Below are 57,671 nucleotides of genomic sequence, written 5' to 3' on the forward strand. Positions count from 1 at the left end.
ATAGACGGCCCAGCATTTGCCTGCCAGATAGATGTTGTTGCGGGATTGTCCAAGTGACACATCCAGGCTGTCGTATGTGGTAATCTCAGCTCCACCTTTGGTACGACTGCTATCCAGTCCCATTAGGCCATTACGTTGTTGTTCATCCGGATGATCCCGGTTTAACATGCTTTCGAAGCAATCCCGAATGACGGGCAGCATCTCTTTAACAAATTCCCGATCCTGCGTCTGTTCAATATATACAGTTGCACAGCAGAGCCAGTTGACCAGTTCCTCGTGACTCATTTGTGAGAAGCAGTCATCAATACCCACCAGTTCGTATGCCGAGTGTCCCGGACGTGAGAATACATTGGCTACGCCGATATCATGTGTGAAAGTAATGCCGCCCGGATATTCCTTCTCTTCGCCCGGGAACCGCACTTGATCCGTATAACTGTAACGTTTCACAAACCACTCCAACTCGTTACGCACGGTCCAAGGATTCAAGGCAAGTTCAAAATACAACTGATCTGCGGTCAGGTCGAGTGTGTTCATCATCCGGTATTCGCCTTCATTTACGATCCAGAACGGCTCTCCATCCGCATCGAGCAGTTGTGTACTTGCATAATAGCTGTGAATGGAATGGGCGAGCATAAATGACTGATCTTCACTCAAAGCAGCTACACCGAGACGCTGCTCAACTTCCTTACAGGAAGCAGTTAGCTCGTTGAAACGGTTAAGCGCGTATTTTCCGGCTTCCAGGATATCTGCAAAATAACGAGTATACCAATAGGTCGTGTCCATACCCGAAGTAACGATTCCGCCGCGATAAAAACAGACGCCAAATTGGTACGTACGCTTCTCTCCTGCGGGAACGTCCATCAACAACGCAGCTGTTTCGCCGAGTCCGAACGCGAGATTCTCACGATGTTTCTCCTGCAATATCTTTTCCAGTGTAAATCCGCGTGCAGGCCATAGTCCCTCATCCGCAGATAAAATGGCGGTTAGGCGACCTTGTCCAACTCCGGTTAATGCCCCACCCTCAGGGCCTCCGATGATACGCATGGCTGAGTAAGGATCATTACCTTGGTAGCCAAAATATGCTTTACGCGGCTGCCGTCCTTGCGTGTTATCAATTGTCATCTCCACCAGCACCGCAGGCACAAGCGCATCCATTAATGCTTCACGATCGCCACTCAGCGGTTCGGGTACAGGACGCACAGGTGAGTAGATACGGAAAGTCAGATCACCTGCCGTCCAAGTATCTGTTCCCGAAGTAAACTCGCGCGTAATCTCTTCATCGCGGAATGCTGAAATTAGCGGGCGTGTTCCCTGTGCTGCCGCTGGTGTGCTCAATCCATTTTCAGTCGAGGCCGAAGACACCTGATCTGAATCCGAATTGTCCACTTTCTCTACATCATATCGAACGCTTGCATCTTCAACGGCTTCAAAAAATGGTAAAGCTTCGTAGTTCTCACTGTCGCGAGATTGTAAACCGATATATACGTTCTGATCTGCTGGCTTGCCAAGCTCCAGGCCTAGTCCGCCTTTGGCTCCTTTGTATCCAAGCGTAAAGCTGGCAAAAGCCCCGATCGGTGAGTGATGGGCATTATAAAAGATGGATTTGGATGTGCTCATGAACCATGACCCCTCTCAAAATGGTTTGCATACGTTTTTATTAGCCCCATCCTACCATGGGCATTCCACCGTAGACCATGGTCAAATCAATCGGATATTTACCCAAATCAAGCTGATAGACTATAATATAATAAAGCGGTTACATCTGTTTCTATACTTTTTATCAAGGGGGTCTTCCATGTCTTCCACCTATTTGCCTCCCGCTTTGGGAGAGAGTGTACATGAAGTATTTTACCCGGATGTACAAACAACGGTGAATTTGTTCGCTATACATTTGCGAAGTGTCGGTGCCGATTGGGATTATCCAGCCCACGAACATCCACAATATGAGCTGAATTATGTAACGGAAGGCGAACAATACATGACCGTGGACGGCAAGCTGTATATTCAAAAGGCTGGCGAATTACTCCTGATTCCTCCAGGAAGCATTCATTCCAGCCTGAGCCATAACGGCAAGGGGTTTACGTATTTTTGCATGCATTTTGATATCGATGATCAGTTATTTCTCTCTTTGCTTGCACGAATCAAGCAGGTTTTGTTCGATGCAGACAGTCCGGTTACCCGTCAGATCGAACCTGTCCTTCGCAAATTAATGTCTTCTGCGGATAACCGGGCGGCGAGTACGATGGTACAGCGCATGCAGCTTCAATCTGCGGTATTTGAGTTGTTCGGCCATTTATGGGAGGCTGTCTCTCAGGAAGCCGCTCAATTGTTCACGGACGGATATGAGAAGATCGAACTGGCCCATCAAATTCGTAATCGGCTGCAAGGACTGGTGAGTCAGCAATTTAAGCAGGGACGTGAGTCCGACAGCCATTATGGCATTGATGATATTGCTGCAGAGCTGGGCATCAGTTCCTCACATTGTAACCGTGTATTTCGGCAGGTATATGGTCAGTCTCCGCGTGTATATTTATCTGAAATGGTTCTGCATGAAGCCAAAGTTCTGCTGGGTAACCCCAAGCTGTCGGTTCAGAACATCGCTGCCATGTTAGGTTACAAGGATATTGCCCATTTCAGTCGTCAATTCAAGCGCTGGTCAGGGATATCACCCACACGCTATAGACTGGAACAGCCTGCTCCCGAATGAGCTTCATCCATTGAACACCATTCCAGTATGGTATTTAATTTGCTTACGATTAAACGTCAGTTATTTTATTTCAATAGACGTTTAATCGTCTTCAACTTGTTATCGTATGGCGGATATAAAATAGACAAGTTCAATCTGGTGCTCTTTTTGAGCACACTTTTCATATGAGAGAAGGTCTCCAGGCTATAACGCCCGTGATATGAACCAAGACCGGAATGTCCTACCCCTCCAAACGGCAGACGTGGGTTGGCAACGTGAGTAATCGTATCGTTAATGCATCCTCCTCCAAAAGAAACCTCTCGCATCACTTTATCTTGTAATTGTGTATCCGATGTAAAGAGATAGAGCGCCAGCGGTTTCGGCCGCTTCACAATACCTGCAATCGCCTCATCAATATGGGAATAACTGATAATCGGCAGAATCGGACCAAAAATTTCGTCTTCCATCGTTGCCGCTTCCCACGATTCAGCATCAATAAACGTCGGTTCAATAAAACGATCTTCCTCATCGGAGTGACCACCAAAGATGACATGAGCCTGATCACGTTCAATAAGGGTAGTGAGACGTTTGAAATGCGCCTGGTTGACGATTCTCCCATAGTCACGATTGTGCTGGATATCTGTTCCAAAGAACGACTCCACTGCTGCTTTCATTTCGGTAATTAACGAATCTTTCACCTGTTCATGCACAAGCAGATAATCCGGAGCGATGCAGGTCTGACCCGTATTGAGCAGCTTCCCCCATATAACACGCTGTGCAGCCACTTTGATATCTGCATGCTTATCCACGATGACCGGACTTTTACCGCCAAGCTCCAGCGTCACTGGAACGAGATTTTTGGCAGCGGCCTGCATGACGATTTTGCCAACGGGTACACTTCCTGTAAAAAAGATATAGTCAAAAGGCGCATTAATAAGCGCCGTGGTTGTATCTTTGGCTCCTTCGACCACGTGAACGTATGCTGGTTCGAATACCGAGCTAATCATCTCGCGAATAACAGCTGATACGGCTGGTGTGTTCTCTGATGCTTTGAGTACTGCCGTATTGCCAGCTGCCAATGCGCCAACCAGGGGTTCAATTAACAGCTGGAATGGATAGTTAAAAGGTCCAATAATCAATACCGCACCGTAAGGCTCAGGAATGATATAACTTTTGGACCCGATCAGCGCGAGTTGGGTTTTGACTTTGACCGGCTTGACCCATTTCTTCACTTGCCGAATGGTGTGCGTGATACTATCCAGCATGAATCCAATCTCTGTAGTGTACGATTCGAACTCACTTTTGCCCAAATCCTGATAGAGCGCCTCAGTAAGAAGGGACTCATACTTCTGAATCGCCTGTTTCAACCGGGTTAAATGTGTAATGCGAGACTCGGCCGAACGACTAGCCCCTGAGCGAAAAAACTGCCGTTGCTGCTGTAAAATTTCTTCGACTTCATGTTCGCTTAATTCCTGCATGACACTCATATAATACAACTCCTTTTCCGAGTTAATGATGATTCGTTTAAACATACGAACATATAGCCCACATGCCTAGGCATGTTAACAATTCCTGCCTATAAGCACTCTTCTTCCAACGCCCCAACCAGTTCCTTCAATAGTTCTACAGAGGACCTTAATGAAGCGGAATAATATCGCTGTGTACCTTTCTGTTCTACGGAGATGAGCCCTTTTTCAAGCAATAACTTGAGATGATGAGATATAGCAGGCCGTGACAGGTTGAACTGTTCTGTAATTTCATTCACTGTCATGCTGCCCTTCTCACTAAGAGCAAGTAAAATTGCCTGACGGTGATTGTCGCTAAGTACCTGGAATAAGGGGATGCAGGTTTGAAAAATAGATATCGCTTTTTGTCCCATAGTTTCACCTCTATATGTTCTACAGATATCACAATTGTCATGTCTGTTGGTTTAAACATTTGAACCTAATGACTATAGTTTACCCCAGCATCCCGCTAACAGCAAGCCATGTGAGCTAGATTTTAGAATAACTTATATAAAGCGCTTCCATACTACCATACAAGTATGGTAGTATATTCTTGAAGGAGTTGAGATTATGGAATTTCCCCCTAGGTCTTCGTCCAAAGCCGAATTATTATCGTCCTTAATAAACCCGTCTTCTCTGAACAAACAGGCATTCTCTTCTCGTGAGGCGGTCTATACGACGTTGAAGCAGCTGATTCTGAGTTTGAAGTTGCCTCCCGGTACCGCCATCTCGGAGAAAGAGATCTCGCTTGAGTTCAATGTAAGTCGGACCCCTGTTCGAGAAAGCTTTGTCCGATTAGCGCAGGAAGGTCTGCTGGAAGTCTATCCGCAGCGAGGTACCTATGTTTCTCTGATTCAGGTTGATCTCGTGGAGGAAGCACGTTTCATGCGTGAGCAGCTTGAGCGTGCCGTCATACGGCTCGCGTGTGTGCAATTTCCAGATGAACACATGAAAATATTGGAGCAGAACCTTGCACAGCAGCAGGAATGCATACTTGAACCGGATGATGAGCGAATGTTCGGATTGGATGAGGAATTCCATAGTACTCTCTTTGCAGGCTGTAACAAAAAAAACACCTGGTCCGTGATCCAGCATATGAACGTGCATCTGAACCGGAGCCGAATGCTCCGTCTGTCTTCGGATCATCATTGGGATCACTTGCTCGAACAGCATCGATCCATGGTTCAGGCGATACAACAGCACGATGCCCAAACGGCGGAGCACATGATGCAGGAACATCTGCATTTGACCGTTACGGATCTGGCTGTCCTGCGGGATACATACCCTTCCTATTTTCAATGATGATGGATCTACCTGTTCTTTAAACTAATCTTGATGAGGTGAATGTGATGAGAATGGTTTTTCGCTGGTTTGGAGAAGGCAATGATACCGTAACACTTGACCACATCCGGCAGATTCCCGGAGTCGAAGGCATTGTATGGGCGCTGCATGATGTTCCGGCAGGTGAGGAATGGCCCATGGACAAAATTCTGGCAGTCAAAGCTGCTGCCGATCAAGCCGGGTTACATCTGGATGTCGTTGAGAGTGTTAATATTCATGAAGACATCAAGCTCGGTCTGCCTACACGTGATCAATATATTGAAAATTACAAAAAAACGATGGAAAAACTCGCCCAGGTAGGCGTTAAAGTGATCTGTTACAACTTCATGCCTATCTTTGATTGGCTGCGTACCGATTTGCATAAGGAGATGGAAGATGGCTCTACCGCCCTCTTCTACGAGAACAGCAAAATCGCCGATATTGAACCGCTGGAATTGGTTCGACGCATTACTGAAAATTCCGCATTGACGATGCCTGGCTGGGAACCGGAACGATTGCAGTATTTAACAGGTCTGTTCGAAGCCTATAAGGATGTAACAGAGGAAGATATGTGGGAACACGCTCGTTATTTCCTGCAGGAGATCATTCCTACTGCTGAACGGTTAGGTATTCGAATGGCCATTCATCCGGATGATCCGCCTTGGCCAATCTTTGGACTGCCAAAGATTATTACGAGCCAAGACAATGTTCGCAGATATCTGAACTTGTATGATAGCCCTTACAATAGTGTAACGTTGTGCAGCGGCTCTCTTGGAGCCAATCCGAACAATGATATTATCGGTATGATCCACGAGTTCAAGGACCGTATTCCTTTTGCCCATATCCGTAATGTCAAAATCTACGATAATGGAGACTTTATCGAGACATCTCACCGCAGTCAGGATGGAAATGTCGATATTGCCGGTGTTGTGGAAGCCTATCACGATATTGGATTTGAAGGTTATGCACGACCGGACCATGGACGTCATCTCTGGGGAGAACAATGCAGACCAGGATATGGACTCTATGATCGGGCTCTCGGAATTATGTATCTGTGGGGCGTCTGGGACTCCCTGCAAAGGAGGTCAAAAGCATGAGTGACTTTGCCAAAGTAAGATCAAGCCGTCTGGAAGGTAGAGTAGCTGTAATTACTGGCGGAGCAGGTGTTCTATGTCGTTCTATGGCTGAAGAGCTCGCGCGACATGGCGCAAGTGTAGCCATTCTGAACCGTACCGTATCCAAAGGGGAAGAAGTCGTTGCAGCAATCGAGGCTACGGGTGGAAAAGCGATCGCTGTAGCTTGTGATGTGACCCAGGCCGATAGTGTAATAGCGGCAGCAGCTGTTGTTCAAGAGAAGCTTGGCCCTTGCGATATCCTTATTAACGGAGCGGGTGGCAACAATGCCAGTGCCAATACTACGAATGAAATTTTCAGACAGGAAGATTTGGAGCAGCCGGATATCACTACTTTTTTTGATGTAAGTGTCGAGGGATTTCGTCAGGTAATGGATCTGAATTTTGTCGGGTCCCTCATCCCTACCCAAATCTTCGCAAAACAAATGATTAAACGTGATGTTCCAGCTACTGTCATTAATATTTCGTCCATGAGTGCCCCTTCGCCCATGACCAAAGTTCCTGCGTACAGTGCAGCCAAAGCGGCGATTAACAATTTCACACAATGGCTTGCGGTACATCTGGCCGAATCGGGAATCCGGGTAAATGCCATTGCACCAGGATTCTTCTTGACTGAACAAAATCGTAATCTGCTGCTTAAGCCGGATGGCTCGCCGACCGAACGTTCAAGCAAAATCATTGCGCACACGCCAATGCGCCGCTTCGGCAAACCGGAAGATCTTCTAGGCACGCTGATGTGGCTGGCAGATGAACGTCAGTCCGGTTTTGTTACAGGTACGGTTATTCCTGTGGATGGTGGGTTTATGGCGTACTCGGGTGTATGACCTCTATTCTATTTTACTTTTACGTGGATTGACCGAATTAAAACTATGTATCGAATGAATAACCGAAGCCTGGAGCACTTAGCCAGGTTTCGGTTTTTTGCGTTCAAGAATAAGATTATTCAGCCTAGGAAAAGCTTGTTATAGACCACAAATATGCTGGGTGGAATTAAAGAATGACATCAAGCATTTCGTTTTCAATCTGTAAGACGAAGCGAAGGAAGGTGATACATACATGATGGAAGAAACTTGGGTTGTTGCTGTGCGATCGATTATCGCCTTTCTGACCCTGATCATCTATACCCGGGTACTGGGTAAACAACAAATGGGCAACTTGACGTATTTTGATTACATTAACGGCATTACGATCGGTTCCATCGCAGGTACATTTGCGACCGATCTATCCTCCAAGGCATGGATTCATTTTGTGGCCTTGACCATTTTCACCATTATCACGATTATCTTTCAGTATATTACGCTGAAAAATCGTACCATCTCCAAACTGATGGACTCTGACCCTACACTGATCATCCAGAACGGTAAAATCCTTGAACAGAACCTGCATAAAATGCGTGTAAAATTCGACGAATTGACCATGATGCTGCGGCAAAAAGATGTATTTGACATCACTACACTGGATTATGCCATTCTTGAACCGGACGGCAGTCTCTCAGTTGTGTTGAAACCCGAGAATCAACCTGTAACGGCCAAAGACATGCATATACATCCTCCTAAGAATAAGCTGATGACCGAGATTATCATTGACGGTTTGCTGATTAAGCAAAATCTGGAGGAACGAAACAAAGATACAAATTGGCTCAGCGAGCAGCTTAAGAAGCAAAAAGTGACGATACAGGATATTGCTTTTGCCGCCATACTGCCTAACGATAAATTGTATATTGATCTATTTAAGGATAAGATCACCGAAAAAATCGATATGGGCGATTATGAGGGGCCTTTCTAAATTTACATGAAGGAGGCGATTGAATGAAATCGCGTTTCTGGTTGCTGTATGTGCTTCCGATCTGCCTCATTCTTGTGTTCGTTGCGATAATGGCAAGCGGAGCCCTTCTCAAAAAGCCCTTTGGTGCTGATGATCGCTTGCTTGAATCTGTACAAACATTGCAGAAACAGGTTGAGGGCAAAAAATGGACTGAAGCCAAGTCCCAAATCGATTACGCGATGAAAGCCTGGGACAAGATCGTCAATCGCATACAGTTCAGTGTGGAGCGTGAGACGATTTACGATATTCTGGGTACCCTTGCGCGGATGAAGGGCGGTGTTGCCGCAGAGGATGATAAGGCGATCATGGAAGAAATTTATTACTTTTATGTGTTATGGGAAAATCTTGGAGATTGACCCCAATACACACAAAAAGGCACTCTCCTTTAATAAAAGGAAGTGCCTTCTCTGTTTTTTAAACATTACGCCCGCGTAATCCACGGGATTTTGACGTGCGGGCTGAGCTCTCTTTTCGGAAAAAGAGCGTAAGTGCCCCCTTCGCACACCACAGTGCAAACAGTGCAAATAACGTGCCCCAGAACAGCGCTGGTAGAAATGTCTGCTGAGCCAGATTGGCTGCATCCCCTGCCCGGGACGGCTGTGTCCAGGACATTAGCCCAACGTACATGGCACTAACTACGGACTCTTCCAGCGTAAGGAAAGCCAATAATAAATAATAGAATTTCGCGATTTTGGCACCAAAGATCATAATCACAACATTCAGCGCACTAAAGCCTGTAAGCCAGAGCATGCCGAATTCTCCCCTTACATAGAAGAGAAGCGACACAAGAGCTACACCCGTCATAATGCCGAGCCCCCACATGTGCCGTCCTTTCCGATAAAGATAGAATAGCAGCCAGGCAAAGAGAGACGCCGTGACATACCCCGCTAGGGAAACCAATATAGATCTGCCTGGTGTCAGCATAGATGAATATGTAACGCCGCTGTGATCAGCGTACAATTCAATGCGCAATACTTTGCCCGATAACAACAGTGTTACCAGCGCATGACCAAATTCGTGAATCATCGTATCCAGGTTACGGAACAATGAAGAAAATGGTATAAAGCGGGTCAGTAGCGCTGAACCCACCAGAAACAGTATGGTTTTGAGCCATTTATTCAATCGGGTCCTACCTCCCTTGCCTCCAAGTAAAAATGCCTATCACTGTACTACGTGGCTAGACTATAATCGTTTCGATCCATGAAATGTGCGGCGCAATATTGCATCCACCAGCAGAAACTCCGGTTATGACCTATGAAAAAAGAAGACAGATCATACCGACCCGTTCCTGTCTCCAGTGTAGCAAGCAATCTGCTCCGCATTTTCGACAGCGCAAAGTTCACAAATCGATCGGCTGCCTCGTTTTGTACAAGTGTAACATAGGCATAAAGAGAATGATCTATCGGTTCATCGAGTGGGCTTACACCAGCGCAAGAAAACTCGGTACGTACGCCCGCTCTGTGAAGCAAAGTCAAGGCAGCGACAAGTTCAGCATCCACTTCGACATCGTTCCAAATCTCCGTCCTCTTCGCTGCCACGGTCTGCTTCTCGCGTTCCGTCCACTGCATTAACTCGAGCTTACGTCTTCTCCATAGATGGGTAGGTTGCTGGCTTAACAGCACTTCCTGTTCTTCATGTAAATCCATAAGGCGTTTCCTCCCGTTCCCCGCATGATCTCCGTCACCTTGAACAACGAAAAGAGCACATCCCTGTGCTCTCTGCGTGGCCAAAGGCAAAGGAATGGCACAGCCATTCCTCAGCATGTTGTATTATTGTACCTTTTTCGATGACAGGCATCAAATGGGTTTTCTTTTTTCGTAAATTCAACTCGTTAGGAAGCACAAACGCTATTCATTCAGCGCCAGTTTCAGTGCCTCCAAATTCTGCCGCATTACGCCGATGTAATCCATTCCAGCTGCGATTTCCTCTTCCGTCAACCCTTCAATCGGGTTCAATACAGCTGTTTTGGCTCCTACTTCGTTGGCGATAGTCTCTGACACTTTGGATGAAACCAACGTTTCGAAGAAAATTGTCTTCACCTGATGCTCCTTGGCAAAATCAATAACGGATGCCATTTGCGCTGCGGAAGGCTCTTGTTCAGGAGACAGACCGGCAATCGGTACTTGCTGCAGACCATATTCCTGTGCAAGATAGCCGAATGCAGCATGCTGTGTGATGAAATCTTTACGTTTACTGTCTGCTACAGCTGCTTTGAAATCCTGATCCAGTGCCTCCAGTTTGGCAATGTAGGCATCGGCATTTTGCTTAAATTGATCCGCATGTTCAGGCGCAGCCTGTGCGAGTCCAGCCTCGATATTCCGTACTTCCTTCACGGCAAGTGCAGGTGACAGCCAAACGTGGGGATCAAGTCCACCGTGATCATGATCATGTGTATGTCCTTCTTCTGCTTCAGCGTCATGATCGTGATCATGCTCCTCTGTTGTGGCTTCATCCGCATGATCATGCGTGTCCGTTGTATCGCCATGATCGTGATCATGCTCATCTTCTTCCGATCCTTCCAGCAGATCAATCCCATGGCTTGCCTCTACTTGAATGAGTTTGGAGTTACTCAGACTATCCGTAACTTGATCGATCCAGGATTCCATTCCCGCCCCATTATAGACAAGCACATCCGCTTTTTCGATGCTCGCAATATCCTGTGGTGTCGGCTCCCAATCATGCGGCTCCATACCCGCAGGAACGAGTGTATGAACATTAGCCAGATCGCCCGCTACATTTTTGGTGAATTCGTACATTGGATAAAAGCTGACTTCAACGTTCAGTTTGGCTTCTTCAGTCTTTGCTGGTACCGGCGTGTTGGCCGAGCTGGTACTGGAATCGGAAGCGGACTGATTTTGTCCACAACCGGCTACGATAAGTGTAAGACTGAACAATAGAGCAAGAGCTGATTTTTTATTGAATTTCATGTGGCGTATTCTCCCTTGAATGTATGAATAGAGTTGCACGTTGTTGTTTTTTCTCTTTACGATGACGTTTACGGTTATATCGTCCAATCAGCTTTTGCGCTGATATTCCAATCAATAGAAAGACCAACAGGATAAGAGCAATCGTTCCTCCCGGTGGTGTGTTTAAATGGTAAGAGGTTGTTAGTCCGCTAAAGATACCGATTAATCCAGTGACGACTGCAATAAGGATCGCTGCTGCAAAGCTGCGTGACAATCTCAGTGCCAGGGCAGCGGGCAGTACGATTAAAGCAGACACAAGCAATACGCCAACAATCGGCATGGCTGAAGCAACAGTCATTCCTGTCAGGACAGCAAAGGCAAAGGATAAACCTTTAACCTGAATGCCTCCAATGGAAGCTGTCTCTTCATCAAACGTCAAATTGTACAGTGGCCTTCTGAGTACGATGAAAAAAATCAGTCCGATGACGCACACAGCCGCCATAATCCACAACTGCATATCACTAACTGCAACGATGGAACCGAACAGGTAAGAGCTGAATGTCTTGGACAGATTGGTTTTCAGACTCATGAGCACCACAGCAAGGGCCAGACCAGACGTCATAATGATCGCTACAGGTACTTCGCTATATGTCAGGTAATTTCGCCGGAGTTGTTCCACCAGCAATGCGCCGATAATCGCAATCGCAAATCCACAGATCACCGGATCAAGGTTCATCACAGAACCCAGGGCAACCCCTGCCAATGAAACATGGGACAATGTATCCGCCATTAGCACCTGCCGTCGCAGCATCAGGTAGACTCCTAAAATTGGAGCAATGACTCCGATCAGTCCGCCTGCCCAGAAAGCACGCTGCATGAATTCGTACTCAAACATTGCCATTCCTCACTTTCTTGCCGCTCCAGGGTAATCGTCCGGTCCAACCGGTTGCCCATCTCTTCTAATCCGTGGGTGACCATAATAATGGTCAGTCCATGAACGTCTGCATAATGGCGCATCAGATCATAGAACCCTTCACGGCTGCGCCGGTCCATGCCTGTAGTCGGCTCATCCAGCACGAGTACCTGCGGCTGGCCTGCCAAGGCTCTGGCAATGCAGATTCGCTGCTTTTGTCCACCAGACAGTTCGCCAACCCGGGCGTTGCGGTATTCCCACATGCCGACTTCCCGCAAGCTTCGTTCCACAATGGCTTCCTGCTCGGATGTAAATCTGCGGAACAAGCCGAGTTTGCGGTAACATCCGGATCGCACCAGTTCGATCACCGTACTTGGAAATCCACTGTTGAACGATGCTACCTGTTGGGGTACATATCCGATGTTCAGCTTACTGCCACGTACGGACTGTGCATTCATATGTACCGTGCCGCTCCAGGGCTGTAACAGCCCCAGCAGCAATTTCAGCATGGTTGTCTTCGCAGAACCATTCGGTCCTGTAATGCCGACAAACTCCCCCACATGGATATCCAGCGACAGTTGGTCAATGACTGGCTCTTTGCCGTATCCGAATACCACATCACGCATGGAAGATAGAATCATGGTTTTTCCTCTTTTCGTAATTATTACGATGTAAAAATGACAAAAAAATTATCTTGTTTCCCGGTGAATGGTCATCTTCTTCAATCGTGGTGAATACTTCTTCAATTCGATCCGTTCCGGATGATTACGCTTGTTCTTGGTTGTTGTATAGTTGCGATCTCCGCACTCGGTGCAGGCTAAGGTTACAATGACTCTCATGGAATGGCCTCCTTCGATTTATCTAATCGTAATTATTACTATTTAATGAGTTTAGCCCATGCTTTTACGTTTGTCAACTCCACGCTGGAAATGGATCTTTCAGTTCTCGCCAGTTCATTAGCATCTCTTCGTCGGTTAGCAGTGTCTCATCTAACGTCCGTTCGATCTCCACTCGGTCCATGTCTATTCCGATGAACACCAGTTTCGTAACCCGATCACCCCACTGCTCATCCCAATCCGGAATAGGCGGAAGTGTATTACCAAAATGCATTTGTCGCTCTTCGTCACTCATCGCCCCTACCCACAACCCGGCCGGTCCCAACTGCTTGGATGTTCCCGCATGACTGAACGACACCGCCACATGGTTACGTGTAGCCAGCCACATTAAGCCTTTGGAACGTACAATGGTCTCGGGCCATTTCGCAATCCAACGCAGCAAACGCTCCGGATGAAACGGACGTTTCCGATGGTACACAAAGGAGTGAATGCCATACTCCTCTGTCTCGGGTGTGTGTTCTTCCTTCATTAATTCGCGGATCCAACCCGCAGACTGGCTTGCTTTTTCAAAATCAAACCGTCCGGTATTCAATATCTCCCTCGGGTCAATCTGCCCATGTGTGGTGCGAATAAGTCGGGCTTCCGGCTGCATCGCGTGTAATGCTTTCTCAAGTTTGAGCAGCTCTTCTTCCGATACCAGATCACACTTGTTCAAAATCAGCACATCACAGAATTCAACCTGATCCGTCAGCAGATGAACGATCCCCCGTACATCATCCTTCCCGGCTTCCTGCCCCCGATCCTTCAACGTTTCTTTGGAATAGAAGTCACGCCAGAACTGAGCAGCATCAACTACCGTTACCATCGTGTCGAGCCGCGTAAATTTCGTCAAATCAATCCCCAGCTCTTCATCAATATACGTAAATGTCTGGGCAACGGGGACTGGCTCTCCAATACCTGTAGATTCAATCAATATATAGTCAAAAGAACCATCCAGTGCAAGCAGCTCCACCTCTTTCAGCAAATCCTCACGCAGCGTGCAGCAGATACAGCCATTGGACATCTCCACCAGCTTCTCATCAATACGTGACAATCCACCACCATCCCGGATCAAACCAGCGTCAATATTAACTTCACTCAGGTCATTCACAATGACAGCAACTCGCATGCCCTCCCTATTGTGAAGCACATGGTTAAGCAATGTCGTTTTGCCTGCGCCCAGATATCCACTTAATACAGTCACCGGAACTCGGGGTTGTACCTGTAGTTCTGTCATTTCAATTACTCCCTTCCATTTATCCTCATAAAACTAAAAAATTGGAATGCTATGTAGCTTCCACTCGACCGATGGGCTGAAAAATAATCATTACTTAATAGTAATTATTACGATTAACAAAATAAACTATACCTGAACCTCGTTTCTTTTGTCAACATAACAAGTTTTGGTCGAGATATGTAAATCGTAAAAATGTTGATTAATTACTGAGAACGAGTATGATGCGGACGGTACAAGCATATATTTTACCAAAGTCCCGGTTCTGGAGGTCTATCCCATGAAAATGGCAGCCAATCTTAAGCTCCTGTCATTCCTGATTCCCTGCGCATTTCTTGTTCCCGTATTGATCACGATGGCTCCCAATGTGAAAGAAGAATGGAATAGTGAAGCCTTACAAAATATGAAAACGGTATTCATCAGCATTTTTCTCGAAGCCGCTCCATTTCTGCTCATAGGGGTGCTGTTGTCTTCGCTAATGCAATGGTTTGTTTCTGAGGAAATGATTCGCAAACTAACGCCCAAGAACCCTGTTGGAGGCGTGCTGGTGGCGGGTTTACTGGGAATCATTTTCCCGATCTGCGAATGTGGCATGATTCCGGTCGTTCGACGGTTGATGCATAAAGGCATGCCGCCCTATATCGCGGTGACCTTTATTCTTAGCGGCCCTGTTGTAAATCCAATTGTCTTTACCGCGACCCTGCTCGCTTTTCCTTCCCATCCCGAAATTACGATCGCCCGTATGGGACTGGCCTTTGCTGTAGCAGCTGCCACCGGTGGTCTGGTGTATATGTTCGTCCGTCAGAATCCTTTGCGCAAACCGAAGGCTATAGTGACGGAGGTCAAGACTCATCCCGGATTTAAAATGGCACAGCCTCATTCCCATTCTGCCGATCATGATCACGTGCACGATAAAAACTGGCGCAGCTTTTTCATTCATGCAGGTGACGAATTTGTCGATATGAGTAAATATTTGGTGATTGGTGCTCTAATAACAGCCTGCATTCAAACTTTTATCAGCCGCAGTGATCTCATTTCTCTGGGTAACGGGCCTGTCGCCTCCTATGCCTTCATGATGGGTTTTGCGTATGTATTGTCTCTCTGTTCGACATCCGATGCATTCGTAGCCTCTGCCTTCTCTCATACGTTTGCGTTGGGACCGCTATTATCTTTTCTCGTTCTCGGTCCAATGCTAGATTTCAAAAGCACATTGATGTTACTCTCCACCTTTCGCACCCGGTTTGTTATTGGCTTGAGCCTTGCCATTATTGCTTTGGTTTTTGCAGGGTCGTGGTTGATTAACCTTTTGGCATGAGCATTTATGAATGTATTATTTGATCAAAAGAGGTGATTACATGAACCATCCTGGTTATACAGTGACCAAAGCTCCGGTTACCAAATCTCATCCTATCCAATGGCATAACCTGATTCGTGCGCTGTGGATCGGCGGGCTCGCTGTATACATCATTCATTTGAATACAACGGATTCTCTTCATTATTACTTGGCGCCGACGATGCAGCGATTGCTTCTCTGCTGCCCTGTTCCGTTTTTGTCTATTGCCGCCATCATGGCCTGGCAAGGACTATTCGGTACTAGCCAGCTCCATTGCGACTGTGAGCATCCACCTCCTTCAGGATGGGTACGCAGCTCGCTGATATATGGATTGATTGCCATTCCATTAATACTTGGTTTTCTTTTGCCGGATCAGGCACTAGGCAGTTCTATGGCCAGTCAGAAAGGCATGTCCCTAACGTATGGACCTCCGGAGATTCGTCGAAAAGAACCCTTACCTGATACAGCAGAACTGGACATTAAAGATCTATCCAAAAAAACTGCAAATGTTGAATCATCTGTACCTGCCACGAAAGTACAATTTGTTCCCCCGGATGAGTACAGTCGTGAATTTGCCGAACTCGCAGAGAAGTTATATGCAGAACCGGTCATTAAGGTATATCCTGAAATCTTCTCCGAGACATTAGGTTCGATCGATATGTTCCAACGACAATTTGCCGGTAAGGCTATCAGCCTTACCGGGTTTGTATATCGAGACAAAAGTATGGAGCATGAATCTCATTTTGCATTAGGGCGATTTCTCGTGATGTGCTGCCCGGCAGACGCGGCACCCTTTGGCGTGATGATTCATGTCCCGAATGCAGACAGCTTTCCTACAGACAGTTGGGTACAAATCGATGGCACCATTGGCTCTGCTCAAGTGAATGGCGAGGACACCATTGAGATTCGGGCGTCGAAGGTAACTCCGGTCGATCAGCCATCCACCCCTTACATTTACACCAGTGCAGATTCAGTTGTGACGTATGATAATTTGCATTATAAATAAGAAAAAGCCCCGAAGCTATGGAATGCACAGCTTCGGGGCTTTAAATTCAATTCAGGCATAAGGTTAACCTTGTTTGCCTGATATATTATTCAGTTACGATATCATGCACCAATACAGGAGCATCAGCATGATCTGCAATAGTAATGTTCTCTTTGATCTTGGCGATTACGTCTGCTACGTCTTCACGATTCGCATGGATCGTTACGAGGGATTCGCCAGCTTTCACTTGGTCACCCACTTTTTTGTTGAGCATCAAGCCCACAGCAAGGTCGATCTCGGATTCTTTTGTTGCACGGCCTGCGCCGAGCAGCATTGCAGCAGTACCGATTTCGTCAGCGACGATACCAGCTACATATCCGTCTTTATCCGCTGGTACTTCAACCAGATATTTCGCTTGTGGCAAGCGATCCGGGTGATCTACAACTGAAGCGTCTCCGCCTTGATTTGCCAGGAAGTCTTTGAATTTATCCAGTGCTTTACCGTTCTGGATCACTTCTTTCAATTTCTCCTCAGCGTGCTCCAGGGAGTCTGCTTTGCCAGCAAGGAATACCATTTGACGTCCAAGCGCCAGACAGAGTTCTTCCAGATCTTTCGGTCCTTTACCTTGCAGCGTAAGAATGGCTTCTTTCACTTCAAGCGCGTTACCGATAGCGAGACCCAGTGGTTGGGACATATCGGAAATAACAGCCATTGTTTTACGTCCTACATTGTTACCGATGCTTACCATGGCATGTGCCAGTTCTTTTGCATCTTCTGTTGTCTTCATGAATGCACCAGCACCTGTTTTGACATCCAATACAATTGCATCGGCACCTGCTGCAATTTTCTTACTCATGATGGAGCTTGCAATCAGTGGGATGGAGTTAACGGTAGCTGTAACGTCACGCAATGCATAGAGCTTTTTGTCTGCCGGCGTGAGGTTGCCACTTTGACCGATAACGGCAACTTTATGTTCGTTAACGAGGCGTATGAACTCTTCTTTCTCAAGCTCCACGTGGAAACCTGCAACAGATTCCAGTTTGTCCGTTGTACCACCAGTGTGACCCAATCCACGTCCGGACATTTTGGCAACTGGAACATCCAGAGCAGCAACAAGCGGTGCCAGTACCAGCGTTGTAGTATCACCAACGCCTCCCGTGGAGTGCTTGTCTACCTTGATACCTTCGATGGCAGACAGATCAATGGTTTCGCCTGAGTTCACCATGGACATCGTCAAATCTGCGCGTTCCTTATCGGTCATATCCTTGAAGAATACAGCCATCGCCCAAGCGCTGACTTGATAATCAGGGATTTCGCCTTGTGTATATCCTTGAACAACAAAGTCAATCTCGGCTGTTGTCAGTTCTTTTCCGTCGCGTTTCTTAGCAATAATGTCTACCATTCTCATGATGATCTCTCCTTCGTTGTGGGTGATTTGTATAGAACACTTTGTGCAGAGTCCGTTACGGACCCGGATCGTTCTTTCGATCGCTGTTGTCTCCAAGTTTTTTTATCCATTTTGTAATGGAGAAAACTTGGAGACAAAGGCGAACGCTTCGCTTCTACAGAATCGATTCCGGTTCCTCCACTACGCTCGTGGAACAAAAGTTTCGATTAAAATCAATTGATATTGATAAATTAAGTGATTTTTACAGCGTAATTGCTGTTTCCAATGCGACTACCATCATGTCGTTGAACGTTTTTTGGCGCTCTTCGGCGGAAGTCTCTTCACCTGTCAGCAAGTGGTCACTTACAGTCAGGATCGTGAGTGCGTTTACGCCAAATTTAGCTGCGAGTGTGTACAGTGCAGTTGTTTCCATCTCAACGCCCAGTACGCCGTGCTGCATCAATTTCTCAGTCACAGAACGGTCGTCACGATAGAAGGAATCGGAACTGAACACGTTACCGACATGGATTTTCATGCCTTTGGCAGTTGCGCGGTCATAGGCTTCTTTCAGCAGGGAGAACGACGCGATCGGGGAGAAATCATATCCGCCAAATACGAGCTTGTTCATGCTGGAATCGGTACATGAAGCTTGAGCAAGGATAACATCACGAACACGTACATGTTCTTGCATACCTCCGCAAGTTCCAACACGAATCAGGTTTTTTACACCGTATTCGCTGATCAGTTCGTTGGCATAGATGCTGAACGATGGAATCCCCATGCCCGATCCTTGTACCGAGATACGGTGTCCTTGATATGTACCCGTGAATCCGAGCATTCCGCGAACTTCGTTGTAACAAACGACATCTTCAAGGTACGTATCTGCAATAAATTTTGCACGCAATGGATCTCCTGGCAAAAGGATTGTTTCTGCAATATCTCCGGGTTTAGCTCCAATATGTGTACTCATGATTAAATCTCCTCCAGTTATCCATATGATTGAATGAAGGCCAGGAATCGGAGCAGCCGAAGCTGCTCCCGCGGTCATCCTGTCCGACTTTGTGTTTCAAGAACTTTACCCATGTTCAGTTAAAGATAAGAATGCTGACTATTTCAAATCTTTCAGGAAGCTTGTACCATATTCAGGCAGTTTCACACCGAAGTTCTCAGCTACTGTTGCTCCAACATCAGCAAACGTGCTGCGAAGTTCAAGCTTTTTACCCTCGTTGAACCGTGGAGAGTACACAAGCAGTGGCACATACTCACGTGTATGGTCCGTGCCGCGGTAAGTTGGGTCATTACCATGGTCAGCTGTGATGAGCAGCAGATCATCGTCTGTCATTTTGCTGAAGATCTCTGGCAGTCGAGCATCATACTCTTCAAGCGCCTGGGCGTAGCCTTGTGGATCACGACGGTGACCGAACAAGGCGTCGAAGTCAACCAGGTTCAGGAAGCTAAGTCCAGTGAATGCTTCATCCATTGTTTCGGACAGTTTGTCCATGCCATCCATGTTGGAGACGGTACGTACAGACTTGGTTACGCCTTCGCCATCGTAGATATCTGCGATTTTACCCAAAGCGATTACATCAAATCCACCATCTTTAAGTTCATTCATCACGGTACGGCCAAAAGGTTTGAGCGCATAATCATGACGGTTAGCTGTACGCTTGAAATTACCTACTTCGCCTACAAACGGACGAGCAATAATGCGGCCCAGCATGTAAGGGTCGTCGAGAGTAATCTCGCGGCAGAATTCACAGATTTCATACAGTTCTTTCAGTGGAACAACATCCTCATGGGCTGCAATTTGCAGAACCGAATCTGCGGATGTGTATATAATCAGGGCTCCTGTTTTCACATGCTCTTCGCCCAATTCATCAATGATTTCCGTGCCGCTGGCCGGTTTGTTCCCGATCACTTTACGGCCTGTTTTTTCCTCAATGCGCTGAATCAACTCATCCGGGAACCCGTCTGCAAACACACGGAATGGAGTATCAATGTACAGGCCCATCAGTTCCCAATGACCCGTCATGGTGTCTTTTCCTCTGGATGCTTCCTGCATCTTGGTATAAAAAGCTTTTGGTGCATCCGCTACAGGCACACCTTCAATTTCCTTAATATTGGACAGTCCAAGACTGGCCATATGCGGCATCTTCAATCCTCCGCGTTCACGTGCAATGTGACCAAAGGTGTCGACGTCGAAATCATCGAATTCCGCTGCATCCGGCGCTTCACCAATTCCCACTGAATCCATAACGATTAGATGTACTCTTTTGAATGTTGACATAAACTTAAGCACTCCTTCCAATAATCCGGCTTTACAAGAACAGTCCGGCGATGATCGCAGACAGCACGCTGACAAGCGATGCACCGTAAAGCAGTTTCAGACCGAAGCGGGCCACCACATTACCTTGTTTCTCATGAAGTCCCTTCACCGCACCGGCAATAATACCGATTGAGGAGAAGTTAGCGAACGATACGAGGAAGACGGATACGATCCCTGTTGTTCTGGCAGACAATGTAGTCTGTTTGGTCAGATCAAGCATGGCAACGAATTCGTTGGATACCATTTTGGTAGCCATAATACTTCCCGCCTGAATCGCTTCTTTCCAAGGAACACCCATAATGAAGGCAAATGGTGCAAACACATAACCAAGCAGTTCCTGGAACGAAACGCCGAGCACTGCACTGAAGATCCCGTTAACCAGTGCGATCAGAGCAACAAAACCGATTAACATTGCAGCTACGACGATAGCAACTTTGAAACCATCCAGAATGTACTCGCCCAACATTTCGAAGAAGGATTGTTTCTCTTCTTCCTGTACTTCCAATATATCTTCTTCCGGGGAAACCTCATAAGGATTCACGATGGAAGCGATGATAAAACCGCCAAACAGGTTCAGCACAAGTGCCGTAACCACATATTTCGGATCAATCATGGACATATAGGCACCGACAATGGACATCGATACCGTGGACATCGCCGAGGCACACAAAGTGTACAGTCGATGTTTAGGCAGCAACCCAATTTGTTTTTTTACAGAAATGAACACTTCAGATTGCCCCAATACAGCCGAAGCAACCGCGTTATATGATTCCAGTTTGCCCATTCCGTTGACTTTGCTTAATACCAGACCAATATATTTTATAACAAAAGGCAAGATTCGGATATACTGCAATATCCCAATGAGCGCTGAGATGACGACGATCGGCATCAGTACACTGAGGAAGAACGGCGCGCCCCCACTGTCTGCACCAACGGTAGTCAAGCCACCGAATACAAATGAGATACCGTCATTCGCATAGCCAAGCAAACTTTCAAATACGGTCGCGAAACCGCCAATCAAAAATGTACCCACTTCTGTGTTCAATAATGCGTATCCCAATATTACTTGCAAAACAATCATGATGATTAGTGGACGATATCTGATCTTCTTCTTACCGTTGCTGACCAGATAAGCTAGTCCAAAGACAACTAGTATACCAAGAAGGGCAATTAGGAATTTCATTCTATCTCTCCTTTGAAGGTAGTTAAGCCGGATGTTTATTCAGCTCAAAGGTTTCCCATATATGTGATGAATTAACCTTTCAGAAAACGGTTGAAGCGCTTACAATAAATTCGGTTTTTTATGATTCGGTTTTAATTAAAATATAAATTTGGATCAGCTTTAAAACTTGTTCTCCACATCCATCGAGAGATATGAAGAACAAGTTAACCCTTTTAAAGCATCCAAGCATTCCATCTAGTGAAATTTATCGAGCCAAGTTACTCCTGAATTAATAATTAGATGCAGATTGTTCGCCTTGCATGATTTTCACACCAGAACTAGCGCCAATCCGAGTTGCTCCTGCATCGATCATTTTTTGCATATCTTCCAGACTACGCACGCCGCCGGAAGCTTTAACGCCTACATCCGGACCTACAGTACGACGCATCAAAGCGATATCTTCTGGTGTTGCTCCACCCGTAGAGAAACCTGTGGACGTTTTGACAAAATCAGCTCCAGCTTTTACTGCTGCCTGACATGCACGTACTTTCTCTTCATCCGTCAACAGACAAGTTTCAATAATGACTTTCACCAAAGCTTTACCCGCTGCTGCTTCAACAACTGCACGAATATCCTGTTCCACAACGTCATCTTTACCGTCTTTCAGAGCACTAATGTTGATGACCATATCCACCTCAGTAGCACCTTTAGCGATGGCGTCTTTGGTTTCGAATGCTTTGGTCTCGGAAGTGGAAGCTCCCAGAGGGAAACCAATAACGGTACAAATATCGACGCCAGTACCTTGAAGCTGTTCAGCAGCATAAGCAACCCAGCCCGGGTTCACACATACAGAAGCAAATTGATATTGTTTCGCTTCTTCGGTCAATTTGGCCATTTCACTTTGTGTTGCATCTGCACGAAGCAAGGTATGATCTATCATTTTGGCTAATTGTGGTGTAGTCAATTAAATCTCCCCTTATCTGAACTAGTTATTTTCTATATCCCTACCCTAACATGAACATATGTAAAAATCAATATGAACTTTTGTTCATCCTTGAAATTTAAACATATTCCATGGAAACTTCACTAAACAAATGACTTCTCTCACTTGGAGGAATCGTATAATATAGCTTCTGCCTAAGAAAGTAAAACATCCGCCCATATCGCGTGGCAGATGTTGTCATCCATTGAATTATAATCGAAGCAAAGCCTGAGCTGTGTATTGATCTGTTACCAAAATGTTGGCGTAATGACCTTTGAGCGCAGCATGAATGGCTTCTATTTTACGTTTTCCCCCGGCCACGAGAATCGATTTTTCCTTATTTCGCAGCTCGGCCAGATCAATTCCGACGGTTCTGTTGTTAATCTCTTCACTGATCAACCGGCCCTCAGCATCAAAAAAACGTGAACAAATGTCACCTGCACCTGAATGCATCAGCAATTGCTGTTCTTCATCATTAAAATAACCCAGTCTGAACAAAAGTGCATCTTCCTTCACTGTACCTACGGTAAACATGGCAATATTCGCCTGTCGGCCAAGTTCCACAATCCTGCCAATATGTCGGTCTGCTTCTACCATTTTTTTGACTTCAATGTTGTCGAAGATCACGGGCAAAGGCAAATATCGGGGAACCGTATGGAAAGCTTCCGCAAATAAATGAACAATTTCTGCCGCATACGTATTCACATGGGAATGGCTTACGCCTCCCTTAAGTTGAACCACTTCGACGCCTTTGACCTGCTTAGGACGAAGCTGACGGGCGACGGCGTTCATCGTTGTCCCCCAGGTTACCCCAATAATGTCCGCATCTTGCACCGTATCTTGTAAGTAATCTGCTGCTCTTTTGCTAATATGTTTCAAAATTTCTTCGTCACTCTTCAACGGGGCAAAACATACAAGCGCAGTATCCAGATTATACTTGGCTTTGAGTTCTCCGGCGATAATGTCGATATCCTCCAGCGGGTCCATAATTTCAATACGAACGTAACCGCGATCTTTCGCGTACTGAAGTAATCTTGATACCGTTGGACGTGACACGCCCAGCCTGACCGCAATATCCTGCTGGCTGTAATCCGATTGATAATACAATTTCGCTGCTTCAATGCTTAATCGTTGCTTCTCCAGATCCATTCCCATATGCGCTCATCTCACTCATTCCTATTATCGTTCGATTCACCTTACACCAATGTATTATACATGAATGAGTACCAGGTCACTATCCAGGTATAAAACGTTACAAACGATGCATACTACATCAGTCGCTTATTAATGTCAGCCCTTTTTGTAAAAAACATCATAGAGAGGAAGAACCGTATGTCTACATTATTGTATATTACTGCCCATCCTCATGATCATGAAACTTCTTTCAGCATGGCTGCAGGTAAAGCGTTTGTGGAAGCATATCGTGAAAGCCATCCCTCGGATGAGGTTATTCATCTGGATTTGTATCGCTCGGATATTCCTCATATTGATGCAGATGTATTCAGTGGTTGGGGGAAACTTCAATCCGGCAGCGAATTGACTTCTGGAGAAAAGGCTAAGGTTCAACGTTTGAATGAATTATCGGATCAATTCGCCGCTGCTGACAAATATGTTTTTGTGACACCGATGTGGAACTTCTCTTTTCCTCCAATTATGAAGGCTTATATTGACTCCATCTGCGTGGCTGGTAAAACGTTCCGTTATACGGAACAAGGCCCGGTTGGATTGCTTTCCAACAAAAAGGCACTGCATATTCAGGCTCGCGGTGGCATTTATTCCGAAGGGCCTGCGGCTCAGATGGAATCCGGTCATCGATACCTGAGCATTATCATGTCTTTCCTGGGTGTGCCGAAGCTTGAAGGCATTTTTGTGGAAGGACATAACCAATATAAGGAACGCGCAGATGAGATCAAGCAGCAAGCTATTGAAGAGGCACGTACGCTCGCTAAACAGTTTTAACCCTCAAATAAACAAGTACAGTAACAAACACAAAACCCACATGCCAACCCATGGAATATTAATTCCATAGGGCGGCACGTGGGTTTTTATTTTTTTATAATAAACGATAGAGCTTTATTGATGTCCAGCGCTGGCACGGCTCATGGTTTCAAGTTTGCGAGTAATGGCATGTCGGTCCACTTTCAGTCCCCAAATGGCTTCAATAATCTGTTCTTTCTCTTCGGGACCCTCGGCATTTTTCAGTTGCATTAACAGATCATGCATCTGTTCGTTAATACCTTCAAATTGACTCCAAAGATCCTGTCTAACTTCGGTTGAATCCAGATGATGATTAGCATCCACTTCTTCTTTCAATGCTTGCAGAATGGCCTCTTTCCACTCCTCATCACCTAGCTGTTTCGCTATGTTCAGGAGATCCAGATAATCGTCAACAAGAAGTGAGTTCAGTTCAGCATGTGTTTTCATCGTTTATTGCATCCCCTTTGCATCTATTTACCCAGTATTATACTCGGTATTTCGGGATATGCAATACTTGTCGAAAAAAGTTAGTTATTGTATTAGGGACTATTGGATGATTATGGGTCAAAATGAGTGCTTTTATATAAGCAACCAATGCAACATATGCCGAATGTACCCAAGATATTAATCAATTGTAACCCGGATGGGAGCGCCTACGACTTGAGTTGTTGCAGTAGCTGTACGCGGTAGGCTTCACTTTCAAGAGATTGGATCTCCTTGTATTCTTCCGCAGTAAGCACTTTAGGCTCCCCTGCTGCCTTGGCGATCATGTACACCTTGGCGCTTTCCTCCACCACCTGGGTGCGGTAGTAGGCTTCGCGCAGGTTTTTACCTGTCGTGACCAATCCGTGGTTAACCAGAATAAGCGCTGTGTGTTCTTCAACCTTGGCAGCCACCGCATCAGCAAGAAGTTTGGTTGTGGGCAGAACATAAGGGACAAAGCCAATATCTCCCACCAGTGCCGACTGATCAGGGAACAAATGAGGCAATTCATCGAAAACGAGACTTAGAGCGATGGTGTATGCCGGATGTGTATGCACAATGGCTTGAATGTCAGGATTTACCCGATAGCTATACAGATGCATCAACACCTCGGAGGAAGGGCGTGTCGATCCGGCACGTGTCTCTCCTGTCTCAATATCAATCGCGATCCATTCCTCAGGCTCCAGATCCTCTAGTGCATAACCACTTGGCGAAAGCAGCATCGTTCCTTCGGAACGGGCGCTGAGATTCCCCCCTGGTCCTACAACTAGCCCCTGAGCAACCGCTTTGCGAGCATATTTGGTCAATTCTTCCCTTACCTGTTGTTCAGACATGTTCTGCTCCACTCCTTTGACTTTTCTTTTTAAGCATTTTACAAAATGCTCATCTAATTGGATCTGTTCGCCAATGCTTGATTCAGGTTTTGGTAACTTACGTATGCTTCCTGCCACCTTGCGGTGTCTTCTGGCTCATAGGTTTCGGGAGAAAAGGAAGCAGCCATAACTTCTCGCACCTCGGACAAGCTGCTCACTTCGCCATGTGCCAGGAATTGCAGCATGCAATTTCCGGCTGAAGTTGCCTCGGCAGGACCCGCTATCACCGGAATCCCTGCTGCATTCGCCGTAAGTTGACACAATAAGCGATTATGCACCCCGCCACCGACCATATGAATCACCCGTGGCCGGGTGCCTGTAACTAGCTCCAGTTCATCCAGAGTCTGTCTGAACTCCAGTGCCAAACTTTCGAGAATACAACGTACAATGGCCCCAATCGTTTCAGGTATTGCTTGCCCGCTGGCACTGCACTGTTGCCGGATTCGCTCTGGCATGTCGCCTGGTGCCAAATACACCCCATCACCGGGCGATACATAACATTGATGAGCGGTTGCCGAATCAGCGAGCTGGACCAGTTCCTCATGGGTAAAACGTTGATTCTCCCGTTCCCACTGCCGTTTGCACTCCTGCAATAACCACAGGCCTGAGCGATTCTTCAAGGTTCGCACTTTGCCATTTACCGTGCCCTCATTGGTGAACCCTAGTTGACGGCTACGATTATCCAATACAGGACGGTCGCGTTCCACGCCCATGAGAGACCAGGTGCCACAGCTAATAAAGGCAAATTCCGAATCTGTCGCAGGAATGGCTGCCAATGCAGATGCTGTATCATGTGAACCTACAGATATCACTTGCATCGGTTCAATCTTCAACTCTGCACACAAGTCATCCGTTAACTGCCCCAGCACCGTGCCTGGCTGTACGAAAGGTGGGAATAACGTCTCCGGGATACCCAGTCGGCCAATCAATTGTTCATTCCAACGGACCTCTCCGGCATGCAATAGTCCGCTTGTACTGGCTATTGTGTACTCACAGGCCTGCTGACCAGATAGATAATAGTTAAATAAATCCGGCATCAATAACATGCGTACATCTGGCCGCAGACCTTCCGAGTGCTCGCGCACACTTCCAAGCAGTTGAAATACGGTATTTATCTGTTGTGGCAGGACACCGGACATGGAATATAGCTCTTCTTCATTCACCATGCGCAGGGCTTCTTCCATCCACTTCGCATTACGCGATTCCCGGTAATGGCGGGGGTTGGAGCATAATCTTCCCTCCCCGTCCACTAATCCATAGTCGACTCCCCACGTATCCACAGCAATGGAACGGACCGGTTGGGAGATGCCTTGCAAGCCCTTTACAATCCCTTGTTTCAGTTCGTGGAAAAGTCGCAGGAAATCCCAGTACAATCCGTCTCCCAGGTGTACAGGATCGTTACTGAATCGATGCACTTCCTCTAACGAGAGCTTACTCCCGTCAAAAGTCCCACGGACCACTCGGCCGCTTCCGGCGCCGTAATCGGCAGCAAGCACATGTGTTGCTTGAGTTCCCATCTCTCATGCCTCCTTTGCTTCCGCGACAAGCCGTTTGGATGTTAACGATACAACGGTCCAAAGACGCTGCATGCCCGGTAATCGGCACTTTCCGGTTCACTTGTGCCGAACAGTCCCCAGGCACGTGGACGAAAAATCTCGGATTCCGGTACATTATGCATACTCACCGGGATACGAAGCATGGAAGCCAGTGTCAGCAAATCCGCTCCGATATGTCCATAAGAGATGGAGCCATGGTTCGCGCCCCATTGATTCATCACTTCATAGACCGAAGTAAAAGCCCCTGAGCCCGTCAGAACAGGTGCAAACCAGGTGGATGGCCAAGTCGGATCTGTCCGTTGATCCAACGTATCATGCACATCTTCAGGCAGATCGACGGTGTAACCTTGAGCCACTTGCAATACCGGACCAAGTCCTTTAACCAAATTGAGACGCGTCATCGTAACAGGCATACCACCCTTGGTCAGAAAATCAGCGGAATAGCCGCCGCCCCGGAAATATTCGACGGATGCCGGCCGCCATGAGGTCGCTTTCAGGCAGTCCTGAACCTCTTCGTCTGTAATTTCCCAGAAAGGCTTAAGCACAGGCTCACCCGCTCTTGATTGTTCCCCTGTACCATCCAATGCCGCAGAACCGGAGTTGATCAGATGCAGAATACCGTCCTTTGCATTTCCTTCCAACTGGTGCCCTGTCACGCGTTTTACCGAATCCGGGCTCCAATAGGTGCGTACATCTGCGAAGATCTGCGCGGTATGGGTAAGTAAGGAACCAAATAACATCGACACACCATTCAGGCTGTCGTTCTCTGTTGCCACCAGATAAGGAGAGCGTTTGCCATTCCAGTCAAAGGAAGAATTCAGGATGGATTCCAGAAAATCTCCGTTGGGTGAATGATCCGTCCACTGTCGTTGTCCCTGAAACCCGGATACAATCGCATGGTGACCCATGGATTCCTCAGTGAATCCTAGCTCCGCAAGCTTCGGATTGCCTGCCATCAGATCACGTACGATCTGCGTCATTTTCACAACCGTTTCCCATTCATACTCTTTGCGTTTGCGATCTGTCTGCAGATGGGCAGGATTATTGTCCGCTCCTTCACTACAGTTCTCCTTCACCCAAGCTAGCGCCAACTTATACTCCTCAGGATCGTAGATTTCTTCTTCTATACGACGAGTCAGTTCACTCATATCCACATATTCATTCCTCATACCCAGATACTCCTGGAAAAAGGAATCGTTCACGATGGAGCCGGCAATACCCATGGATACCGAGCCGATGGACAGATAAGCACGTCCCTTCAAGGTTGCAGCGGCAAGACCCGCACGGCTGAAGCGCAGCAACTTCTCACGAACGTCATCAGGAATCGTCGTATCTCCTCCATCCTGAACATCCTCGCCATAGATACCAAAGGCCGGAATCCCCTTCTGTGCATGGGCAGAGAGTACTGCTGCCAGATATACTGCCCCCGGACGTTCAGTTCCGTTAAAACCCCAGATTGCCGTAGGAATGGAAGGAGACATATCCATCGTTTCTGTTCCATAACACCAGCAAGGTGTAACGGTAATGGTCACGCCCACGTTGGAGCGGCTGAATAGTTCCGCTGCAGCCGCTGCTTCGTTAACGCCGCCAATACAAGACTCGGCAACGACGCATTGTACCGGCGAACCATCGGGATACCGAAGTTCTGCTGCGAGCAGCTCGGCAACGGAAGTTGCCATGTTCATGGTCTGCTCTTCCAATGATTCACGAACACCCTTGCGTCTGCCGTCAATTGTGGGACGAATACCAATCTTGGGAAATGCCTGTTTATAACGATAATCCTGATGTGTCATACTAAAACGTCCTCCTTCAATGGTTTCATAGAATAGGTACGAATTACTTGTGACTTGTCCGTGTGTAGTTTGATAAGGCAGATTAGGGATTCTGTTCCTTCTGTTCACCGATACCCGAGGTAACACACTACTTTGCATGCCAACGGACATTCTTTTTCTAATTATGAATGCGTTTACAACTATTCGATTAAATAAACCGCTCTATATTATTGACTCCGTTATGCTGTCCTGTTATGGAGTGTGAAGGAAGCGATGTGAGCAAAAATGAAGAGCGGTTAGACTGAAATAAATCAACTTTTTTATGATTAGGGTTATCGGTAACCCTAAGATAGCATGAGCCTATCTTGCTGTCAATCGGCATTATCCTATAGAATGGAAAGACTATGTTGCGGAAAGGTTAGATCCTATTGATTACCATTTATGATATTGCCAAAAAAGCCAACGTCTCCGCCATGACCGTCTCCAAAGTCATTAATCAAACAGGTCGTATTAGCCCGGCTACACGCGAGCGTGTACAACAGGTCATCGAAGAACTTGGTTACATACCCAACTCGAATGCGCGCAGTCTTGTGCTGCAACGGACTCAGATGCTGTCATTGTTGATTACGGATATCACCAACCCCTTCTATACAACGCTGGCCCGGGGGGCTGAGGACGCTGCCAATCTGCGTGGTTACCGCCTCTTGTTCAGCAATAGCGACGAGGATTACGACAAGGAGAAAAATTATGTGGAAACCATTCTGTCTACTCGCGTCGATGGTGTACTGTTTGCACCTGCAGGGGACCGCTCGCTGAATCACTTGAAGCAGCTGCAGGAACGTAACATTCCGTTTGTTATTTTGGACCGCACTGTCCCGGGAATCACATCTGACGTTATCGCTGGGGACAGCCGAGATGGGGCGCTTCAATTGATTCGATATCTGACGAATCTGGGACATCGCTGCATAGCTCTGGTTAATGGTTCTTCCGAGGTTTCGACTGCGCGGCTGCGAGAAGAAGGATATATGGAGGGACTCCGGGAAGCCGATTTGCCCTTTGACGAAGGCTTAATCCTTCGAACAGGCTACCGGGATTTCAGCGATGAAGTGGGTATCGACAGTTTACTTGCACATCAGCACAAACCTACAGCCATATTTGCAGCAAACAACATGCTCGCCATTGGCGTCATTCGACTTTTACGTAAACGGGGGCTACGTGTTCCTGAAGATATCTCGGTCGTCTGTTTTGATGACCTCGATCTGGCTTCTGCCTTTGATCCCATTCTCACGGTTGCTGCACAGCCTGCCTATGATTTCGGTGCGATCGGCATGCAGATGCTAATCGACCGAATTGAAGGTAAGGCTCCTGAGGAACCACAGACCGTCATTATGCCATCTCAGCTGCGTATTCGCGCTTCGGCCTCTGTACCCTGCGAATAAAGAGGAAAATCAGTCGAAGGTCAACCCTGACTTGAGAGAAACTGTTTTGTTGAAGCAAATACAAACAGGACGCATCGGAGAATATCTCTGACCGCGTCCTGTTTTTTATGAATTGTACCTCTTATATATATGGAATCTATATAAATTGAACTAAGCATTTACACTAGAACGTAGAGGACAGAAATAACCTGAAGAAGCGGAGCTAAAAGCTTTATGAAAGAAAGCTACATCGGAAGCATACACTTCGCCTTTATCCCCGGATTTTCCCCTTTTAAAAAGGGAATCCAAAAAATCTGGGGATAACAGCGATCGGAAGGTTGTTCTGTCATCGGAGTAGCAAGTGTAAATATTCTTTAGTTCAATCTATCCCTCAGATTGAAGTGCCAGAGCGACTTCCCGAACCAGACCCGGGAACCAATCCATTAATGCTTCGAACGTATATCCCGCCTGCTCTGCTTTGGATGTATCCATTGTCCAGGATTCCGAAATTCCAAAAGGTGACATGTCTTCTTTGATCGTTTCGGTCAGTACCTGGGATTGCATGCCTGTTACCGTTTCGATCAGATGCATCATGGCGGAAAGTGTTATCGTCCCTTTGGACGCTGCATTCACAGGTCCTGTAATGGATGAATGTCCAAGCCAAGCGAGAAATCTCGCGGCTTCGGTGGAATTGATAAAACCAATCTCGGCGTTCGGATTTGGCATGCCGATAGGTTTTCCTTTTTGCACATGTTCAATATGAAAATGGAGTCTTCGTGTGTAATCATCAATTCCAAGTACAATCGGAATACGCATCGCCGCCACCGGGAAATCCGCTTCCTGGAAAAACACAGCTTCGGCTAAACGTTTACCCTCTCCATACGAGAAATCTTCGTGGCTTCCGTATTGCACCGGGTAGGTGTACGGATCGAAATCGGCTTCGGTAAATCCAGGTTTGGGATCTCCATATACCGAGAGCGTTGATGTCAAAATGTATCTTTGGGTACGTCCCGCAAAAGCTTCGCAAGCCGACTTCGCCGCATCCGGCGAGTAACAGATGTTGTCATAGACAATATCCCACATGTCGGTCTGCGCAACCTCGGCAAGAGATTTCGGGTCCTCACGATCCATTTTAATCCGATTGACCTCGGGTCCAAAGTCTACATTCGTTTTGCCGCGAGTTGCGACTGTGATTTGAGACTTTCCTTCCCACAGTAAATGATCAACCAGACGTTTGCCGAAAAACCGTGTCCCACCAAGTATAAGTACTTTTTTCATCCGATAAAACCTCCTAACCTCTTCTGGTCATGCGTATATTACTAAAACTTCATGAATGAAGTGCTATCTGTGTTGTTGCAATTCAGATATTTTTACCGGGATTTCACAATATGGAGCATCGTGTGTGCTCCTCGCTGGAATTCGTATGAAGTCTTCTCTTCAGAAGTAATATATCCGCGTTCTTCCAGAATATCCTTTAATTGATCCATATGCTCATAACGCTTGCCAGACAAGTCTACCGTAGGAAAAATACGCAGCTCCCGCTTGGACACACGCAATAGCTCAAGGATCGTCTGTAGATGGAATTCGGCATCCAGGCGATCTGCATACGTAAACAGGAAATGCGCAGACAATGTCAGATCGAATTGTTCATCGGCAAAAGGTAACTCCGGCAGTACAGAAGCCACATAATGGTCAGGGAAACGTCTCATATCTGTTACACAGCCGGTGATTGCACGTCTACGTTCTTCTTCCAAGCCATGGATCGAACCGAAATCATCCCATCTATATTTGTCATGTACTTGTTCCATTTGTTTCATCGTATGTTCAATATCCTGAAGTCCCTTCACTTCCAGTTGGCCGATCTCATGTTCATAGGCAATATCCGCTGCAATGGGATCTGCACCCCACTCTCGCGCATGGCTGCTGAATGAACAAGCCCCACCTGGACAATCGAGAATAGACTTACCTTTAATTTCTTCCACGGTCAGGTTGAACATCTTCATATATTCCTCGAAGGTTCGCCCGATAAAAATAATCTGTGCCAGCTCCAGGCCGGCTACTCTGCTCTTCTGCTCTTCTCTGCTCATCTCGTCTCAGCTCACTTTCAGAATTAATCGTTAGGAAAAACAAGACCAATCTGCTGCCGGATCTGATCCATCACCTGCATGGTAACATAGGAACGTTCATAGGTGTTCATATCCGATTCCTTTTTGCCCTGCTGAATCAGATTAACAAATTCCTCCACCTCATAATACATCGACGGGTAAATTTGCTCGGCAGTGAGTTTTTCCACCGTACCATCATTGTAGCGTATCTCCGCATGTTCGGGTGAGCCAATTTTGTCAATGATGATGCTGCCGCGTTCGCCCATAATTTCACTTGGAACGTGAGAATTGGAGATTTTGGAGTACGTCACTACCGCTTCCATCTCATCATAATTCAGAATGACACTGCCTTGTCCATCCACCCCTGATTCCAGCATCATTGCCTGGGATTGAACTTGTTTAGGCTCGCCGAACAGCGTAATCAATGGATAGAGACAATACACCCCAAGATCCATTAACGCTCCGTTAGCAAGATCGGGTTTGAACGCATTCAGAATGATTCCTTCCTTATACTTGTCGTACCGGGAAGAGTACTGGCAGTAACTCGCCACATATTTACGTACCGGGCCAATTTTATGTAGGTGAGATTGTACCATTTTGAACGAGGGAACAAGGGTCGATTTCATGGCTTCCATGAGCAGAACTCCATGTTCTTTCGCGGTATCAATCAAACGACGGACCTCTGCCCCATTGGCAGCCAAAGGCTTCTCGCACAGTACATGTTTGCCGTTTCTCAGAAACAACTCTGCCTGCTCGGCATGAAAGGTATTCGGTGTAGCAATGTACACGGCATCAAGACCGTCACTCGCAGCCATCTCTTCCAGGTTGGTGAATCGAAGTGCAGCCTGATATTGATCTGCAAATGCATTAGCTTTATCTTCAGTTCTTGAATACACGGCGGTCAATTCGAATCCTTCGACTTGTGCAGCGGCCTCAAGAAGTCTTTCTGTAATCCAGTTGGTACCTACCACTCCAAAACGAACCATTCAATCTACCTCTTTCGTAAATAAATTTCACAATTAAACAGCTTGCCATCCTGTACATTGTAGCTTATATTTCAACCAGATTGAAGGGATGTCCATTTCCAACATATTGATATCTTGCTTTTTTGTTTGAAACTTCGTCGATCTCTATAAATCAGGGGTATAATGAGACTTGAGGTGATTCTTTTGGAAAGTCACAACCCCGATCAAACAAATTCAGTTGCTATAGATGAAAAACATTGGAATGCTATTATCCACAACGACAGCAACTTTGATGGTAAATTCTATTATGGTGTCAAAACAACAGGCATCTTTTGCCGACCTTCCTGCAAGTCGAAAGCACCCAAATACGAGAATGTCTCTATATTTAACAACCCTGAAGAAGCATTGGCCTTACATTTCCGTCCATGCAAACGGTGCAAACCAACGGGGGAGCGAATCCCCGATCAGGAATGGATTTCTGTTGTAACAGACTATATTGAATATCATTTTGCCGAGCCTCTAACACTTGATATTCTTGCAAATGTGAGTCACGGGAGTCCATATCATCTGCATCGGGTGTTCAAACGGATTACCGGCCTAACTCCGGTTGAGTATATTCAGGAAAAACGAGTCACCGAAGCCCGGAAATTGCTTGAAAGCACCCGGCTTACCGTCACAGATATCGGTCGACAGGTTGGCATAGCCAATCCGGCGTATTTTATTACTGTATTTCGAAAACATACAGGAAACACACCTGCCAATTATCGTGAACAAAGGCGTGATCAATCATGAAGACCAGCTTCGTATACAAAATACCCAAAACATTGCTGAACAAAGGAACTGGGTTCCTTAATGGTTATACGCATACCCTGAATCCCTACACAGGCTGCGCTTTTGGCTGTTCCTACTGTTATGTAAGGCAAATGCCCGTATCTTTATTTCGCAAAGAGCCATGGGGCAGCTGGGTTGATGTGAAACAGGAAGCCGCCAATGTGTTTGCCAAAGAGCTGAAGCGTGCGAAATCAAAAGGTAAAGTCACTCTTTTTATGTCATCCAGTACAGACCCATATCAGCCCGTAGAATATAAGGAGCAAATCACGCGGTCTTTGCTTGAAGTCATGGCCCAGCATCCACCCGATTTTATATTGGTTCAAACCCGAAGCCCATTGGTGACCCGAGATATCGATCTGCTGCAAAAGTTGGGTGACCGGGTCCGGGTTAGCATGACCGTGGAAACGGATCTGGATGATATGCGCAAGCAGTTCAGTCCTTCAGCTCCGCCAATCGCTGGCAGATTGCGTGCCCTGGAACAACTGCGAGATGCCGGTATACCCACACAGGCTGCTATTGCGCCAGTATTACCCAGCAGCGAGAACTTTGCAGCCATCCTGAGGCCGTTGGTCGAGCGTATATGCATTGACGATTACTTCATGGGAGATGGCAGTGAAGGCAAGCGAACCCGGAGACTTGGCATGAAGCCATTTTACGAAGAAGTGGGCAAGGAAGATTGGTACAGTCCCGAGGCATACAAAATGGTAGTCGAGCGAATGAAGGCGCATTTTGAGGAAGATGAAATCTGGATTAGCCAGGCCGGATTCGAACCCTAATCATACCTTGATATAAAATGAAAATAGCCCTGCTTCCCTCGCATCGGGAGTCAGGGCTATAGTTCTATCTAAATCGATTATTGATCAAGTGTGTATAATGGAAGATCTGCAGGCAGTGCAGCTGGGCGCTGACATGTGCTGTCCATTTTATAAAAAGTCTGCTCATCCGAAGAATCATGGAACGCCCACATCGCTTCGAGTACATGGTAGGCAAGCTCTCCACTTGCCCGGTGTGCGCGTCCGCTGCCCACTGCATAAGCCATATCTGCAACACCGATGCCACGCGTATTTTCCTGATATCCTGGTAGAAGGGGTACCTCAGTCCATTCCTCATCACCTAGCAAACGGTAACGAACTGGACCGCCGAATGTGTTTGGATCAGGAACCTGTAGGGTTCCATGAGTGCCGTATACTTCAATCGGTGGCAATACACTTCCGCCAAATACGTCAAAACTTGTAATCAGCGTGCCAATGGCTCCCTGCTCAAACTGCAACAAGCCCGCTACATGCGTCGGAATTTCAACTGGGATGCTCTGACCCCGCTTTTTCTCACTCGTGATCGTCCGCTGTTCCATCGCTTTGCCCGTCATGCCAGCAATGGACTTGATTGGTCCCAGCAATTGTACGAGCGCAGTCAGATAATAAGGACCCATATCAAACATCGGCCCGCCACCGGCTGCATAGTAGAACTCCGGATCTGGATGCCAGTGCTCATGCCCACGGCTCATCATAAATGCGGTAGCTGCCACAGGCTTGCCAATGACACCATCCTCTACCACTTTGAGTGCCGTCTGAATTCCTGAACCGAAGAACGTCTCTGGCGCACAGCCTACCAGCAGCCCTTTATGCTTAGCTGTTTCCAGGACTGCCTGACCCTCTTCTCGTGTGACGGCGAGTGGTTTTTCCACGTATACATGTTTGCCTGCTTCGAGTGCTCTCAAGCATACATCTGCATGAACGGCAGGGATTGTCAGATTGATAATCAAGTTGATCTCAGGGTCTGCCAAAATTTCATCTACCGTGTATACGTTAGGAACATGATAAGCAGCTGCTTGCTCTTCTGCCCTGTTCCGATCTAGATCTGCAACCGCTACAAGATCAAGCACCTCAAATCGGTGACAGTTCTCCATATAAATACCGCTGATTTTACCGCAGCCTATAATGCCTACTTTCATTGTTTTCATGCCTGGACTCCCTTCGTGTTCCCAATTGATATAGCGCTTCCAAAACAACTCAAGACCGCTTTATGTGGGTCAATATATTTATCTCAACGGATATGAATTAGAATTAGATTTAAATTTAATTAGTGACTTTGGTTATCAGCCATTCCTGTGTAAACTTCAGCCACTGCGTCCTTGCGGCTTTGCGCAAGAGCTTTGCCTGCGGCAGTCCATTTGAAACCACTACGCATCATTTCAGTAACCTGTTTCATCTCCACGATATCTGCATGGTGTCCGAGCGAGTTGTAGAACACACGACCTGCACCCCAGCGTTTAGTCCAAACGACTGGCATATCTACTGGGCCATTCGCTGCGTGAGGACCGTTAACAATTGGGAAGCGTGTTGTTGCCAGCACTTCAACAGCAGGGTCCACGTGCAGGTAGTACTGTTCACTTTTCACTTGGAAATCTTCAATATGATCCAGGAGCGGACTGGAACCACGCTTCATGTTTATCGTGTACTCCACGCCGTCGTTCCCTGGATGCGCAACCCACTGTCCACCCGTCATGAACTGCCAGTCGACGTTGTTGCGGAACGCATCACACATCCCGCCATGAAGACCCGCAAGACCCACGCCGCTCTGAACAGCCGCAGATACGTTATTGACTAGTTCCTGTTCAATCTGTCCCATTGTCCACAACGGAACGATTAGGTTCAGACCCAGCAGTTTCTCTGCATCGGCATAAGCTTCCAGTGTATCTGAGACCTCAACCTCGAATTGTTCTTCCTTCAAAATGCGTTCAAAAATCGCTGCTACCTGCTCTGGTTCATGTCCATCCCAGCCGCCCCATACGATTAGTGCTTTGCTCATCACCCATCACTCGCTTTCCGGAAGTTAAGTTATTGTCATTCTCTATCGGACCTTACGCAAACCCAAGACCTCTCCGAGGTCAACATCCTAGCTTAAATCTAGCTTATTTATTTCAAATGAGTGCCACCATGATGTCCACTTCACAATTCAGTGGTTCAATGCTTACATTTCTTCTAGCGACACCCAGCGGCGCTCTGTAACGGAACGTTCAACGGCTTCCAATACCGCTTGACAGGCAACCCCATCATGGAAACTTGGCTCAGGCTGCCGTCCTTCGGAGATCGCAGTCACCAGTTCCAGCATTTCATGTGTGAACGTATGCTCGAATCCAATCGTATGTCCCGCTGGCCACCACGCCTCAGCATATTTGTGTGCCGGATCGGTCGCCAAAACACGGCGGAAGCCCTGCACATCTTCATCGTCCTTCGTAAAATACACTTCCAGTTCATTCATCCGTTCAAAATCAAACCGGACGCTGCCCAGACTGCCATTGATCTCAAACGAGTTGGTACTGCGATGACCTGCTGCAAACCGTGTAGCCTCGAAGCTTCCCAACGCACCATCTGCAAACCGTGCGAGGAACAACGTGGCATCATCTACCGTCACTTCGCCCTTTGGAGCATCTGCGTTCGAACTGCCTTTGGCGCTAAGTCCAGTCATTTCCGAAGCCAGCGGCCGCTCTTTGATGAACGTTTCGCTCATCCCAATTACTTCCTTGAATTCACCCACCAGGAAACGTGCGAGATCAATCAGATGTGCGCCAAGATCGCCATGTGAGCCTGAACCGGCCACGTCTTTTTGCAGACGCCATACCAGTGGGAACGAAGGGTCCATGATCCAATCCTGAAGGAAAAACGCACGGAAATGATAGATTTTGCCTAGGCGTCCGCTTTGCACCAACTCTTTGGCCAGCTGCACAGCTGGAGAGAAACGGTAGTTGAACCCGACCATGTGTGTAACTCCTGCCTCTTCAGCAGCCTGGAGCATTTCACGCGAATCAGCAAGCGACAGAGCCAGCGGTTTTTCACAGAACAGATGTTTACCTTGACGAGCGGCTTCCAACGCGATTTCCTTATGGGCATCACTTGGAGCGTTAATATCGATCAGATCGATGTCATCACGCCGCACCAGCTCGCGCCAGTCCGTTATACTTTCAGACCAGCCGAACTGACTGGCAGCCTCCTGAACTCCCTGCTCGTTACGTCCGCAGATTACAGACATCTCCGGCTGCAGCGGTGCAGATGGGAAAAACATCGGCAGACTGCGATAAGCGTTGCTGTGGGCTTTTCCCATAAATTTGTATCCAACCATTCCGACACGAAGACGATTTGACATGGTCATTTCCTCCTTTGGGATATAGCTATACAGGTTGAACTAAAGAATATTTACACTTGCCACTCCGATGACAGAACACCCTTTCGATCGCTGTTATCATAGCCATGTATTAATTACGGATTGAAGAGGCACGGATGATCAGTTCCGTAGGCAACAATTGCCTTGCTGTTTCTACGGGGGGTTCGGTATTCACTGATGTAGCTGTTACTCCCAATGATCCATGAATAAGCTTGGATGCAGCCAGTTCTCCCATTTCATAAAAGGGAACCCTGACGCTGCTCAGCGGTGGAACTGCCATCTCGGCCGCATCGGAGTCATCGTAACCCACAAACGCGGGGAAATCCTGAACCTTGATTCCACGCTCACGCAAACCATGCATAACACCGATCGCCATCCGGTCATTCGCAGCAAATACAGCATCAATCTCGTCAAGCCGTGCAGCAATGGTGGCAGCTGCCTCCACTCCGCTTCGTCTGCTGTAATTTCCCTCCAGCAATAGACTGGAATCCACCTGCATTCCGGCTTCATTCAATCCGATCTGAACGCCCCGAAGCCGCTCCTGACTGTTGGAATAGCTGTCTGGTCCATTGAGAAAAGCAATGTTCCGATACCCTTGATCGGTAAGGTGACGTATTGCCAGTCTGCTGCCCTCCACATGATCAGCATCCACTTCCATGAATGATTCACTGTCAAAGTGCTGGTTCATGATGCAAAATGGATGTCCTTCCTGCTGAAGCTGTTGCAAAGCATCCAGTTCTCCATAATCATCTCGAGCGCCAAGAATGATGCAAGCATCCACTTTCTGACGGCGGAACAGATCCGTATAATTCATCACTTCACCCGGTGTCCTGAACATGACCAGCAAGTCCATGCCGCTGTCTCTGGCTTTGCTCCCAATGCCACTCAGCATTTCCGAGAAGAAATACGCTGAGAACAAGTGTGCTTTCGGGACGTAAGGCAACACCACACCGAGGTTACCACTCTTACTTCTCGCAAAGCTACGGGCCAGTGCGCTGGGCACGTAACCCAACTGCTCAGAAGCCTCAATAACCTTGCGACGAGTTTCATCTTTAATAGGGCCAACGCCATTAAGAACTCGTGATACTGTAGCTTCCGAAACACCGGCAAGATCAGCCACTTCTTTACGGGATGCCATGGATCTCACCTCCTTCATGTTTCCTGAACACATGCAAAACCGATGCCATGTATCAAATAATTATGTACGCGCGTACATCTTCTCATGTGTTGTAACCGTTGTCAATGCTTTTAACACAAAAAAAGATGAGGATTTGTGTAAACAAATTCCCCACCTCTTGCTTACTATATTTTCTTGTAACTTGTCCCATGTTCCCTTATGATTCACATGACTACAAATAGTTCTTTATTGGCCCAGCTAACTACAGTACAGACCTCATCAGGTCGTCACACCGTTACCAACGGATGATTGACTGAACTCAGCCTGTTCTAAAATGGTGATATTAGCTGGAATGCGATCCGAAGGTTCAGGTGTAGATTGAAGCTGCCGCACTTTGTGCAGCACTTCCTTATTCGGAAGGAAATGCTGAGAACGGATGAAACGAATGGTTTTGGTTTTGGCACGCATGACAATGGAATCGGTCTCTGCCCGGTCATCTGCGAGGTAACGCACACCACCAAGAATTTCACCCGGAGTAACACCTGTTGCGGCAAAAATAACATCTTCCGTGCCGATCATATCCTGCATCGTTAATACTTTGTAGGGATTGTCGATTCCCATTTGCAAGCAGCGCTGGAATTCGTCTGCGTTCGCAGGCATTAGGCGACCTTGAATCTCGCCTCCCAGGCAGGACAAGGCGGCTGCAGCAAGCACACCTTCCGGTGCTCCTCCTGATCCGACATACAGATCAATACCTGCCTCTGGGAACGCAGGTGCCATTGCGCCAGCAACGTCACCATCGCTGAGAAACTTGATTCGCACACCAACCTTGCGCAATGTCTTGATTATGCTCTCATGCCGAACACGGTCCAGAATCATGACAGTTAGATCTGAGATGTTTTTATTCAATGCTTCAGCTGCTTTCTCCAATGTCACCTCAACCGGGTCTTCGATACTGACCTTGCCCACCAGAGCCGGCCCTACAGCCAGCTTCTCCATGTACATATCCGGTGCGTGGAGCAGGTTGCCTTTTCCCGCCACTGCAATAACCGATAAAGCGTTGTTCAGGCCCTTGGCTACGATCTCTGTACCTTCCAAAGGATCTACAGCCACATCAACCTCGGGGCCCTCAGCGTTGCCGACTTCCTCGCCGATATACAACATGGGTGCTTCATCCATTTCTCCTTCACCGATTACCACCGTGCCGCGAATAGACACGGAATCGAACATGGCGCGCATAGCCAAAGTAGCCGCCTCATCTGCACTATTCTTGTCGCCCCGCCCCATCCAGGGTGCTGAAGCTAACGCAGCCAATTCTGTTACTCGGACAATTTCCAACGCCAGTTCGCGTTCCATTTTTCCCACTTCCTTTCCAGTTTCCAAAAGCATACATTGAAAGCGGTACTAAATCCATCGCAAATCCATATGAAATTGATCTAAAATGGAAGCAATAGCCCGATTTTGAGGAATTACCCCATTCTGTCCCTCATCGATAAATAGACACATTTACACACCTTTGAACATGCCTTTGTACGAGTCTTATCCACCGAATTATTTCATGTTGAAGCAGTATATTTTATCTTATTTTTTCGATACTCCATATTTATAGCGTTGAGATTGTCCCAGAAACAGAAGAGTGCAAAATAATTCATATAACAACGTTATTTATGTAATTAAACTTACACTCACAAAGAGAACTATCATCCATTCTAACGTTCGTCGAAAACGATTTATATTAGGCCCGATACAACCATCATGCACTCTCAAAGAAACAATATTGAAGAACATATAAGTGATGTTTTTTATTCAAAGATTCGAACTGGAAATCCACCTAAATCCAGCTCTATCCTTTCCTAGCAATATAGATACAGCTTATGGATGTCATCGAAAATAATAAGTTTACATAATAAATATTACGTTATTAAAACTCAATTCTTTTTTATTTCTTTTCAAAAGGTCTAAATATGATCTGACTCTTTGATCAAACTTTGTAGCTTAGCAGGTTTCTACTTCAGCCCCCAACATGGCAACTGCAATTTTCAGAAAATCCTCTTTTTGAATCTGCAAATGACCATATCTAAAATGATATCCCCAACGTGCTTGTCCCCGCGTAAGGATCAGTTGATCCAGTAAATCAGCGATCTTCACCTGCTGACAAGGATAATACTGAACATTCCTCCGATGCGGTACAAAGGAATCCGACACATGGTACGTGTACACCTGATCGTCTATTACGCGCCCTATGGCGGTGAATGCTTGAAGGACCTTGCCTCCTTGCATGCTTGTTCGCGGCGAATAATAGATCAGCCAGTCTCCTGCATTCATTCTGCGCAGTGAAGCTACCTTGCCGTGACAGAGCTGGGCGAAGCCCCCTATCACCCCTTTTTCCACATGTGATGCAGACACAACGCCGATCCAGTAGCGGTTTCCTTTTTCAGATTCTGCTTCAACATCTAACTGATGGGACAGAAATTCTCTCGTATGAGTCTGCTGCATTTCTGTGCTATTTGCCATCAAATCATGTTTTTCCTTTTCCTGTTCATTCATCTCTGCACCTGTTCTTCCCATGCCTTCTTCAGACGCTCATGCTGCAAGAAATGATGACGATAATGCATTTCGACCAATGCAAACCATTCCTCTGCATTCAAACCGCCGAAGCTTGGATGTGCCAACGTACATTCCTGTGTTGTTTCTTCCAACAGCACTTCCATTCTCCGCATTTCATCCCTTACCTCATTAAATCCTTGAATTATTGATTCTCTTCCATCCGGTTGTAGTGGAGTATACTCAGGAGAAGCAGGAACGTGGATACGTATTGGAGGAAAACTTGCTTCTGCAAAAACAGCTTCACCTGTTTCTGTTTTGCCCTGGTTTTGCTTCTTATCCATGTCCTCCTCTGCGCTTATACAAAGTTGAACATTGGCTAAATGCATTTTCATTGCAGACTGAATTAAATGCTGGTACATCTGGCCCACCGACCACTCAGTCTCACTGGGTTTGTAGCTTAACTGAGCATCGCTCATCAGCTCCAGTTCCTGCAAATAACGTTCCAGCGTCAGTTCAAAATCACGTCGAATCTCATCGTTGTTCCTTGTTCTTGGCATTTCCATACAAATACACAGCTCCTTCAATCGGTTATAAACCGATCATACACAAACACTACTGACAGCGTTATGTCAGTAGTGTTTAAGGAGATTACTTGCTTCCTCGCGAATACGGATTCTCAACGATTCAGGCTCCAAAACCAGAGCCGAAGCTCCCCAGCCAAGTATCCAACGCAGTACATCTTCTGGATGCCTTACACGAAAATCTGCGTATAATCCATCTGTTTGCAGTTCTGCTTTCTCCATGTAGTAATTATTCGCTTCAATCACTCGATCTGCAATTCGACCATGAAACCATACACGGACATGAACATCACGGTTGTCAGGTGGTGAGTAGCTATGAATATTAAAACCTGGAGGAAGATCGAATGGATCTGTACTAATCTCCAGATCGCTCATGCGGGATATACGAAAATGACGAATCTCCTGTCGCAAATCACATCGGGCAATCAGCATCCATGAGCCTTGCATCCAAAGCATCCCGTAAGGGGAGGCCATACGGATGGTCTTTTGCACGGTTTCATTAATAGTTCCAGGTTTATGATAATGAAAGCAGATTTTGAGCTTATGCTGCATTGCCTTTCGGATGATTCCCATATGTTCGATTTCTCGCTCGCGTGCATCACTGTCCGGTGAACGAAGTAAACGGATACCCTGTTGTATCTGTCCCACCTCTTCCCGAAGAGGCACGGGCAGGATGGCTTCAATTTTGGAACGGGACGTAAGGGAGGTACTTTTGTAGTAGTTATCGAAGCGCTGCTCCACAAAATCAAGTCCGATGAGAAGTGTTACTGCTTCTTCAGCTGTGAAGCTGATCGGAGGCAAAAAGTATCCTTCCATAAGTGAATATCCTACTCCGGGTTCTCCCACCACAGGAACTCCTGCCTCACATAACGCCTGAATGTCTCTATATATGGTTCGGACACTTGTTTCAAACAAGAGGGCTAAATCTTCTGCACGTTGAACCTTCCCCCGCTGCAGCTCAAGTACAATGGCCAGCATACGATCCGATTTGTTCACGAATCACCCCTCCTTGTGTGTAATATCAATTACACCATCTTCATAGGACATCTATTATATGTAACATATGGACAATTGAAAAGCATACTGACGAACAAGTCTTCATTATGGCTGCGTCGACCCATTTTCGTAATATGTTTCATTGAACAACAAAGACCAACCCCCAGAGCATAGGTTGGTCTATAAAAACCCTTATGATATTGAAATTCAGAGAAAGCTCGGACCGTACTATTACCATGATCATTGGGTAGAACCCATCCTATCGTGCTCATCGATCACCTTGTTTACCGCTCGTAGTATTCCTCCATATCCAGTACAGCGGCACAGATTACCGCATAATCCCGTTTCAATCTGTTCCTGACTAGGCTGCGGGTTGCGGTCCAAGAGAGCCTTGGTTGAAATGACCATTCCGGGAGTACAATATCCGCATTGGAAGCCGCCCTCCTCCACAAAAGCCTGTTGAATTGGATGTAACTCGCTTTCCTTTTCACCGTGCAACCCTTCTATTGTTGTTATCTCGCTTCCAATACATTGATAAGCCATAACGAGACAGGAATTGATCGGCTCTCCATCCATCAGTATCATACAAGCACCACATCGGCCGACTTCGCAGGAAACTTTCGTAATAATCATCCTTATCTATCGTCCGTTAGAGATAGTTAGCAAGCAATATAGATACAGCTTATGAGTTAATCCAAAATAATAAGCTTACATAATGATTGTTACGTTATTTTAAGTTCATTTTTTTGATGTTTTCTTTTAAAAGGTCGATTTTCTCCCCATCTTTATTCACCACATAAATATGGTCTGGTTTTTTGTCCAAACTTTTACCGCTAATCATCAATTGATGCCCGCCTTCTATGTTGTATTTTCGAATATATAATCCCGATCCTTCATCTTCATAAGGGTACGCTGCAAAATCATTCCATGTCAGGCTGTCTCCTTTCTCTGCGAGAGTATTCAGTTTTTTTAAGGGAATGGATGTACTCGCCCCCCCCTGATCATTATTTGCCTGACATCCTGAACAAAATGCAACCAAAAGCAACAATACTAAACTGAGTTTTCTAGGAATAAGATTTGTCATTATTCTTCCTCCTTAAAATTTTATGTGGAATAATTTGTAATAAATATCTTGCTTTTGTCACTATTGTACCATAACATAATTACCGTATATTACATTTTTTAGAATTTATTCGAGAGGGGGTTCTCTATTCATAAGCACAGTTGAGTTAAACATATTTTACATCGCATTTGGAATCAAAATATTTAATAAATTTCAGGAGGGACGTAACAATGAAAAAATTAGTTTCATCTTTATTTGCAATGATCTTGTTATTCACACTAGCGTTACCTGTATTAGCTGAATCAAACAGTTCCAAAAAGGATACTTCTCCCGCAGCTGAAACTCAAACATGGTTGAATTGGTTTGACAAACTCACTAAAGAAGATCAATTAAAAGTAAGTTACAAACCAGCTGAATTAATATCTTTTGACGAGAATGCCCTCCTATCGTTACCTAATGTAGACCCATTAGCTTCTTTCGCTCCAGATACTAAAGAATGGTTGAACTGGTTTAACAGTTTAACAGAGGAAGAACAATTACAGGTGAATTATCGACCTGCTGAATTCGCCTTATTGAATAAAACAGAAGTCACTGTTCATGAAACCCAATACAACAACCAGACTATTGATTCTAAAACAAACTCAAATGATCAATTAACTCTTCAAGCTCTTGAAACAATGCCTACTGGTGGATATGAACACCCGTATTCTTCAAGTGCATGGGAAAATTTGACGGATAAAGCTAATTGCTATGCATACATGTTGAATACATCCACATATTCTGGACATAAATTACAACCAGGTGAACTGGCCGGAAAAGTTTTTACAAGTTTAACTTCTTCGAGCATCATTAGTGCCTCTAAGCTTGACATGCCATATTTAAATAAATCCCTACGAACTTCTACATATAGTGAAGTTCCTGGATACAGAGAGTACAAGGTAGCACTTGTTATTGCACCAAATTATGATTATCATTGGTACAGACAGGATGCTGATGGTGGCTGGTCACATAAGCGTGGGCTAACTGCTATTGATTTTAGAGATGCCAGTGGTAATTCGATTCGTAATCCACAAACAGCTGATCGTAATTATGGAAATGGTCTGAATTATTCGACTTGGGGCGGATGGTACATTATCAAATATTAATCGTTAGAAATAAAGACCGAGCGAAGCGGAGATATTCCCTCCAGCGCCCGGTCTTCTTTAATTCCGTAGTTCAATCACAGGTCAATTACTTTCTTCTCTTCCGTTGTTAAAATAGATGATGATAAACAGGTTTCTCCTGCGGTACGAACTGCACGAAGAATCCCTCCATATCCGGTACAGCGGCACAGGTTACCGCATAATCCCGTTTCAATCTGTTCCTGACTAGGCTGCGGATAGCGATCCAGCAATGCCTTGGTGGAAATCACCATCCCGGGAGTACAATACCCGCATTGGAAGCCGCCTTCTTCCACAAAAGCCTGCTGAATTGGGTGCAACTTCCCTTCCTCTTCACCATGTAACCCTTCAATTGTTGTTATTTCACTGCCAACACATTGATAAGCCATAACGAGACAGGAATTTACCGGCTCTCCATCCATCAGTATCATACAAGCACCACATCGGCCGACTTCGCAGGAAACTTTCGTTCCGGTCAGATTCAGTTGCGTCCGTAGTACATCCACAAGACGGGTTGTCTGGGCGATGTGCAATTGTTTCTCCTCGCCATTCACAACGGCTGTCCAGAAATTGCCCAAAGGTTCAGTCATGATAAGCTCACTCCTTTCTGAAGCGAGACGTCCAGTGGTTTGATTAGTTGATCGCGCGGAATCGGCAACCGATTAACCCACACCCCTGTAGCCTGATGAATCGCAGCGGTGATGGCAGGAGCAAGCGCCACCGAACCAATCTCGCCAATCCCCCGTGGTCCAAACGGATCGCCCTCTGGCAGATCTTCAATTGCCTCCACCTCCAGGTTGGTGTGAATGTCGCGAATCGTCGGAATCAGGTAGGTGTCCAGATTGGTTGTCATATAGCGACTGTCTTGCATCACGGCGTCCTCGGTCAATGTAAAACCCAGAGCCATTACGCTCCCGCCTTCAATCTGTCCGATGAATCCCATTGGATTGATGACAGGGCCAGCAGCCACCACATGCCTCGTATCCAGTAATTTGGCTTCCCCGGTTAGCGTGTTTACCTCCACCTCTGCTGCTACTGCCGCATACGTATATAGATAATGCCCACCCACAACATTGTCCGGCGTGGTCGGATATTCAAATTGAGTATCAAAAATCCATTCTTCCGCTTCTCCATGCTTCGCCAGATCAACGTAAGAAACAACAACTCTGGATTTCATCGCCGGTTCATTCGCAGTAATTTTTGGAGAAAGCTGTCCCTTGCGCCATACTCCCTCTATTCCAGTAATCAGTTCGTCAGCCGGAATACCTGACAAAGCAGAGGCTACTGACAAGATTTTGGAGCGGAATGGTGTCTGTAATCGCTGAAGAGCCATCCAGGCCATCGTCGTTGAACGCGAAGCGGTGCTTGAACCACTGTGTGGCACTCGATCCGTATCCCCAATGATGATGCTCAGATCGGATGTTGAACAGTGGAACAGATCGCAGAGCATCATTTCAAGCGTGGCAATGAGTCCCTGACCGAATTCTTCGTAGCTGAATGCCACTTCAATCTTACCTTCGGCATTCAGGGATAGGCGGCCCCCCGCCGGATCGGGTATGCCATAACCCAATCCTGCCCCGTGCATGGCGATGGCTGCACCCACACCACGTTTAATCCAGGGAGGCAGAGCAAGATCTGCCGGGGGATGCTGATGCTTTTGCCATAACTCCGAACGATCCAACGCCTCCCATACTTGCGACAGTCCATCCGTGACCAGAATCCGTTGATTCAATGGTCCAGGATCGGACTTTTCTCTCATGTTGCGTCTCCGAAACTCCCAAGGGTCCATATTCATAATCTCGGCGAGTCGATCCATCTGACCCTCCATTGCAAAGATCGCCTGATTACCGCCAAATCCCCGGAACTCTCCCGACACCCCATTATTCGTATACACCGAGACACCCTCCACATCTACATGGGGAATAGAATAAGGCCCGAGACAGTGTTCTGTGCAAAAGTTCAGGACGGGCGCCCCCAGCGTGGCATATGCTCCGGTGTCTGCGGTAATACGGACTCGGTGAGCCTGGATCATGCCTTCACGGCTGATACCAGTCTGCATCTCAATTTTCATCGGATGGCGCTTCAAGCCTGCACGTACGGATTCCTTGCGTGAATTGTGCATTTTCACAGGACGTCCGGATCTTAACGCAAGCAGTGCCCCATATGGCTGTACATTCAGCTCATCTTTCCCGCCAAAAGAACCGCCTATCGGAGACGAGACCACCCGGATATCCTCTTCGGAACATCCAATGATTCGGGCAAGCTGCATCCTGTCCTTGTAACCATGCTGTGTAGCCGCGTAGACATGGAGTCTCCCACTTTCATCAGGAACAAATAACCCGCCTTCCGTCTCCATATAGGCATGCATCTGGCGAGGGGTATAATACGTCTCACTCACAATATGTTCGCATGCAGCGAAGCCCTCATCTACATTGCCTCGCTTGATTTCGGTACGGTGCAGCACATTGCCAGGTCCATGTTCATGGAGCTCTGGTGCACCGGGTGCCAGTGCAGCTTCCGGGCTGTCTAGCGGAGTCCATTCTTCATACTCAACACGGATGGCTTCCAGAGCAAGCGCTGCACGTTCCGGAGAATCCGCAGCAACCGCGGCAATGGCATCACCGACATAACGAACGACATCCTCGCAAAATACAGGCTGGTCCGGAGTTGCGATGCCAAAGAGGTTCAAACCGGGCACATCTTTCGAGGTGAGTACGGCAAATACGCCCTCTATAGCCTCCGCTTCGGTAATATCTATAGACAATATGCGGGCATAAGGGTAAGCGCTTCGAAGGACCCTTCCGTGGATCATATCAGGCAGCGTCATGTCTGTCAGATATTGAAGCTGTCCTGTTACTTTGCCTACCCCATCTGGCCGAAGATGCCAGCGTTTCCCACTACTCTCCCGATTCAATAGCATGATCTCTCTCCCCTTTCTCCCTTCAGAAGCTGTTGGTCTTACACTTTGCTTCTCCAAAATGGTTTTCTTCTATGAGCGAAGTGCTTCCCAGAGTCCGGCACCGAGCATATTACCTGCCGTTTGTTTGCGGTACTGTTTTGTAGCGAATGCATCGCTATAAGTCACGAATTCCGCAGCTGCCGAGGCAGCTAGAGATGCAGCTTGCATAACAGAAGCATCCACGCTAAGAAGCAGCTTTTCCGACTCCGTAAGTCGCATGGCCATACCTGAACCTCCACCTGCAGCGATCGCAATCTTATTCCAGCGGTCATCTGCACCCAATTCTCCGTGAAATGCAATCGTCACCAGCGAAGCTGTAAAGGTCTCCCGCCGACCCAGTTTACGGTAAAATGAAATTTCACGCGCCACAGCTGTCTGCTCGCTATTGGCATCAGGAAAAGGCGTATTTTCCAATGGAATATGAATACTGATTAATACATCATTAGGGTTGCGACTCCCGTCACGACCACCGTTCAGCCAGGACGAAAGACTGCGCATCTCCATGCCGTTGTCCGTCAACCAGTGCAGCTGAGCATCGTAGACAAGGAGTGCGGGGATGGAGTCACCGACTCCTGATACAATGTTTCCACCAATTGTCGCCATATTCCGAATAGAAGGAGCGGCGATAGCGTTCATTGCAGATTGTAAAATGGGCAGCTGTTGCAGAAGAACGTCTGTGGCACAATGACTTAATCGCGTCACTGCTCCAATGACCAGATCATCTCCATCCACATATACGCCGCTTGCATCTGGAATACGAGCAAGGCTGATCATATGCTCAGGTACAGGTACAAGGCCGCCCTCCCACTGAGTACGTAATAATGTGGTCCCTGCTGCAAAACAATACTTCCCAGACAGCTCGTTCTTTAAAGCGTGCAGTTCATCCAGATTAACAGGCTGCCAAACCGTTGGCTGCGCTCCAGACCCATATGCCGGCATGACCATCCTTCCATCTCCCTTCTCTACCTGGAATCTGTCTGCGGGGTGTTGGATATGAACGAATCATCCAAATAATTCTTCAAATCATATGTGACTGCAACAATAAGGTCAATTATCTTCACATCATTTTGGATAAATGTATAAATAGGCTCTTTGATTTGTGCCTGATGCATTATTAACTTTCAAAAGCTAACATAAGCCACTTCATAACCAATTAGATCAAAACAATAAAGAGGCCAACCAGATGGTCTGGCTGACCTCATTACTTCGAGAAATAATACACAAGGAATCGCTCCTTTTGTCTTTATTTTCAATCATCTTATTCCCTTCACATAATCCAAAATACATTCCAGCTCTGGTTCGGTATCCGCATCCCAAAAGCTAAATTCAGGTAACGATACATGCATGCCTGCATATTTGGCATTGCGCATGATTTTTCTCGCCCCCTCATCTCCGCTGAGCGACAAAAGAGGCCCCAGCATATGCTCACGAAAGGCTACCGGAGGCTTACCTCCACCGCCATCCGTAGCAGCTGCATAATCACAAAGTTTGTTGGCGGCTAACGACTCAGCAACCCTGTTAATATCTTGTGCCTGCAATAGCGGCTGATCTGCCAAAATCATCATCACACCTTCTGGCCTGTATGCCATAGCAGACAGAATGCCACAATGAAGGGACATGGCCATACCGTATGCATAGTCGGTACAGATTGCAATCTCTAGCTTCGTCCTCATATCAAGACTACAGCCATATGATGCTGCATTGAGCCACATGGAGGGGATCCATGCCAATGAATCCTCAGGTTTGACCACACAGATGACTCTCTCCAAATCGGAATTCAATGCAGCTTCCAATGTCCATGCAGCCAAACATCTTCCATCAGGCATGACGATAGACAGTTTATCCCGCCCCATTCGGCTGCTCTTACCTGCCGCTAGCACGATACCCGTCAGTCGCATGTGCAATCCCCCTCTGTACGTTGCGACGCTCTGCGGCAACAGCAGCTCGTTTACAGGCAATAAGTTCTGCTGCGATACTGATTGCGATCTCTTCCGGTCCGTCGGCACCAATGGTCAAGCCAACGGGTGAATGCAGATGTTTTAGTGGGGGGAGATCGTTCAGCAAACGTGCTGTCCGTGTTCTGGAGCCCATAATACCAAGATATGCATAATCTCGATCCTCAAGTAATTCAAGCAGCTCCCGTTCTCTCGGAAATTGATGACTCATCAATACAATATAATCGCCGCTTTGGATATCCAGTACAGGCATAATCTCACGAGGGAAACCCCGGACAAGCTCAACACCCGGAAAGCGTTCAGCGGTGCATAAGGTTTCTCGCCAATCTGCTACGACTACACGAAATCCTGCTGATTTGCCCAGACGGGCGACCGGAATCACATCATTTCCGGCTCCAATGATAATCAGACGGGGTTTGGGCTCATATCTTGCAGAGATCTGTAGGGGGACATCCCACCGCTCTGCCTCAGTCAATCCATGCCTCTGAAGATCACTCTCTCCAGAATTAGATGCGACAGCACCAGCTTGAGACGAATGAATAACGACCAATGATAATCGCGGTGTGTCCTCTGTAATTGTATTTATAGGACCTAGAGGAGCTCCCTTGGCAACTGGAGTAGGGTATAATGATGTCTGGCTTTCTGCATCCTCAGCGAGCTGAATTACATAATGAAATCGGGTGTGTTGATCGTTGAATGAACGGGTTAGTACCACAGCTGAGCCACATTGAAAATACGCATGCATATGGGACATGATCGACCTGAGTTCACCACATACCGACTCTAGCAGCACTATAATTAACCCGCCGCAGCCAATCGTTTCTCCCCAGGACAGATCATCTTCGGGACGCATATCATACTCCACGAATTCAAACTGCTGTGTATGCAGCACACGGTCCACCCTGGCCTGCAAATCACTCTCCAGACAACCTGGACTGATACTGCCATACATCGCACCTTCTTCGGTCAAAAGCATAGAGACTCCCTGCTTACGGTAAGCATGACCTTCTACCTTAACCGCTGTTGCGAGAACACAGCGCGGTTCCCGCGCTGCAATTGCACACAGATCATGCATTTCCATCGCGTCTCCATCCTTTCAGGGATTTGAATCCGAATCCGAAGACCGGTTGCTTTTGATTAGATGCGTTTCATCAATCTTGCAATACTTTTATCCGATTCACGAAGCACGATACCGCGATCAATCGTTTGAATCTTCCGGTTTTGGAGCACGATGCTTCCATCGATAATAACGGTGTCTACACAGCTGCGAGTTGCGGAATAGACCACACGGGAGTACACATCAGTCTCATAGGAAGGATACGTATGAAAATCATCCAGATCCAGCAGCAACATATCTGCTTTTTTACCCACTTCCAGACTGCCGATTTCCTTGGACATTCCGAGCACTTCCGCTCCCCCCATCGTCGCCATGCGCAGTACCGTCCGGGCATCCATCACTGTTGGACCATGAGGTACCTTTTGAATGAGAGCGGTCAGGCGCATTTCCTGGAACATATCCAGATTGTTGTTGCACGGCGCACCATCGGCACCAATCCCTACTGCAATCTGGCGATTCAGCAGATCAGGAATATCCGCTATACCCGAGGAGAGTTTCATATTCGATCCAGGACAGTGGGTGACTTTTACACCGCGTTTGCGAATAATCTCCTTCTCTTCCTCACTCAGCCACACACAGTGGGCAAGCACCAGTCTTGGGGTAGCCAGGCCAATATGATCCAGATAGACGATGTTGCGCATACCGCGTTCGTGTTCAACCAATTCGATCTCGCCACGATTTTCAGAGGCGTGGGTGTGAACTTTCACATGGTACTTATTCGATAGGTCACGTACCTCAACCAATAATTCCTCGGTGCACGAGACGACAAACCGTGGACAAAACGCATACTGAATGCGGCCACCGCCGAATCCATTCCATTTCTCCAGCAAATCGACACTTTGTTGCAGCGAGGTAGCCGTATTTTCACGCAGCGGTTCAGGAACTTCATCCCCGTGATCCATCATTACTTTGCCGGAAATTACCCGAATGCCGCTCTGGGCCATCGCCTGAAAAGCTGAATCGGTATGATGCACGGTCTCCATATCCAAAATCGTTGTTGTACCGCTGGAAATCAATTCGCCCAAGCCGAGCATCGCCGAGTAATAGACAGACTCTTCATCATGCGCTGCCTCAAGCGGCCAGATGCGTTGACGAAGCCAATCCATCAGCTCCAGATCGTCCGCACGTCCACGGAACAAGGTCTGACACAGATGAATATGCGTCTGGATAAAACCTGGCAGCAGCACTTTGCCTCGAGCATCAATGACCTGATCTGCCTGAACATCGATATGCTCTGCAATCTCTTTGATTTTATTGTCCTCGATCAGCAGATCTCCCGTAAATACATCCTCTTCTGCATTCATTGTGACAAGCTGTGCACCTTTTAGCAGGATCGTTCCCATGATAATCTCCCCTATCCGTATCTACCTGCTTAATTTTTACTTATTCTGATCCTGCACATTGAAGATAATTTTCCTTGGATCTATGCATGATGCACTACATAAATCACGTTACCACCCGATAGCCATGCCATCTCCCCTGGGATCTGCTGCCCCGCTGATCATGCCATCTTCACGGATGACAATCCCTTGTGACTGCCCCATAATCCCGTCCCACGGCGATCTGGCTTCGACGTTATGCCCCCATCGGGCAAGCGTGTCACATACATCGTCATGATAGCGGTTCTCCACTCTCATCGTGTCACCGTCTTCGCCCCAGGTACGCCCATACACCCAACGCGGTAGCCCAATGGCTTCCTGAATGTTCAGACCATAGTCCAGCACACCCGTAAGAACTGATAGCTGTGTCTGAGGTTGGCCTTCACCACCCTGCGTGCCTACGAGCATATAAGGTTTCCCGTTACGAGTGACAAGACCCGGCATTAGGGTGTGGAATGAGCGTTTATTTGGTTCTAATACGTTAGCGTCCTTCGGATCAAGTGAGAAAAAGGAACCGCGGTTCTGCATGATCACACCCGTATCCCCTGGCACATAAGCAGCGCCAAAATCAAAGTACAGGCTCTGGATAAACGAGACGGCATTGCCTTCATTGTCCACAACCGCCGCATAAGCCGTATCCTGACCCATCATTTTGGACAGAAAAGGCTGTGCCACAGCAGGTGGAACAGACTGAATCTCATTCCATAATTCATTTCCATAAACCTTGGATAACAAATTTTCCAGCGGAATATCCCTGAAATCCGGGTCGGTGAGATAACGATCACGGTCACGAAAAGCCTTTTTGACCACTTCAGCCATCAGGTGATAAAACTCGGGGGACGTACGCGCCACAGAAGAGAGATCAATATGTTCCAGCATATTCAACATCATCAGCATCGAGAAGCCCTGTGAATTCGGCGGCATCTGGTGAACTTGATAGCCACGGTAATCGGTAGCGATCGGCTTCACCCACTCCCCCTTGTGAGCCGAGAAATCCGCTGGGGCAAGCATGCCGCCATCCTCACGAATAGCCGAAGTTAGCTGCTCCGCCAGTTCCCCGGTATAAAAAACATCGCGTCCACCTGCCTGAATCAGGCGAATGGAAGAGGCAAGATCAGGCTGCAAGAGAAGATCGCCTTCCTGCAAAAGTGTACCAAAAGGGGCAAATACCGCTCGCAGCGGTGAATGCCCCATAATGAAATCCTCATCACGTTCCAGCCACAGATGCAAATTTCGGGATACAGGACATCCCTTTTCCGCATATAGCGCAGCTGGTTCAAGCAACTGTTCCCACTTTAACTTCCCATAGCGGGACCAGACTTCCCACCATGCATCTACCATTCCAGGAACGGTAATCGCACTAAGCACACCTCGCTGAGGAATGGTGCTCATCCCCATCGCTTTGAACGTGTCGGCATGAATGCCTGCTGCTGAACGACCGCTACCGTTGTAGGCCGTTATGTCACCACTTGCTCCGTCGTGAATCAGAAAGAAAGCATCTCCGCCAAGTCCTGTCATGTGCGGGTAGACTACGCCCAGCGCGGCACTTACAGCGACAGCAGCATCATAAGCGTTACCACCCTGCTGGAGCATTGAGCTGCCAACCGCACTCGCCAAATAATGTGGGGAGGTAACCATCACCTCCCTGGATATCGGCATCTGGTTCAACATAAGACGCCCTCCTTCCCGGCATATACATCCAGCGCTGCCTGTACGGCCTCGCCTGCTGGCAAGGCGTGACGATGACGCAACAGTACAGCTTCGAGTGCACCTAGCACATGCAGTACATTTTTGCGCTGGCAGCTGAATCCCATCGTACCAATACGCCAAATCTTACCTTTCAATGGTCCAAACGAACTGGCAATCTCAATACTGAAATCGTTCAGAAGCATGCTGCGTACCGACTCTCCGTCTATGCCATCTGGAATTTCGATACAGGTGACCACCGGAAGTTTACTGGACATGTCTCCATACAGTTTGAGCCCCATGCCCTGAATTCCCGCGACTAACGCACGTTCATTGATCCGATGTCTCTGGAAACGGGCATCCAGACCTTCCTGAAGCAAAATTCGCAGTCCTTCGTGAAGACCGTAAAGCATCGAAGTTGCTTCTGTATGATGGTTCAACCGTGCTGAACTCCAGTAGTCCTGCAATTGGCTCAGGTCAAAATAATTACTGGCAATCGTGCGCCCTTCAGCCCGAGCGCTTGTTGCATCGCGGAGGCCCCGTTCGACGGTTTTGCGGCTCATCAGTTTCTTCTCCACACGGCTGTTATACGTTAATGGCGCCATCCCCGATGGAATGGACAAACACTTCTGCGTTCCTCCCATTACTGCATCCAGATGCCAGGCATCTGTCTCGACAGGTGTCCCGCCAATTGTGGCAACCGCATCGACGACAAGTAAAATATCGAGTTCGCGGCAGGCTTTGCCAATCTCGGCGAGTGGCTGCATTTGCCCGGTTGATGTCTCACCGTGAACCATCGCAACCAAACTCGGCTTATGTGCATGGATTGCCTTGATAACTTCTTCGGGATCAAATACCGTTCCCCACTCTGTTTCAAAAAAGATAACCTCGGCACCACATCGTTCTGAGATTTCAACCAACAGATGTCCGAAGCGTCCATAGATGGGGACGAGCACCTTGTCCCCTGGCTGAATCAGACTGACCAGCACAGCTTCAATCCCTGAGCGGGATGTGCCATCAACCGGATAACACCACTCATTGTCTGTCATGTATAGTTCACGCAACATGGCCATCGTCTCATTCATCAGGGAAGTGAACTCCGGATCAAACTGCCCCAGGATCGGGAAGGATAATGCCCTCAGAACTCTTGGGTCGACTTCAACTGGCCCCGGTGTCATGATCGTCCGCAAGGACGGGGACAATTCTTTATAGTTGGACATCTTCACTCAACTCCCGTAACCGTATTTATAGAGTAGCTGAACCAGAACCCGGAAACCTTTCATTAGGTCCTCTTCAGCTGTATATTCAAGGGGATTGTGGCTAATTCCATCATGGCTAGGGACAAAAATCATCGCCGTGGGGCAAGCCGGCTGAAAGATCTGCGAATCATGTCCTGCGCCGCTTGGCATGTGTATATAGGATAACTGCTCCACTTCACAGATATCTCGAATGTCTGACGTAATCTGATCGTTCATCGGAATAGGTGTGACAGACAAGTGCTCTTCCCAGTTCAGTCCGAGCTGCTGCTCGGCCGCGATTCTGCTAAATTCCTGCAGCATATTGTGCCAGCATCGATCAATGCTCTCTTGCCTGATATGCCGGATATCGAGCGAGAATACGGCCCGGGATGCAACGACGTTACCCACACCCGGATCGGCTGTTATTCGTCCCACAGTGGCTACAAGTGGTTCTCCCGCTTCAAGCGCAATGTTTCTTACGGCTGTAATCATCTCGGCTGCACCTGCAAGTGCATCCTTGCGCCAGGACATCGGTGTAGTTCCAGCATGATTGGCTTCACCACTTACTGTAATGCTAAAGCGTTTCTGGCCTACAATATCCGATACAATACCAATAGAATGGCCCAATCGTTCAAGGATCTGACCCTGCTCGATATGAAGTTCGATAAACGCACCATATGTGTGCGAAGCAGTTCTATAGCTACTATTTGGTCCAAAGCCTGCATCACGTATCGCCTGTGCAAAGGTAATGCCTTCTTGATCCTTCAAATGCTGAACATCTTCCAGCCCGCTTACCCCCGTTATACTTCGTGATCCCCAATAAGCGAAGGGGAATCGACTACCTTCTTCCTCACATAGGGATACCACTTCAAGCGTCCGTTTGGGTGCTCCGAAATGTTTCTGCAGATACTCTAGCGCGAGCACTCCCGCAACTACGCCATATGCACCGTCATACTTCCCACCATGCACCACAGTATCGATATGGGACCCCGTAACAATCGGCGCCTCTTCCATTCCTGTTCCTGAACCCATACCTCTACCGTGCAGAGTTCCATACAGGTTGCCCGATTGATCAAATTCAGGAGCCAAACCTTTCTCCTGCATTTTTTCTGCAAGCGCATGCTGTGCCTTACACCATGCTTGGTCGTACAACAGACGTGTC

54 protein-coding genes and 1 pseudogene (2 of these 55 only partly in view) are annotated in these 57,671 nt (G+C 47.2%); 13 read left to right on the forward strand and 42 right to left on the reverse strand.

Annotated elements, in window-relative coordinates; all coding sequences use genetic code 11:
- On the reverse strand, positions 1 to 1,617 hold the 5' portion of the coding sequence (locus G3352_RS04140) for a glycoside hydrolase family 52 protein (RefSeq protein ID WP_163754085.1). It extends 609 nt beyond the left edge of the window; the window shows 1,617 of its 2,226 coding nt (coding positions 1–1,617); its start codon is at positions 1,615 to 1,617; its stop codon lies off the left edge, out of view.
- A 178-nt stretch (positions 1,618 to 1,795) separates the two neighbouring features.
- Here G3352_RS04140 and G3352_RS04145 point away from each other — a divergent pair, with 178 nt between their 5' ends.
- On the forward strand, positions 1,796 to 2,707 hold the full coding sequence (locus G3352_RS04145) for a helix-turn-helix domain-containing protein (RefSeq protein ID WP_163754087.1): 912 nt from the start codon (positions 1,796 to 1,798) through the stop codon (positions 2,705 to 2,707).
- A 65-nt stretch (positions 2,708 to 2,772) separates the two neighbouring features.
- Here the strand turns inward: G3352_RS04145 and G3352_RS04150 are convergent, their stop codons facing one another.
- Positions 2,773 to 4,164: an aldehyde dehydrogenase gene (locus G3352_RS04150; protein WP_163754760.1), complete on the reverse strand. Its 1,392-nt coding sequence runs from the start codon at positions 4,162 to 4,164 to the stop codon at positions 2,773 to 2,775.
- Positions 4,165 to 4,262: 98 nt separating this feature from the next.
- Positions 4,263 to 4,565, reverse strand: a complete 303-nt coding sequence (locus G3352_RS04155; protein ID WP_076288684.1) for an ArsR/SmtB family transcription factor — start codon at positions 4,563 to 4,565, stop codon at positions 4,263 to 4,265.
- A gap of 196 nt (positions 4,566 to 4,761) precedes the next feature.
- Here G3352_RS04155 and G3352_RS04160 point away from each other — a divergent pair, with 196 nt between their 5' ends.
- The 5 genes from G3352_RS04160 to G3352_RS04180 all read left to right on the forward strand — a co-directional run bounded on the left by G3352_RS04160 (position 4,762) and on the right by G3352_RS04180 (position 8,824).
- On the forward strand, positions 4,762 to 5,493 hold the full coding sequence (locus G3352_RS04160) for a GntR family transcriptional regulator (RefSeq protein WP_163754090.1): 732 nt from the start codon (positions 4,762 to 4,764) through the stop codon (positions 5,491 to 5,493).
- A gap of 47 nt (positions 5,494 to 5,540) precedes the next feature.
- Positions 5,541 to 6,608 (forward strand): mannonate dehydratase, encoded by a 1,068-nt coding sequence (gene uxuA / locus G3352_RS04165; protein WP_063563883.1) that lies wholly within the window; start codon positions 5,541 to 5,543, stop codon positions 6,606 to 6,608.
- On the forward strand, positions 6,605 to 7,468 hold the full coding sequence (locus tag G3352_RS04170) for an SDR family oxidoreductase (protein WP_163754094.1): 864 nt from the start codon (positions 6,605 to 6,607) through the stop codon (positions 7,466 to 7,468). The genes uxuA and G3352_RS04170 overlap by 4 nt, the downstream gene beginning before the upstream one ends.
- 232 nt (positions 7,469 to 7,700) lie before the next feature.
- Entirely contained in the window at positions 7,701 to 8,429 is a 729-nt protein-coding gene (locus G3352_RS04175) for a DUF421 domain-containing protein (protein WP_163754096.1), read from the forward strand.
- A 23-nt stretch (positions 8,430 to 8,452) separates the two neighbouring features.
- Positions 8,453 to 8,824 carry a DUF4363 family protein gene (locus tag G3352_RS04180; RefSeq protein WP_163754099.1) on the forward strand — a complete coding sequence of 124 codons (372 nt, stop codon included), beginning with the start codon at positions 8,453 to 8,455 and terminating at the stop codon, positions 8,822 to 8,824.
- 58 nt (positions 8,825 to 8,882) lie between these two features.
- Here G3352_RS04180 and G3352_RS04185 read toward each other — a convergent pair whose 3' ends face one another.
- The 7 genes from G3352_RS04185 to G3352_RS04215 all read right to left on the reverse strand — a co-directional run bounded on the left by G3352_RS04185 (position 8,883) and on the right by G3352_RS04215 (position 14,399).
- On the reverse strand, positions 8,883 to 9,590 hold the full coding sequence (locus tag G3352_RS04185) for a M50 family metallopeptidase (RefSeq protein WP_076288681.1): 708 nt from the start codon (positions 9,588 to 9,590) through the stop codon (positions 8,883 to 8,885).
- 47 nt (positions 9,591 to 9,637) lie between these two features.
- Positions 9,638 to 10,114, reverse strand: coding sequence for a hypothetical protein (locus G3352_RS04190; RefSeq protein WP_163754103.1), 477 nt, complete (start codon positions 10,112 to 10,114; stop codon positions 9,638 to 9,640).
- Positions 10,115 to 10,315: 201 nt separating this feature from the next.
- Positions 10,316 to 11,395 (reverse strand): metal ABC transporter substrate-binding protein, encoded by a 1,080-nt coding sequence (locus G3352_RS04195; protein ID WP_163754106.1) that lies wholly within the window; start codon positions 11,393 to 11,395, stop codon positions 10,316 to 10,318.
- On the reverse strand, positions 11,382 to 12,275 hold the full coding sequence (locus G3352_RS04200) for a metal ABC transporter permease (protein ID WP_163754109.1): 894 nt from the start codon (positions 12,273 to 12,275) through the stop codon (positions 11,382 to 11,384). The genes G3352_RS04195 and G3352_RS04200 overlap by 14 nt, the downstream gene beginning before the upstream one ends.
- Positions 12,221 to 12,928: a metal ABC transporter ATP-binding protein gene (locus G3352_RS04205; protein ID WP_090898292.1), complete on the reverse strand. Its 708-nt coding sequence runs from the start codon at positions 12,926 to 12,928 to the stop codon at positions 12,221 to 12,223. Before G3352_RS04205 ends, G3352_RS04200 begins: the two co-directional genes overlap by 55 nt.
- A gap of 48 nt (positions 12,929 to 12,976) precedes the next feature.
- Positions 12,977 to 13,126 (reverse strand): 50S ribosomal protein L33, encoded by a 150-nt coding sequence (gene rpmG / locus G3352_RS04210; protein ID WP_024631975.1) that lies wholly within the window; start codon positions 13,124 to 13,126, stop codon positions 12,977 to 12,979.
- A 73-nt stretch (positions 13,127 to 13,199) separates the two neighbouring features.
- Positions 13,200 to 14,399: a GTP-binding protein gene (locus G3352_RS04215; protein WP_163754112.1), complete on the reverse strand. Its 1,200-nt coding sequence runs from the start codon at positions 14,397 to 14,399 to the stop codon at positions 13,200 to 13,202.
- Between the two features lie 277 nt (positions 14,400 to 14,676).
- Between G3352_RS04215 and G3352_RS04220 the strand changes: the two genes are divergently transcribed.
- On the forward strand, positions 14,677 to 15,711 hold the full coding sequence (locus tag G3352_RS04220) for a permease (protein WP_163754115.1): 1,035 nt from the start codon (positions 14,677 to 14,679) through the stop codon (positions 15,709 to 15,711).
- Positions 15,712 to 15,751: 40 nt separating this feature from the next.
- Entirely contained in the window at positions 15,752 to 16,735 is a 984-nt protein-coding gene (locus tag G3352_RS04225; RefSeq protein ID WP_163754117.1) for a TIGR03943 family putative permease subunit, read from the forward strand.
- Between the two features lie 85 nt (positions 16,736 to 16,820).
- Here the strand turns inward: G3352_RS04225 and G3352_RS04230 are convergent, their stop codons facing one another.
- From G3352_RS04230 to G3352_RS04255, 6 genes are all read right to left on the reverse strand, one after another.
- Positions 16,821 to 18,122 carry a pyrimidine-nucleoside phosphorylase gene (locus tag G3352_RS04230; protein WP_113054643.1) on the reverse strand — a complete coding sequence of 434 codons (1,302 nt, stop codon included), beginning with the start codon at positions 18,120 to 18,122 and terminating at the stop codon, positions 16,821 to 16,823.
- A 241-nt stretch (positions 18,123 to 18,363) separates the two neighbouring features.
- The gene (deoD, locus tag G3352_RS04235) at positions 18,364 to 19,071 is read right to left on the reverse strand and encodes a purine-nucleoside phosphorylase (protein WP_076288673.1); all 708 of its coding nucleotides are present in this window, start codon (positions 19,069 to 19,071) and stop codon (positions 18,364 to 18,366) included.
- 138 nt (positions 19,072 to 19,209) lie between these two features.
- Positions 19,210 to 20,388 (reverse strand): phosphopentomutase, encoded by a 1,179-nt coding sequence (gene deoB / locus G3352_RS04240; RefSeq protein ID WP_163754120.1) that lies wholly within the window; start codon positions 20,386 to 20,388, stop codon positions 19,210 to 19,212.
- Between the two features lie 31 nt (positions 20,389 to 20,419).
- Positions 20,420 to 21,610: a NupC/NupG family nucleoside CNT transporter gene (locus G3352_RS04245; RefSeq protein ID WP_163754123.1), complete on the reverse strand. Its 1,191-nt coding sequence runs from the start codon at positions 21,608 to 21,610 to the stop codon at positions 20,420 to 20,422.
- Positions 21,611 to 21,878: 268 nt separating this feature from the next.
- Positions 21,879 to 22,529, reverse strand: a complete 651-nt coding sequence (gene deoC, locus G3352_RS04250; RefSeq protein ID WP_090996294.1) for a deoxyribose-phosphate aldolase — start codon at positions 22,527 to 22,529, stop codon at positions 21,879 to 21,881.
- A gap of 252 nt (positions 22,530 to 22,781) precedes the next feature.
- A complete protein-coding gene (locus G3352_RS04255) occupies positions 22,782 to 23,720 on the reverse strand; it encodes a sugar-binding transcriptional regulator (RefSeq protein ID WP_053780650.1) in 939 nt (312 codons plus the stop codon).
- Positions 23,721 to 23,903: 183 nt separating this feature from the next.
- Between G3352_RS04255 and G3352_RS04260 the strand changes: the two genes are divergently transcribed.
- Positions 23,904 to 24,530, forward strand: coding sequence for an FMN-dependent NADH-azoreductase (locus G3352_RS04260; protein WP_163754126.1), 627 nt, complete (start codon positions 23,904 to 23,906; stop codon positions 24,528 to 24,530).
- Positions 24,531 to 24,644: 114 nt separating this feature from the next.
- Here G3352_RS04260 and G3352_RS04265 read toward each other — a convergent pair whose 3' ends face one another.
- From G3352_RS04265 to G3352_RS04280, 4 genes are all read right to left on the reverse strand, one after another.
- Positions 24,645 to 24,995, reverse strand: a complete 351-nt coding sequence (locus G3352_RS04265) for a hypothetical protein (RefSeq protein ID WP_063563897.1) — start codon at positions 24,993 to 24,995, stop codon at positions 24,645 to 24,647.
- A 206-nt stretch (positions 24,996 to 25,201) separates the two neighbouring features.
- The gene (locus G3352_RS04270) at positions 25,202 to 25,864 is read right to left on the reverse strand and encodes a class II aldolase/adducin family protein (RefSeq protein ID WP_163754129.1); all 663 of its coding nucleotides are present in this window, start codon (positions 25,862 to 25,864) and stop codon (positions 25,202 to 25,204) included.
- A 53-nt stretch (positions 25,865 to 25,917) separates the two neighbouring features.
- Positions 25,918 to 27,420, reverse strand: coding sequence for a rhamnulokinase (locus G3352_RS04275; RefSeq protein WP_163754132.1), 1,503 nt, complete (start codon positions 27,418 to 27,420; stop codon positions 25,918 to 25,920).
- Between the two features lie 41 nt (positions 27,421 to 27,461).
- The gene (locus G3352_RS04280) at positions 27,462 to 29,252 is read right to left on the reverse strand and encodes an L-fucose isomerase (protein WP_163754137.1); all 1,791 of its coding nucleotides are present in this window, start codon (positions 29,250 to 29,252) and stop codon (positions 27,462 to 27,464) included.
- A gap of 407 nt (positions 29,253 to 29,659) precedes the next feature.
- On the opposite strand from G3352_RS04280, the gene G3352_RS04285 reads away from it, so the two are divergent.
- Entirely contained in the window at positions 29,660 to 30,670 is a 1,011-nt protein-coding gene (locus tag G3352_RS04285; RefSeq protein ID WP_163754139.1) for a LacI family DNA-binding transcriptional regulator, read from the forward strand.
- 363 nt (positions 30,671 to 31,033) lie between these two features.
- On the opposite strand, the gene G3352_RS04290 is transcribed toward G3352_RS04285, so the two are convergent.
- The 3 genes from G3352_RS04290 to G3352_RS04300 all read right to left on the reverse strand — a co-directional run bounded on the left by G3352_RS04290 (position 31,034) and on the right by G3352_RS04300 (position 33,740).
- Positions 31,034 to 31,927 carry an NAD-dependent epimerase/dehydratase family protein gene (locus G3352_RS04290; protein WP_099853925.1) on the reverse strand — a complete coding sequence of 298 codons (894 nt, stop codon included), beginning with the start codon at positions 31,925 to 31,927 and terminating at the stop codon, positions 31,034 to 31,036.
- A gap of 92 nt (positions 31,928 to 32,019) precedes the next feature.
- Entirely contained in the window at positions 32,020 to 32,736 is a 717-nt protein-coding gene (locus tag G3352_RS04295; RefSeq protein WP_163754142.1) for an SAM-dependent methyltransferase, read from the reverse strand.
- A gap of 23 nt (positions 32,737 to 32,759) precedes the next feature.
- Positions 32,760 to 33,740: a Gfo/Idh/MocA family protein gene (locus G3352_RS04300; protein ID WP_163754145.1), complete on the reverse strand. Its 981-nt coding sequence runs from the start codon at positions 33,738 to 33,740 to the stop codon at positions 32,760 to 32,762.
- Positions 33,741 to 33,902: 162 nt separating this feature from the next.
- On the opposite strand from G3352_RS04300, the gene G3352_RS04305 reads away from it, so the two are divergent.
- Both G3352_RS04305 and G3352_RS04310 read left to right on the forward strand, forming a co-directional pair.
- Entirely contained in the window at positions 33,903 to 34,511 is a 609-nt protein-coding gene (locus G3352_RS04305; protein WP_163754149.1) for a bifunctional transcriptional activator/DNA repair enzyme AdaA, read from the forward strand.
- Positions 34,508 to 35,326, forward strand: a complete 819-nt coding sequence (locus tag G3352_RS04310) for an SPL family radical SAM protein (RefSeq protein WP_163754152.1) — start codon at positions 34,508 to 34,510, stop codon at positions 35,324 to 35,326. Before G3352_RS04305 ends, G3352_RS04310 begins: the two co-directional genes overlap by 4 nt.
- Before the next feature lie 77 nt (positions 35,327 to 35,403).
- Here G3352_RS04310 and G3352_RS04315 read toward each other — a convergent pair whose 3' ends face one another.
- From G3352_RS04315 to G3352_RS04360, 10 genes and pseudogenes are all read right to left on the reverse strand, one after another.
- On the reverse strand, positions 35,404 to 36,510 hold the full coding sequence (locus tag G3352_RS04315; protein ID WP_163754155.1) for a Gfo/Idh/MocA family protein: 1,107 nt from the start codon (positions 36,508 to 36,510) through the stop codon (positions 35,404 to 35,406).
- A gap of 119 nt (positions 36,511 to 36,629) precedes the next feature.
- Positions 36,630 to 37,358 (reverse strand): ThuA domain-containing protein, encoded by a 729-nt coding sequence (locus G3352_RS04320; protein ID WP_163754158.1) that lies wholly within the window; start codon positions 37,356 to 37,358, stop codon positions 36,630 to 36,632.
- Between the two features lie 162 nt (positions 37,359 to 37,520).
- Positions 37,521 to 38,693 (reverse strand): Gfo/Idh/MocA family protein, encoded by a 1,173-nt coding sequence (locus tag G3352_RS04325; RefSeq protein ID WP_163754160.1) that lies wholly within the window; start codon positions 38,691 to 38,693, stop codon positions 37,521 to 37,523.
- A gap of 109 nt (positions 38,694 to 38,802) precedes the next feature.
- The gene (locus G3352_RS04330) at positions 38,803 to 39,849 is read right to left on the reverse strand and encodes a LacI family DNA-binding transcriptional regulator (protein ID WP_163754163.1); all 1,047 of its coding nucleotides are present in this window, start codon (positions 39,847 to 39,849) and stop codon (positions 38,803 to 38,805) included.
- A 258-nt stretch (positions 39,850 to 40,107) separates the two neighbouring features.
- Positions 40,108 to 41,184, reverse strand: a complete 1,077-nt coding sequence (gene glpX / locus G3352_RS04335) for a class II fructose-bisphosphatase (RefSeq protein ID WP_163754166.1) — start codon at positions 41,182 to 41,184, stop codon at positions 40,108 to 40,110.
- A 639-nt stretch (positions 41,185 to 41,823) separates the two neighbouring features.
- Positions 41,824 to 42,375: an EVE domain-containing protein gene (locus tag G3352_RS04340; protein WP_481856270.1), complete on the reverse strand. Its 552-nt coding sequence runs from the start codon at positions 42,373 to 42,375 to the stop codon at positions 41,824 to 41,826.
- Positions 42,372 to 42,938, reverse strand: a complete 567-nt coding sequence (locus tag G3352_RS04345) for a DinB family protein (RefSeq protein ID WP_345940712.1) — start codon at positions 42,936 to 42,938, stop codon at positions 42,372 to 42,374. Before G3352_RS04345 ends, G3352_RS04340 begins: the two co-directional genes overlap by 4 nt.
- Before the next feature lie 66 nt (positions 42,939 to 43,004).
- On the reverse strand, positions 43,005 to 43,952 hold the full coding sequence (locus tag G3352_RS04350) for a WYL domain-containing protein (RefSeq protein WP_163754169.1): 948 nt from the start codon (positions 43,950 to 43,952) through the stop codon (positions 43,005 to 43,007).
- Positions 43,953 to 44,192: 240 nt separating this feature from the next.
- A pseudogene (locus tag G3352_RS04355) lies at positions 44,193 to 44,576 on the reverse strand ((2Fe-2S)-binding protein); the annotation flags it as partial.
- A 103-nt stretch (positions 44,577 to 44,679) separates the two neighbouring features.
- The gene (locus G3352_RS04360) at positions 44,680 to 45,036 is read right to left on the reverse strand and encodes a hypothetical protein (protein ID WP_163754175.1); all 357 of its coding nucleotides are present in this window, start codon (positions 45,034 to 45,036) and stop codon (positions 44,680 to 44,682) included.
- Positions 45,037 to 45,245: 209 nt separating this feature from the next.
- Between G3352_RS04360 and G3352_RS04365 the strand changes: the two genes are divergently transcribed.
- Positions 45,246 to 46,160 (forward strand): hypothetical protein, encoded by a 915-nt coding sequence (locus tag G3352_RS04365; RefSeq protein WP_163754177.1) that lies wholly within the window; start codon positions 45,246 to 45,248, stop codon positions 46,158 to 46,160.
- Positions 46,161 to 46,234: 74 nt separating this feature from the next.
- Here G3352_RS04365 and G3352_RS04370 read toward each other — a convergent pair whose 3' ends face one another.
- The 9 genes from G3352_RS04370 to G3352_RS04410 form a co-directional block, all read right to left on the reverse strand.
- Positions 46,235 to 46,765: a (2Fe-2S)-binding protein gene (locus tag G3352_RS04370; RefSeq protein ID WP_163754180.1), complete on the reverse strand. Its 531-nt coding sequence runs from the start codon at positions 46,763 to 46,765 to the stop codon at positions 46,235 to 46,237.
- On the reverse strand, positions 46,762 to 49,095 hold the full coding sequence (gene pucD / locus G3352_RS04375) for a xanthine dehydrogenase subunit D (RefSeq protein ID WP_163754183.1): 2,334 nt from the start codon (positions 49,093 to 49,095) through the stop codon (positions 46,762 to 46,764). Before pucD ends, G3352_RS04370 begins: the two co-directional genes overlap by 4 nt.
- Before the next feature lie 69 nt (positions 49,096 to 49,164).
- On the reverse strand, positions 49,165 to 50,079 hold the full coding sequence (locus G3352_RS04380) for an FAD binding domain-containing protein (RefSeq protein WP_163754186.1): 915 nt from the start codon (positions 50,077 to 50,079) through the stop codon (positions 49,165 to 49,167).
- A 308-nt stretch (positions 50,080 to 50,387) separates the two neighbouring features.
- A complete protein-coding gene (locus tag G3352_RS04385; protein ID WP_163754189.1) occupies positions 50,388 to 51,032 on the reverse strand; it encodes a nucleotidyltransferase family protein in 645 nt (214 codons plus the stop codon).
- Positions 50,998 to 52,170 (reverse strand): XdhC family protein, encoded by a 1,173-nt coding sequence (locus G3352_RS04390; RefSeq protein WP_163754191.1) that lies wholly within the window; start codon positions 52,168 to 52,170, stop codon positions 50,998 to 51,000. Before G3352_RS04390 ends, G3352_RS04385 begins: the two co-directional genes overlap by 35 nt.
- A gap of 56 nt (positions 52,171 to 52,226) precedes the next feature.
- Positions 52,227 to 53,549 carry a 5'-deoxyadenosine deaminase gene (locus G3352_RS04395; RefSeq protein WP_090806403.1) on the reverse strand — a complete coding sequence of 441 codons (1,323 nt, stop codon included), beginning with the start codon at positions 53,547 to 53,549 and terminating at the stop codon, positions 52,227 to 52,229.
- A gap of 108 nt (positions 53,550 to 53,657) precedes the next feature.
- The gene (ggt, locus tag G3352_RS04400) at positions 53,658 to 55,256 is read right to left on the reverse strand and encodes a gamma-glutamyltransferase (RefSeq protein WP_163754194.1); all 1,599 of its coding nucleotides are present in this window, start codon (positions 55,254 to 55,256) and stop codon (positions 53,658 to 53,660) included.
- Positions 55,250 to 56,491: a pyridoxal-phosphate-dependent aminotransferase family protein gene (locus G3352_RS04405; protein ID WP_163754197.1), complete on the reverse strand. Its 1,242-nt coding sequence runs from the start codon at positions 56,489 to 56,491 to the stop codon at positions 55,250 to 55,252. Before G3352_RS04405 ends, ggt begins: the two co-directional genes overlap by 7 nt.
- Before the next feature lie 6 nt (positions 56,492 to 56,497).
- On the reverse strand, positions 56,498 to 57,671 hold the 3' portion of the coding sequence (locus G3352_RS04410; RefSeq protein ID WP_163754200.1) for a Zn-dependent hydrolase. 134 nt of this gene lie beyond the right edge of the window; 1,174 of the gene's 1,308 nt are visible here — the last part of the coding sequence; its start codon lies beyond the right edge, outside the window; it ends in the stop codon at positions 56,498 to 56,500.

The organism is Paenibacillus sp. ALJ109b, assembly GCF_010747435.1.
Lineage (GTDB): Bacteria > Bacillota > Bacilli > Paenibacillales > Paenibacillaceae > Paenibacillus > Paenibacillus taichungensis.

Excerpts from the sequence above, each read along its gene's own strand:
- G3352_RS04145 (WP_163754087.1), top strand. The coding sequence starts at position 1,796 with ATGTCTTCCACCTATTTGCCTCCCGCTTTGGGAGAGAGTGTACATGAA.
- G3352_RS04150 (WP_163754760.1), bottom strand. The coding sequence starts at position 4,164 with ATGCAGGAATTAAGCGAACATGAAGTCGAAGAAATTTTACAGCAGCAA.
- G3352_RS04155 (WP_076288684.1), bottom strand. The coding sequence starts at position 4,565 with ATGGGACAAAAAGCGATATCTATTTTTCAAACCTGCATCCCCTTATTC.
- G3352_RS04160 (WP_163754090.1), top strand. The coding sequence starts at position 4,762 with ATGGAATTTCCCCCTAGGTCTTCGTCCAAAGCCGAATTATTATCGTCC.
- uxuA (WP_063563883.1), top strand. The coding sequence starts at position 5,541 with ATGAGAATGGTTTTTCGCTGGTTTGGAGAAGGCAATGATACCGTAACA.
- G3352_RS04170 (WP_163754094.1), top strand. The coding sequence starts at position 6,605 with ATGAGTGACTTTGCCAAAGTAAGATCAAGCCGTCTGGAAGGTAGAGTA.
- G3352_RS04175 (WP_163754096.1), top strand. The coding sequence starts at position 7,701 with ATGATGGAAGAAACTTGGGTTGTTGCTGTGCGATCGATTATCGCCTTT.
- G3352_RS04180 (WP_163754099.1), top strand. The coding sequence starts at position 8,453 with ATGAAATCGCGTTTCTGGTTGCTGTATGTGCTTCCGATCTGCCTCATT.
- G3352_RS04190 (WP_163754103.1), bottom strand. The coding sequence starts at position 10,114 with ATGGATTTACATGAAGAACAGGAAGTGCTGTTAAGCCAGCAACCTACC.
- G3352_RS04195 (WP_163754106.1), bottom strand. The coding sequence starts at position 11,395 with ATGAAATTCAATAAAAAATCAGCTCTTGCTCTATTGTTCAGTCTTACA.
- G3352_RS04200 (WP_163754109.1), bottom strand. The coding sequence starts at position 12,275 with ATGGCAATGTTTGAGTACGAATTCATGCAGCGTGCTTTCTGGGCAGGC.
- G3352_RS04205 (WP_090898292.1), bottom strand. The coding sequence starts at position 12,928 with ATGATTCTATCTTCCATGCGTGATGTGGTATTCGGATACGGCAAAGAG.
- rpmG (WP_024631975.1), bottom strand. The coding sequence starts at position 13,126 with ATGAGAGTCATTGTAACCTTAGCCTGCACCGAGTGCGGAGATCGCAAC.
- G3352_RS04215 (WP_163754112.1), bottom strand. The coding sequence starts at position 14,399 with ATGACAGAACTACAGGTACAACCCCGAGTTCCGGTGACTGTATTAAGT.
- G3352_RS04220 (WP_163754115.1), top strand. The coding sequence starts at position 14,677 with ATGAAAATGGCAGCCAATCTTAAGCTCCTGTCATTCCTGATTCCCTGC.
- G3352_RS04225 (WP_163754117.1), top strand. The coding sequence starts at position 15,752 with ATGAACCATCCTGGTTATACAGTGACCAAAGCTCCGGTTACCAAATCT.
- G3352_RS04230 (WP_113054643.1), bottom strand. The coding sequence starts at position 18,122 with ATGAGAATGGTAGACATTATTGCTAAGAAACGCGACGGAAAAGAACTG.
- deoD (WP_076288673.1), bottom strand. The coding sequence starts at position 19,071 with ATGAGTACACATATTGGAGCTAAACCCGGAGATATTGCAGAAACAATC.
- deoB (WP_163754120.1), bottom strand. The coding sequence starts at position 20,388 with ATGTCAACATTCAAAAGAGTACATCTAATCGTTATGGATTCAGTGGGA.
- G3352_RS04245 (WP_163754123.1), bottom strand. The coding sequence starts at position 21,610 with ATGAAATTCCTAATTGCCCTTCTTGGTATACTAGTTGTCTTTGGACTA.
- deoC (WP_090996294.1), bottom strand. The coding sequence starts at position 22,529 with ATGATAGATCATACCTTGCTTCGTGCAGATGCAACACAAAGTGAAATG.
- G3352_RS04255 (WP_053780650.1), bottom strand. The coding sequence starts at position 23,720 with ATGGATCTGGAGAAGCAACGATTAAGCATTGAAGCAGCGAAATTGTAT.
- G3352_RS04260 (WP_163754126.1), top strand. The coding sequence starts at position 23,904 with ATGTCTACATTATTGTATATTACTGCCCATCCTCATGATCATGAAACT.
- G3352_RS04265 (WP_063563897.1), bottom strand. The coding sequence starts at position 24,995 with ATGAAAACACATGCTGAACTGAACTCACTTCTTGTTGACGATTATCTG.
- G3352_RS04270 (WP_163754129.1), bottom strand. The coding sequence starts at position 25,864 with ATGTCTGAACAACAGGTAAGGGAAGAATTGACCAAATATGCTCGCAAA.
- G3352_RS04275 (WP_163754132.1), bottom strand. The coding sequence starts at position 27,420 with ATGGGAACTCAAGCAACACATGTGCTTGCTGCCGATTACGGCGCCGGA.
- G3352_RS04280 (WP_163754137.1), bottom strand. The coding sequence starts at position 29,252 with ATGACACATCAGGATTATCGTTATAAACAGGCATTTCCCAAGATTGGT.
- G3352_RS04290 (WP_099853925.1), bottom strand. The coding sequence starts at position 31,927 with ATGAAAAAAGTACTTATACTTGGTGGGACACGGTTTTTCGGCAAACGT.
- G3352_RS04295 (WP_163754142.1), bottom strand. The coding sequence starts at position 32,736 with ATGAGCAGAGAAGAGCAGAAGAGCAGAGTAGCCGGCCTGGAGCTGGCA.
- G3352_RS04300 (WP_163754145.1), bottom strand. The coding sequence starts at position 33,740 with ATGGTTCGTTTTGGAGTGGTAGGTACCAACTGGATTACAGAAAGACTT.
- G3352_RS04305 (WP_163754149.1), top strand. The coding sequence starts at position 33,903 with ATGAGACTTGAGGTGATTCTTTTGGAAAGTCACAACCCCGATCAAACA.
- G3352_RS04310 (WP_163754152.1), top strand. The coding sequence starts at position 34,508 with ATGAAGACCAGCTTCGTATACAAAATACCCAAAACATTGCTGAACAAA.
- G3352_RS04315 (WP_163754155.1), bottom strand. The coding sequence starts at position 36,510 with ATGAAAACAATGAAAGTAGGCATTATAGGCTGCGGTAAAATCAGCGGT.
- G3352_RS04320 (WP_163754158.1), bottom strand. The coding sequence starts at position 37,358 with ATGAGCAAAGCACTAATCGTATGGGGCGGCTGGGATGGACATGAACCA.
- G3352_RS04325 (WP_163754160.1), bottom strand. The coding sequence starts at position 38,693 with ATGTCAAATCGTCTTCGTGTCGGAATGGTTGGATACAAATTTATGGGA.
- G3352_RS04330 (WP_163754163.1), bottom strand. The coding sequence starts at position 39,849 with ATGGCATCCCGTAAAGAAGTGGCTGATCTTGCCGGTGTTTCGGAAGCT.
- glpX (WP_163754166.1), bottom strand. The coding sequence starts at position 41,184 with ATGGAACGCGAACTGGCGTTGGAAATTGTCCGAGTAACAGAATTGGCT.
- G3352_RS04340 (WP_481856270.1), bottom strand. The coding sequence starts at position 42,375 with ATGAATGAACAGGAAAAGGAAAAACATGATTTGATGGCAAATAGCACA.
- G3352_RS04345 (WP_345940712.1), bottom strand. The coding sequence starts at position 42,938 with ATGGAAATGCCAAGAACAAGGAACAACGATGAGATTCGACGTGATTTT.
- G3352_RS04360 (WP_163754175.1), bottom strand. The coding sequence starts at position 45,036 with ATGACAAATCTTATTCCTAGAAAACTCAGTTTAGTATTGTTGCTTTTG.
- G3352_RS04365 (WP_163754177.1), top strand. The coding sequence starts at position 45,246 with ATGAAAAAATTAGTTTCATCTTTATTTGCAATGATCTTGTTATTCACA.
- G3352_RS04370 (WP_163754180.1), bottom strand. The coding sequence starts at position 46,765 with ATGACTGAACCTTTGGGCAATTTCTGGACAGCCGTTGTGAATGGCGAG.
- pucD (WP_163754183.1), bottom strand. The coding sequence starts at position 49,095 with ATGCTATTGAATCGGGAGAGTAGTGGGAAACGCTGGCATCTTCGGCCA.
- G3352_RS04380 (WP_163754186.1), bottom strand. The coding sequence starts at position 50,079 with ATGGTCATGCCGGCATATGGGTCTGGAGCGCAGCCAACGGTTTGGCAG.
- G3352_RS04385 (WP_163754189.1), bottom strand. The coding sequence starts at position 51,032 with ATGCGACTGACGGGTATCGTGCTAGCGGCAGGTAAGAGCAGCCGAATG.
- G3352_RS04390 (WP_163754191.1), bottom strand. The coding sequence starts at position 52,170 with ATGGAAATGCATGATCTGTGTGCAATTGCAGCGCGGGAACCGCGCTGT.
- G3352_RS04395 (WP_090806403.1), bottom strand. The coding sequence starts at position 53,549 with ATGGGAACGATCCTGCTAAAAGGTGCACAGCTTGTCACAATGAATGCA.
- ggt (WP_163754194.1), bottom strand. The coding sequence starts at position 55,256 with ATGTTGAACCAGATGCCGATATCCAGGGAGGTGATGGTTACCTCCCCA.
- G3352_RS04405 (WP_163754197.1), bottom strand. The coding sequence starts at position 56,491 with ATGTCCAACTATAAAGAATTGTCCCCGTCCTTGCGGACGATCATGACA.